This window comes from Paraburkholderia bengalensis (assembly GCF_037126505.1).
GTDB classification, from domain to species: Bacteria; Pseudomonadota; Gammaproteobacteria; order Burkholderiales; family Burkholderiaceae; genus Paraburkholderia; species Paraburkholderia bengalensis.
The window spans coordinates 1-57,671 of sequence record NZ_JACFYJ010000022.1 but is presented as its reverse complement, the minus strand read 5'-3'; the positions used below and the strand labels follow the sequence as shown (position 1 = coordinate 57,671).

Here is a 57,671-nt window from a genome sequence, read left to right as displayed (position 1 = left end):
CGCGGACGCGCGGGCGAAACTCGATGCGGGCGCGTCGCTGGTGCAGCTTTATACGGGCTTCATCTACCGCGGCCCAGCGCTCGTGGCCGAATGCGCCCAGGCGCTCGCCCAACACCGCTGAGACCCGCCGGCCGCGCGGCCGGCTTTCCTGTCCGCACGCGCGACGCGCGTCTCTACACGCGCCAGTGCAGCGTTTAGCGCGCCGCCAGCGCATCGAGCCGCGCGCCGAAGCGTTCGAAACGCGGCTCGTAGTAGTGATCCGGGTCGAGCGAAAACGCGATCCGGCGCGTGCGGCCCATCAGTTCGCTGCGCGGGAAGAAACCGAAATACCGTGAATCCGCGCTGTCGTCGCGATTGTCGCCGAGCATCAGATACTCGCCCGCAGGCACCCGCACGGGGGCGAACGAACTGCGCGGACTCGGCGCGAGCTCCGACAGGCGCACCGCATGGGGCAACGCCGGCGCCACGCCCGCGAAACGCTCGCTCAGGTAGTCGCCGGGCGAAGCGGCATCGCCCGGCAGCGGCGCCACCGCCAGCGGCTGATAGCTCGCGCGCACGCCGTTCACGTACAGACGTGTCGCGCATCGCGACGATATCGCCCGGCAGGCCGATCAGGCGCTTGACGATCAGTTCACCCGCCGCCGCCGAATCGATCGTCACGATGTCGCCGCGCTGCGGCTCGTGCAGATGCACGAGTGCGATATGCGTGAGCGGAATGCGCAGATCGTAGGCCATCTTGTTGACGAAGATGCGATCGCCCTCGCGTATCGTCGGCAGCATCGAGCCGCTCGGCACGACGTTCCAGTCGGCAATCGCACTGCGAAACAGCACCATCAGCACGATGAATGCGGCGAGACCCTTGTACTCGCGCCACAACCTGCCCAGCATGCGCATCGTTGCGCTCCTCGAAAACGGCGTGGATCAGGAAGGAAAACGAAAGCGGCCAGTTGCGTTTTCATCCACGCGTCGCACGCAGCCGGCGATGCCGATGCTACCACCGCGCGCGCCCGCCGCGCCGCGTCACTCGCAAGGAAAGCGCAGGCCGAGCGTCGCGCGCGCCGCATCGGCCATGGCGATCATCTGGCGCGACTTCGCGTGCGTCATGATCGGGCTTTCGATCTGCCCTGAGCGAATCAGTTCGCAGAAGTGCGCAGTCTCGTAATTCAGGCCGCCGCCTTCGAACGGCGCGTCGAGCTCGACCACGCGGCCGTCGACATAACGCACCGTCGCGCGCGCCGGGTTCCACCAGTTCTCGTGGATCGTCACGTGGCCTTGCGTGCCCGCGATGAACGCATCGCCCTTGCCGGCCAGGTCGAGCCCGCAGAACAGCTGCGAGATACCCTTTTCGTGCCGGCTATTGAGGCTAGCGAACGTATCGACACCCGTCGGGCCGAGCCGTCCGATGGTCTGCACGTCGAGGGGCGCGCCGAGCCAGTCGACGGCGAGAAACATCTCGTAGATGCCGATGTCGAGCAACGCGCCGCCCGCCATCGCGAACGACAGCGACGGGTGATCGTCAGGCACGCCCGGCACCGAGCAGCCCGCGCGCACGAGTCCGATCTCGCCGATGGGATCACGGGCAAAATGCGCGCGCAGCTTCTCGTAGAGCGGATAGAACGGCGGCTTCATCGCCTCCATGAACAGGCGCTGCGACGCGCGCGCCGTGCCGATCACGCGATCGAGCTGCGCGGCGTTGACCGTCGCGGGCTTTTCGCACAGCACGTGAACGCCCGCCTCGAGCGCTGCGCACGCGTAATGCGCGTGGCTGTCCTGCATCGTCGCGATATAGAGCGCGTCGATGCCGCTTCGAAGCAGTGCGTCGAAGCTGTCGAGGGCTTGTGTGAGGTGCTGCTGCGCAAACGTTTCAGCGCTTTCGAGGCGGCGCGACCAGACTGCCGTCAGCCGCGTGTGGGGAACATGAGCGAGGCTCTGCGCGAAACGGTGGGCGATGCGGCCAGTGCCGACGATGCCCCAGCGTAGTGTCGCGTGCTGCCCGGAATGGTCGTCGTGGGTTGCTGCGTGATTCATTGGTCGCCAGAACTCCGTCTATCCAGTGAGTGACAGCCGACATTGTCGCCGATGTCGCGTATCACCTTGCCGGACAGCCGTCCCGCGGCCCGTCGTGGTTCAGTTTGCAGACTCTGTTTGCAGACTGTTTCAAGCTGCTGCTGCAGCGCGCTAGCCTTCCGCCGGCGCGTCGGGCATATCGACGCTCAGCCGGCTCATGGAGAAATCGATCAGTGCGATGGCAGCCGCTTCCGCTTCTCTCGCGTCGTGCCGCTCGATCGCCTCGACGACGCGCGAATGCAGGCGCACGGTCTCGTCCCACGCTTCCTTCGGCAGATCGACGAGCGGCTTGAGCGCCGACAACGCGCCGCGAATGATGGCCGCCATCTGCTGGAAGAACTGGTTGCCGCTCGCAACCACGATGCGCGTATGCAGGACTTCATCCGCAGTCTGATGACCGGCCTCGCCGGGCGGACTATTGCGGAAAGCGTCGAACGCATCGCGGATCGCGGCGATGTCGGCAGCGTTGCCGCGCGTCGCGGCCTGCGCGGCGGCGCGCGGTTCGATCAGCACGCGAAATTCGATCACATCGCGCAGGAACGTCGGATCGGGCTTCGCGCGAAAGCGCCAGTTCACGACGTCCTCGTCGATCATGCGCCAGTCGTGCATCGGCCGGATGCGCGTGCCGATCTTCGGACGCACGTCGAGCATGTGCCGCGCGAGCAGCATCGACAGCGCCTCGCGCATCACTGTGCGGCTGACGTCGAACTCCTTCGACAATACGTCCTGCGGCGGCAGCACCGCGCCGTATTTCTCTTCGACGATCCCGGTCACGAGACCATCCATGACCTTGCTGACCAAGGATCGTTCTTTATTGGTTTGTTCCATCACACTTCTCCCCGATGCGGCGATTCCCGCCTGCGATGAATGTTGATCACGTGCCCTCAGTGTCAGGTTTTAATTGTGAACAGTACGTTGCGTCGCTTTACCAGGATGCGCCATGCGGGAAACCACTCGACAGGGTATTCCCTCCGATGAATTGTTTCTTTCATGTAACGCGACGTGAAGCGAAGTCGGAAAGACGACGCAACACGTCTGCACAATCGGGAAAAATTGCATCGAAAGTACTGCACGCATAGGCTCGTTCATCGCGGTGGTTACATTCGTTACGTTTGTTACCAATCGAATCAATTAGCAGTCCGCATGCTCGCCGCACAGCCAACCATTTGTTCGTTCGCTTTCACTCCCTCCTGCAGTTGCGCCCAACTGCCAGGACCAGCGCGCGCGTGCCGGCCGACACGACCGTTCGATAGCCCATTCAATCAGATCAGATACGCCCGCTCCGTACGCGTGCCCACACTGCGCGGCGTATGCGTACGCGCAAACGCTTCAAGTGCATTGCTGTTCCGCTCTTCGATAGCGTCTGGCGAACGTGGAAGCGTCGCCGCCCCACGTCGGTGACATGGCGGGCTTTCGGGACGCCTGAGGCCGACAGCGACTTCGGGCCTGCGCCTGGCCGTCGTTGATCGCGTCGACGCGAAGCGCTGAACGGCCTCGACGTGCATCTCATCAATGAGACACACCAGACGCTTGCCCTGCAGCTGGAGATCCGCCGCCCGCGCGGAGGCGCCGCCAATGTGACCCGGACGAGCTGCTCGCCGAGGATGTCCGCACGCAACGTGCAACGCCTCTTCGGCACCGATCCGCCCGGCCAGTTCTGAGACGTCACGGATCGCTTCCGCCCGCCGCGCACGACGTCACGATCTCGCCTTTAGGCAACGTAGCGCGCGGCGCCGTACGGTCCGATGCGTCCCCACCGCCCGCGCCCGCGCCCGCCGCCACGACGTCACGCTCTCGCCCCCTCATCGCGACGCCCCGAGCCACGTCCAACGGCTGGCAGCGGGCGCTCAAAGCGCTCTGCCTTGCGCGCTTGGTCCGTATCGCCGACGCGCATGCGCTCCCAGCGCGACGGGTTCCATCTCGCGTCCGCCAGCCCGCGATGATGCCGCTGATGCCATTGAGCGCCGTTGATACAAACCGGACACGCGACGGCGAAGTGCGCGCCATCAATACGACGCCGGCCGTCCACTTCCGCCAAACGTTTTCGTCCCGCGCCGCCCGCGCGACCGCCATTCGGCAGACCTGATGGATGCCGCGCGCCAACACTTGTGCTGCGGGGCGTCGGCATCTGTCCGACACAATCGCGCGCGCCGCGACGCGGCCGCAACAAAATCCCTTCTCCGTGCGACACCGCACAAAGGCGATGGAACACATATGAATCAAAACGCGTTCGCCCCGAAAACGGGCATTACGTGGGGTTTGACGCCTGAGCCGCATTTGGACGCAATCGGCTCGTTATAGACGATCATCTTCAAATCAACCACTTATCTCGTGGAACTTCATATCGTTTCTCGAATACGACGAAAAATTCCATTGTGCAGATTTGAAACAAAATCAGACGTTTTGCCGCATCCGGGCAACTCGGCTACGACGCTGCGCCGCACCAGTACTCGTTTTCCAGCCGATTGGCACAGTCCTCGCTAAATAGTCGGCGCAGTGATAGCCAGCGTGAGAGAACGTCGAGAAGCACGTTCACGACTGGTGTGACGGGGCCGGTCTGTACGCTATCCGCCGTGAGCCAGGCGGCAGGTATCGGGAAGCGCAGCGCCGGGTTAAAAAATAAGAGGCCGTGCAGTGCACAGCTTCATGCGAGGACCGATCATGCTTACGCTTCAATCCGATCTGCACGGCAACCATTTGCTCGGCGCATTGCCTTCTCATGAGTGGCAAGCCATTGCCCCCCATCTCGAACTCGTCCATCTGCGCACCGAACAGTTGCTGTGCGACTCGGGACAGCGCATCCACCACGTCTATTTCCCGACGACGGCCATCATTTCGATGCTGTCGACGATGGAAGACGGCGGCTCCGTCGAGATCGCCGCCGTGGGTCGCGAAGGCATGACGGGCGTACCGGTGCTGACGGGCGGCGAAACCATGCCGAACCGCGTGCAGGTGCAATGTTCGGGCTTCGCTTACCGGATGTCGGCGCAGGCGCTGCGCCAGCAATTCGCGCGCTCCGATTTCCTGCGCCGCCTGATGCTGCTCTACATGCACGCGCTGCTCACGCAGGTCGCACAAACGGCTGCCTGCAACCGGCATCATTCGTTGAACAAGCAACTATGCCGCTGGCTGCTGATCGAAGTCGACCGCGTCGCATCGGACGATCTCTCCGTCACGCAGCAGCTGATCGCCGACATGCTCGGCGTGCGCCGCGAAGGCATCACGGAAGCAGCGGGCAAGCTGCACAACGACGGCCTGATCCATCACAGCCGCGGCCACATCCGTGTACTCGATCGCAAGGGACTCGAAGCGCGCGCATGCGAATGCTACGGTCTCGTCAAACGCGAGTTCGACCGCCTGCTGCCGCGTCTGCGCGAGGCCGAGACGGCGAACTGAAGATGCAGCCAGGATCGCAGCGACCCGTGCGCGCGGTGCGGCCGTTCGTGCCCGCGCGCCCCGTCAGCGGCGACATTCACCCGCGCCTCATCTGAAGCGGTGCCAATGGGGATGCGATGCCCGGCGCACTGCCCCATCCCGGTCCAGTGACGAAGTTGCGAACACAACGAGCGCGCAGCGAAACTCGCCTCATGCAGCGGATTCACTGGACGGCAAACCGCGTTCGCAGCCCGTGGTTGCGAATCACGGCCGCGGCGTCTGAAGTGTCCGACTCACCTTCTTCATCAGATTGACGCCGCGCCTGCCTATCACCAGCCGCACAAACAGCAACATGCGCCCCTTGGTCGGAATGTCGATTTCCCTCAATATGATTCGTCCAACGATGTTCAATCTCACGTCGATATTCAATCGCTTGTAAAGCAGAACATTGAAGATGAAGGCGGATATATGCCCCTTCGACATGAGCTTGTTATATTTTTCGAGGAACACAAGGCTCGGCTCGGAATTCGGCGCATGCGACATTCTGCCGGCATTCCAGTTCGACGAATATTCCACCAGAGGGTCGTGTAAATAGATAAAGCTGCAGCCGGCCATTTGAGCTCTTACGGCGAAGTCCCAATCCTGATGCCGACGCAACGATCCATCAAAGCTGATCAATGGATAATGGTGACGCCACATCATGATCGACGAAGTCTGGATATAGCCATTCCTCAGCAGGATGAAATCGAGCATCGGTTGTCCCTCGTAGGGCGACCGGTTACCGGGAATGCGGTGCGCTCCATCCGTCAGCATCACGTTGCTGAACAGCACCTTGGCTTCATGCCCGGGCGGCTTCGGGCCGAGCGCCGCGAGGCAGCGTTCGAGCTTGTCGGGCAACCACCGGTCATCCGCATCCAGAAAAGCGATCACGTCGCCCGTGGCTGCCTCGATGCCCCGGTTTCGACACCACGCCGCGCCACGATTCACTGTTTCACGGATGAGACGCAATGCAATCTCGTTTCCGCAATGCGACGGCAGTTCGAACTGCAAACCCGATGCGTCATCGACGACAACGATTTCCCGCGGCGCCACCGTCTGGCAGGAGATCGAGTCAATCGCCTGCCAAAGCAGATCGAGGCTGTTGTAGTGTGGGATTATCACACTGACGTCATAGACACTGTCGCAACCAGGCTCCATCCCATACCTCAAATCCGAAAAGCTTCAGATAAAAGCAAGCAATTTTCTGTTTCTATCCAACTGGCCGCTTTAAGATCGGAATTACTTTTATTCGCATAACATAATAATCGTAAGCAAGATTACTATCGGCCACAGCACAGCAAGAACGGAGAGCGCAATACGCAGTGACGGATCGTAGTTCGCGCCATTCCCCGCTTCAGTGGGTTGCACAACAATTTGGTGTCAATTGCGGGCGGCGGCCGGTGATTACACCGACGCGCAGAACAGTGTTCGTTTCACCGCTGAGCGACCGCGCGACGTCGTGCACCATACGTCGTGGCGCAACCCGATACGGTTAGAATCAGGCAGCCCCGGCGCCTCTTGAACCTCATGTCCTCTTCTCTTCAAACTCGCCCCTCCGCGCACGAAGTGCACGTCTGGCAATGGAATCTCGACGCGCCAGGCGGCGATGCCGACCGGTACCGGGACATCCTGTCGACGCAAGAGCACGAGCGCGCCAGCAGATTCCGCTTCGAACGGCATCGCAATCGCTTCATGGCAGGACGCGGTGAACTGAGGCTGCTCCTCGGTCGCTATCTCGGCCTTTCACCACGTGATGTCGGCATCGGTTACGGTTCGGATGGCAAACCTTTTTGCACCACGCAACCGCAGGGATGGCAGCTCTGTTTCAATCTGAGCCATAGCGAGGCGGCAGCGGCGCTCGCCGTGTCGAACGGCTTCGACGTCGGTATCGATATCGAACTGGCGCGCCCAATCGGCGAAGGCGTGCCACTCGAAGTCTTCTCCAATCTGGAGCGCGCGCAATTCGCCGCATTGCCGGACGCCGAGCAACAACAGGTCTTTCTCGAAAGCTGGGCGCGCAAGGAAGCCTGTCTGAAAGCGCTCGGCACCGGCTTCATGCTTCCACCGACGCATTTCGAGTTCGATCTTTGCATTCGCGGCGATACGACACCGCGCTTCGTCGGCGGCGATGCGCAGGAAGCGGCGCGCTGGCAGGTCCGTGCGATCACTGCCAACGCGGCCTGTGCGTGCGTCGTGGCCGCCCGCCGCACGGGGTGGTCAATCGTCGTCATGAATTGACGACAGTGCCACATCTTTCTGCATAACTAACGAAATACACTGAAGCCGCCATCGACCCGGCCAGCGGCGCGCTGTCGCGACCGATTCCCGCTGCCAGTGCGTGATGGCCAAGCCCACGTGATCGCACGCGCTCTGCTGCGTCGCATGACGCGACCGGGCCTGCGCCCTTCCCGCCCATTCGGTTTTCGGCGCGTGCGCCCGACACGCCCGGCACTCGCGTGTTTCCGCGATGTGTTGTTGCAACGCACGTGTGTGCGTCGGCGTACGGATAGGGAACCCGCGGAAGATTAACTTTCCAATACCGCAAATTTAGCGTTTGAGACGCGGATCGGCGTGGACAGCCGCGTGCTGCTTGCCTTCCGTGACCGGCCGCCGTCACGCGCGCGCTGCGCGCCAATCACGATGCGTAGCCCCGCAAGCCTTCATTTACATTATTGGAGAGCGGCACATGTCACACAGAGATGGAATTGCTGGCAACTTGCCGAGCGGAACGGGTCACGCATCCGGCGTGGCTGCGCGCTTCGATGCCGTATCGGCGGAGTTTGGCCATCATCTTGCTGTGATCGATTCGACTGGCGAAGAAAGCTATGCCGCCCTCGCCGAACGTTCGGCGCGGGTCGCCACCGTTCTGCGCTCCATGGGACTGGAACCGGGCGAGCGCTGCGCCATCATGGTGCCGCGCAGCCGGGATACACTGGCCCTGATCCTCGCGATCCTGCGTGTGGGCGCTGTCTATGTGCCGCTGGACCCTGCCTACCCGCGCGCGCAACTCGATTTCATCGTTGCCGATTGCGCGCCGAAGCTGATCGTCGCGCAAAGCGCTGCACTCGGCAGCGTCGGCGCCCTGAACGGCACGCTGGTCGATCTGGCCGGGATCATGGCGTCGTCACAGCAAGCCGATCCCGCAACGCTGCAAAGCTGTGGCCGCGACGACCCGGCCTACATCATGTACACCTCGGGCTCGACGGGCAAACCGAAGGGCGTGATCGTGCCGCACCGCGCGATCCTGCGGCTCGTCCATGGCCAGACGTTCACGGAGCTCACGCCGCAGACGCGCTTTCTCAACCTCGCGCCGCTCGCCTTCGATGCGAGCACGCTCGAAATCTGGGGCCCGCTGCTCAACGGTGGCTGCGCCGCGATCATCAGCGAGGTGCAGCCTTCGCTCGACACCATTGCCGCCGAGATTGCGCGACTCGGTGTCACGAGCGCCTGGTTCACGGCCGGCCTCTTCAACGCGCTCGCCGACTATCGGCTGGAAGCGTTCGCGCCGCTCAAGGAAGTGCTGACGGGCGGGGATGTGCTGTCGCCCGTGCACGTGCGCAAGGTCATGGAGGCGCATGCCGCGCTGCAGGTCATCAATGGTTATGGTCCGACGGAGAACACGACCTTCAGCTGCTGCTACCGCATTCCGCGCGACGCCGCGGCGCTCGCCAACGGCGATGCAATTCCCATCGGCGACGCCATTGCGGGCACGCGCGTCCATATCGTCGATGACAAGCTGTCTCCCGTTGCCGAAGGCGAAGTCGGCGAGCTGGTGGTGGGCGGCGACGGCGTGGCGCTCGGCTATCTCAATCGTCCCGAACTGACGGCGGAGAAGTTCGTCGACGACGTCTTCTCGACGGGCGCGAAACTCTACCGCACAGGCGACCTGGTGCGCCGCCGTCCGGACGGCGCGATCGATTTCCTCGGCCGCAACGACCGGCAGATCAAGATCGCCGGCAAGCGCATCGAACTCGATGAAATCGAACACGCGCTGCGCGCGGCGCCCGGTGTCGCGGATGCCGCCGTTGCGGCCTTCGACGGCCGCACGGGCAAAGCGATTGCCGCCTTCGCGAAAGCCGATAGCGCGGCCGCCGGCGCCCTCGCGAACCAGATACGCACGTATCTCAAGTCCGCGCTGCCCGCCTACATGCTGCCGACGGAACTGCACATCCTGCCCACTTTCCCGCTGACGCCGAACGGCAAGACCGATCGCAAGGCCCTGCTTGCGGGACTCGACACGCCCGCTACGGCAACCGCGGCAGACCCAGCGGTCGAAGCGATGGACGACGATATCGCGGGCAAGCTGGCCGCCGTATTCGAAGGACTGCTCGGGCACGCCGCCGACCGGCGCGCGAACTTCTTCGACCTCGGACTGCGCTCGCTGGATCTGATGCGAGCGCACGCGATCATCATGCGCGAGGTGTCGGCCAAGGTCGCGCTGGTGGATCTGTTTCGCCATCCCAACGTCGAGGCGCTCGCCACGCATCTGCGGGAAAGCCTCGCGACGGCGCACACCGGTCTCGCCCGTCGCCGCCGCGACGCGGATAGCGGGGCCATCGCCGTCATCGGCATGTCCGGGCGCTTTCCGGGGGCGCGCAACGTCGCCGGACTGTGGGCCAACCTTGTCGCGGGCCGCGACTGCATCACGCATTTCGACGTTGAGGAACTCGAAGACAGTTTCGACGACAGCGCCCGGCGCGACGCGAACTATGTGAAAGCCCGGCCGATCCTCACCGACGTCGACCGCTTCGATGCCGGCTTCTTCGGCATGCTGGCGCGCGAAGCGGCGCTGACCGACCCGCAACAGCGCCTGTTCCTCGAGATCGCGTGGGAAGCATTCGAAGACGCGGGCTATGATCCCGCGACAATCACGGGTGCCGTCGGCGTGTTTGCGGGCACGTCGTTGAACACGTACTTCCTCAAGCACGTGCTGACCGATCGCGGTGTGATCGATGAATTCACGAGCCAGTTTCAGATCGGCGAGTATCAGAAGCTGGTTGGCGCGGGCGACTTCGTCTCCACGCGCACTGCGTACAAGCTCGGCCTCACGGGGCCCGCCATTTCGGTGCAGACGGCCTGCTCGACCTCGCTCACCGCCATCAGCCTCGCCGTGGAGAACCTCCGATCGGGCCGCTGCGACATGGCGCTCGCGGGCGGCGTATCGATCACCTTCCCGCAAAAGCGCGGCTATTTTTACGAGGAAGGCGGGATGGGCGCCGCCGACGGCGTGTGCCGTCCGTTCGATGCCGACGCCAAAGGCACCGTGTTCGGCAGCGGCGCGGGCGTGGTCCTGCTCAAGCGACTCGAAGACGCCATCGCGGACGGCGACCCCATCTACGCCGTGGTGCGCGGTGTCGGCATCAACAACGATGGCGCCGACAAAGTCGGCTTCACGGCGCCGAGCGTCGACCGGCAGGCAGGCGCCATCGCCATCGCGCACGCGGAAGCCGGTATCGATCCCGCGTCCATCGGCTACGTCGAAGCGCACGGCACGGCAACACCGCTTGGCGATCCGATCGAATTCGCCGGTCTCGTGCAGGCATTCCGCCTCGGCGGCGTCGAAGGCGGCCAGTTCTGCGCGCTCGGCTCGGCCAAGGCCAATGTCGGACACCTCGACGCCGCGGCGGGCGTGACGGGTTTCATCGCGGCGTCGCTCGCGCTGCGCAACCGCACCTTGCCGCCGCTCACGCATTTCCGCGCGCCGAACCCCGCTATCGACGTGACCAACAGCCCGTTCTACTTCAACGCGACGGCACGCCCGTGGGCGCAGGGCGCGACGCCGCGGCGCGCGGGCGTGAGCTCGTTCGGTGTCGGCGGGACCAACGTCCACGTGGTGCTGGAGGAAGCGCCCGCGCAATGCAGCGTAGGCGAGCCGGATGAAAAGCTGCAGATCCTGCCGCTCTCGGCGAGAAGCGCGGGTGCGCTCGAACGCGCGAAGGCCAACCTCGCGCAACATCTGGGCGCGAACCCGGGCGTATCGCTCGCCGATGTGGCCGCGACGCTGCAAACGGGACGCCGCGCCTTCGCTCATCGCGCCGTCGTGATCGCCGACAGTCTCGAACAGGCCCAGGCCAAACTGCAAAAAGGCGCGATCGAAGCACAGGCGCCACAAGCCGCGCCGCCCGTCGTCTTCATGTTCCCCGGCCAGGGTTCGCAGTATCCGGGTATGGCCGAAGCGCTCTATCGCACCGAGCCCGTCTATCGTCAGTGGATCGACAAGGGTGCTGAAGTGCTGGCGCCGCATGTCGGGCTGGACATCCGCACACTGATGTTCAGCGCCGCTGCGCAAGGCGACGACGCCCCGCATCCGATCCGTTCGACGCTCTACGCGCAGCCCGCGCTGTTCCTCGTCGAATACGCGCTCGCGCAACTGTGGATATCGCGCGGCATCAAGCCGGCGGCGATGATCGGCCACAGTGTGGGCGAGCTGGTCGCCGCCTGCGTGGCCGAGGCGATTTCGTTCGACGACGCGCTGTATCTGATCGCCCGGCGCGGCGCCTTGATGCAGTCGGCCGAACCGGGCGCGATGCTGGTCGTGCGCCTGTCCGAGACCGAGCTCAAGGCCACGCTGCCCGCCGACGTGGATCTCGCCGCCATCAACGCGCCGACGCTCAGCGTCGTGGCCGGCCCCTTCGCAGCCATCGAGGCGTTCGAGGCCACACTGAAGGCGCGCGACATCGAACACAGGCGTCTGCATACGTCGCATGCGTTCCACTCGCGCATGATGTCCGGCGTCGTCGAAGACCTTGCCGCGGTCGCGGACACGCTTTCGTTCGCGCCGCCGAAGATTCCGTATGTATCGTCGGTGACGGGGAAATGGGCGTCGATGGATCAAGCCGTATCGGGACGCTACTGGGCCGGACACTGCCGCGACGTCGTGCGTTTCAGCGACGCGCTGGCCACGGTGACGGAGCAGGACAAGCCGCTGCTGCTGGAAATCGGTCCCGGCCGCACGCTGACGACCTTCGCGATGCAGGGCTTGCCGAAGGAGCGTTATCTGGCCGCGCTTGCGTGCCTGCCCGATTTCGCCGTGCGCGAGCGCGAGCTTCAGGTATTGGCCGAAGCGACCAGCCGCCTGTGGCTGAACGGCGTCACGCCGGACTGGACAACTGTGCAGTCTGCCGGCGCCCGCCGCGTATCGCTGCCGACCTACCCGTTCGAACCGGAACGCCACTGGATCGAAGCACCCACACCCGCAACCGCTGCTACACGCACCCCGGCGACGGCCGCCCCCGTCATTGCCGCGCCCGCTACACCCGATGCCATAACCACGACTACTCAGACCACCATGGACCAAACCGTACTGATCGATCGCAAACCGCGTCTTGTCGCCGAACTGGCATCGCTTCTTGCCGAAATGTCGGGCGAAGCGCCCGACATCTCCGATCCGGACGTGACCTTCTGGGATCTCGGTTACGACTCGCTGTTCATGGGGCAGGTCTCCCGCCAGCTGCGCCGCCGCTATGACGTCACGATCAGCTTCCGGCAGATCATGAGCGACTATCCGACGCTGCCCGCGCTCGCGCAGTTCCTCGATAGCACGTTGCCGCCCGACCCGGCACAGCCCGCCGCGCCGGCAGCCGCCGAAGCCGCACCTGTCGCCGCACCCGTCGCCGTCGCGGCACCCACCGCGGCCGTTGCATCTGCACCCGCAGCCGTGGCCGCAGCGCCTGTGACGGCCGCGCCGTTCGTGCCGGGCGCAGCCACGGGCGACATCCAGTCGGTGATCCGCGATCAGATCGCGGCGATGCAGTCGCTGATGGCACGTCAGCTCGACGTGCTGCAAGGCGCGCCCGTGGCCGCTGCGCAGCCCGCAAGCGCCGTTCAGGCCGCCGCCGTGCCCGCGCAACTCGCTGCGCCAATCGCGGCGCAAACCGCCGCCCAAACCGGCGCAGGAGCGCCCGTCGCGATGGCCGCCGCCCAGACAGCTGCCGCAACCGCACCCGCACGCGCCGCCGGCCCTGAAATCAAGTTCGAGGAAAACCGTCCGACGCGCTTTACCGCGTACAAGCCCGGCGCGAGCAAATCGGCGGAGATGACGGATGCGCAAAAGGCATTCATCCACGATCTGACCACGCGCTATTCGGCCAAGACACCCAAGTCCAAGGCTCGTACGCAATCCTATCGATCCGTGCTCGCCGATCCGCGCACGGCAAGCGGCTTTCGCGAGGAATGGAAAGAGCTGGTCTATCCGATCGTCGCGCAGCGCTCGAAGGGCTCGAAGATCTGGGATGTCGACGGCAACGAATATATCGATATCGTCAACGGCTACGGCCAGACCGCGTTCGGCCACACGCCCGATTTCGTGGTCGATGCCGTCAACGCGCAGATGGCCGAGGGTTTCGCCATCGGACCGCAGTCGCCGCTCGCGGGTGAAGTCGCGCAGATGTTCGCCGACATGACGGGCCATCAGCGCGTGACGTTCTGCAACACCGGCTCGGAAGCCGTGATGGCCGCGATGCGACTCGCGCGTACGGTGACGGGCAAGGACAAGATCGTCTGCTTCGACGGCGACTATCACGGCCAGTTCGACGAAGTGCTCGTCAAGCCGGGCAGCGAAGCGGGCGTGCCGCGCGCGTTCCCGCTCGCCCCCGGCATCCCGCAGACGTCCGTGGGCAACATGGTCGTGCTGCCCTACGCGAGAACGGAAAGCCTCGAGTGGATCAAGGCTAACATCGACGATATCGCCGGGGTGCTGTTCGAGCCCGTGCAATCGCGTCACCCCAACCTGCGTCCGAAGGAATTCGTGCAGCAGCTGCGCGAAATCACGGCTGCCAATGAATCCGCGCTGATCTTCGACGAGGTCGTGACGGGCTTTCGCGTCAACCCCGCCGGCATGCAAGGCTACTGGGGCATCCAGGGCGACATGGCGACCTACGGCAAGGTGGTCGGCGGCGGCTTGCCCGTCGGCGTGCTGGCGGGCAGCGCGCAGTACATGGATGCGCTCGACGGCGGCCAATGGCAATTCGGCGACGCGTCGGTGCCCGAAGTCCCGCCCACCTTCTTCGCCGGCACGTTCGTCCGCCACCCCGTGGTGCTCGCCGCGATGAAAGCCGTGCTGCTGCATCTGAAGGCAGCGGGCCCGTCGCTGCAGGAAAACCTCGCGGCCCGGATGGACGGCCTCGTGCAGCGGATCAACGCACATCTGGAGAAAGTCGGCATCGCAACGCGGGCAGAATCGTTCTCGAGCTGGTTCTATGTCAGCTTCGCGGGCGAAGACCGGCTGGGCAGCCTGTTCTATCCCTACATGCGCTACCTCGGCGTGCACATCATGGAAGGCTTCCCGTGCTTCCTGACGACAAGCCATTCGGACGAAGACATCCGCAAGATCGGCGACGCCTTCATCGCAAGTATCGATGCGCTGCAACGCGTCGGCATTCTCGGTGACGCGCCGCAGGCCGCGCCCGCGCAACTCACGCAGGCTCCCCTGACCGAGCCGCAGAAAGAAATCTGGATGTCGGCGCAACTGGGCAACGAAGCCTCGCTGGCCTTTAACGAGTCGTTCACGCTGGAACTCAATGGCAACTTGAACGAAGCCGCTTTCGAGCGCGCCTTCGCGGCGACGATGGCCCGCCACGACGCGTTGCGCGCGCACTTCTCGCGCGTCGGCGACACGATGTTCGTGGACCCCGCGACGACCGTCCCGCTGGAGCACATCGACCTGTCGGGCCACGCCGATCCCGCTGCGGAACTCGCGACGATCGTCGACGCCGAAGCGCACGAGGTGTTCGATCTCACCCGCGCGCCGCTGGTGCGCGCCGCGCTCGTGCGGCTCGAAGCGCAGAAGTGGGCGTTCGTGTTCACGGCTCACCACATCATCTGCGACGGGTGGTCGATCAACATCGTGCTGCGCGATCTGGAAGCGCTCTACTCGGCCGAAGTCTCGGGCAAGGCAGCCGAACCCGACGACGTGCAGAGCTTCCTCGCCTTCGCCACGGCGCAGCATCAGGCGGGCGTCGATGCCGACACGCGCGAGTTCTGGATGAACCTTCATCGCAACCCGGCGCCGCAACTCGATCTGCCCGGCGATCGTCCGCGCCCGGAACTCAAGAGTTTCAACGGTGCGTCGACGACGCGTCATGTCGGGGCCGATCTGCTCAAGCAGGTGAAAACCGCTGCGTCGAAACAGGGCTGTTCGCTGTTCGCTGCGCTGTTCGGCGCCGCGCAAGTGCTGTTCGGCCGGCTGTCGGGCAATGACGATGTCGTGATCGCCGCGCCGATGGCAGGGCAAACGCAAGCAGGCGAAGCGCTGCTCGCCGGTCACTGCGTGAACTTCCTGCCGTTGCGCGTCAAATTCGATCGCAACCAGCCGTTCGCGGCGCACATGAAGGCCGTGCGCGACCATCTGTACGACGCGGGCGACCGGCAGAACTACACCTACGGCGCACTGGTGCGCGATCTCGGCATCAAGCGCGATTTCAACCGGCTGCCGCTGACCGACCTGCAGTTCAATCTGGAGAAGGTCGACGCGCAACTCGACATGGGCGGCGTGACCACGCGCTTCACGCCGAACGCGAAGGCATACAGCAACTTCGATCTGTTCCTGAACGTGATCGAATCCGCGCAAGGCCTGCGCATGGACTGCGACTTCAACACCGACGTCTATGACGAAGCGACCATCCAGCGCTGGCTCGGCCACTACGAAACCTTGCTGGCGGCGATCGCGCGCGATGCCGACACGACGATCGCGGCGCTGCCGTTGCTGAGCGACGCCGAGATTCATCATCTTCGCGATGAGCTGAACGATTCCCAGCGTCCCTACGACCTCACGCAGACGGCTTCGGCGATGATCGCCGCGCAGACGCGCCGCACGCCCGACGCGACGGCCGTGTCGGACGAATCGGTGAGCCTCACGTATGACGGACTCGATGCCCGCGCGAACAAGATCGCCCGCCGGCTGGTGGCGGCGGGCATCGCACCGAACGGACGCGTTGCCATCGCGATGGACCGCACGGCGATGACGGTGGCCGCGATGATCGCCGTGTGGCGCGCCGGTTGCGCCTACGTGCCGCTTGACATGACGATGCCGGCCGCGCGCCTGCGTCAGATTCTCGACGGCGCCGGCATCGCCGCGATCCTCACCGACAGCAAGAGCCGCAGCGTGCTCGATGCAGGCGCACATCGCGTCCTGGCACTGGAGGCGCTTCTCGCGCAAAGCGACGACGATGCCGTGACGCTGCCCGCCGTGTCCGCAGAAGATTCGGCCTACGTCATCTTCACGTCGGGCTCGACGGGCGAGCCCAAGGGCGTCGATATCCCGCATCGCGCGCTGAGCAACTTCCTGCTGTCGATGGCGCAAGCCCCGGGCTTCACGGCCCAGGACCGCATCGTCGCAGTGACGACCTTCTCGTTCGATATCTCCGGCCTCGAACTGTTCCTGCCGCTGATCGTCGGCGCACAGACGTTCATTGCGGGCCACGAAGAAGTGCGCACCGGCTTCGAGCTGGTGACGCGGCTCAAGGAGCAGGCAGCCACCGCCCTGCAGGCCACGCCGTCGCTCTGGCGCATGCTGCTCGAGGCAGGCTTCGAAGCGCCCGCGGGCTTCAAGATCCTGTGCGGCGGCGAAGGCTTGCCGCGTGATCTCGCCGACGATCTGCTGGCGACGGGTGCGCAGGTGTGGAACCTCTACGGTCCGACTGAAACGACCATCTGGTCGTCCGCCTCGCGCGTCGCGGCGAACGGGCCTGTCGTGATCGGCGCGCCGCTTGCGAACACGCAGCTTCATGTGCTGACAGAGGATCTGCAACTGGCGCCGCAAGGTGTCAGCGGCGAACTGTGGATTGGCGGCGATGGCCTCGCCAAGGGTTATTTCAACCGTGCCGATCTGACGGATGCCGCGTTCAAAATGGTTGCCATCGCAGGCGCCGCGCCGCGCCGTCTGTACCGCACGGGCGATCTCGCGAAGCGCCTTGCCGACGGCTCGCTCCAGCATCTTGGCCGTCGCGACCAGCAGATCAAGCTGCGGGGCTTCCGCATCGAGATCGAGGATATCGAGGCTGCGTTGCGCAAGGCGCCGGGCGTGGCCGCCGCCGCCGTCGCGTTGCACACCGTCAGCGGCAATGCGCGCCTCGTGGGCTACATCGTCGAGGCGGATGCGGGCAACGCCGATTTGGGCGCCGTCGCGGCGCACGTCGCGGCTCAATTGCCCACCTATATGGTGCCGACGCTGTGGATGACGCTCGACGCCCTGCCGCAGACCGCCAACGGCAAGCTCGACCGCAAGGCGCTGCCCGTGCCCACGGCCGACATGGTGGCCACGCCCGCGCGTCAGCCTGCGCTGAAGGTGGTGCCGCCCGCTCCGGCGCCCGTCGAACCGGCGGCAGCCGAAGCTGCACCGGCCGCACCGGCCGAACCAGCCGCCATGACGCCGACCCAGGCCACCATCGCGGCCGTCTGGGCAGACGTGCTCGGCCTCCCACAGGTGGACATCGACCAGAAGTTCTTCAGCCTCGGCGCAGACAGCCTGCAGCTGTTCCGCATCGTCGCGCGCATGAACGAGCGCGGGCTGGGCGTCGATGCGCGCCAGCTGATGAGAAACGTCACGATCGCCGAACTGGCCGCGAGCCTCGACGGCACGCCAGGAGAAGAACCGATGGCCGCCCCCGCTGTGGCCCGTCCGTCGATTCTCAATTTCAAACGCAGGGCTGCGCAGGGAGTCTGAGCGATGAACGGGTTAGCCTTTGCAATCGCGCCGGATCAGGACACCAAAGCGAGTTACGCGCTGTTCCCGGCAACCGCGTGTCAGGTCCGGTTCTGGCATGAGCAGAAGGCATCGCCGAAGGCCTCCGCGCTCAATATCGCGTTCCGGCTGCAACTGTCCGGGCCGCTCGATGCCGCGAGCATCGAGCAAGTGCTGCGCGAGCTGGTCGCGCGGCACGAGGTCTTGCGCACGGGCTTTCTGATGACGGGCGCGGGGCTGCGCCAGCAGGTCTGGAGCACGGCCCCGTTCCAGCTCGACGTGGTCGACCTGACGCGTCTGGACCCCGAGGCTGCGCTTGCGGAGGCCGGGCGCGTCGGCGGGCAGCAGGCTCGTACGCCGTTCGCATTGTCGTCGCCCTCTTTCTTCCGGGCCGTGTGGTTGCCCAGATCGGGCACGCAAGGCGAACTCCAACTGACCTTCCATTCGCTCATCATGGATGGCTGGTCGTTCGCGATCCTCGTGCGCGAACTCGTGGAGGGCTTGGCCGCGGTCCATGCCGGCCGTGATCCCGATTTCCCCGATGTCGACCTTCATCACGGCGACTATGCGATGTGGAAGGAAGAGTTCCTTGCCGGCGGCGCGCTGGATCGCGCGCGCGCCCATTGGCGCAAGGAACTCGAGGGCTTCAGCCGTTTCGACGTGCCTGGCGATCGTCCCCGGCCGCAAGCGCGACGCTTCCAGGGCGTCATCCGTTCGATTCTATTGCCCGCCGCGCTGAGCGATCGCCTGATCGCCGCGGCCAAAGCCCAGGGCGTCACGCTGTTCAGCGTGGCGGCGGCAGGCCTCGCGGTGGCATTGCAAACCGCGTCGGGCCAGACGAAGGTCGCGATGGGCACGCAGATGTCGGTGCGCGACCAGCAGGAGCTCGAAGGTGTGGTCGGCCCGCTCATCAACACGGTCATACTGCGCCTCGACGTGCCCAAGGGCAGCACCGTTGCTGACGTCACGGCGCAATGCGGCGCCAAGCTCAGCGATGCGATCGAACATCTGCACCTGCCGTTCGAAGCAATGATGGAGATGGCAGGCGAAGTGTCCGATGGCGATCGCCCGCCGCTGTGCTCGGTCAACTTCGCCCTGCAGCAGAGCTTTGTTGGCGGCGGCGACGAGGTTCGCCGCGGGGAATTCGCCGCGACGACCTCGCCTTCGTTCAACGCCGGTGCGCTGTACGACCTCAACTTCTTCATGGTGCGTCGGCCGGAAGGCTGGCGCATCTCGTGCGAAGGCGACACTGACCTCTACGACATCGGGACGATCGACGCGCATCTGGCGAAGTGGCGCGAGATGCTGGAAACCGTGGAGATCGTGGCGAAGCTGCCCGCGGCGCCGGCTGCCGCGAAAGCTACGGCGACTTTCGTGGCGGGCGTCGGCAACAGCGGTTTCATGAGTCAGACCGAACTGGAAGCGAAAGCGCGCAATATCGTGCGCTTCAACGAGAATGCGCCGGGCACCCCCATCATCGCCCTCAACAACACGGCCGTGTTCTATGAACTGGCCCGGCAGATCGGCGCCGAACGTCCCATCATCGATATCCCGATGGTGCCGGAAGGTGCCCCGCGCGAGTTCCCGCAGCGCGCATTCGAGGACGTCGCCGCGGACGCCGTGCGGCTGATCAGGCTGGCCCGGCCCCACGGCCCGTATATCCTGATGGGGCACTGCGTGCTCGGCGCACTGTCGCTGGAAGCGGCCCATCAGCTCAGGCGCGAAGGCGAAATGGTGGAACTCGTCATTCTCAACGATTCCTGGTGCCCGGGTTATCGCGAGTCGATGCCCTGGCACGACCGGCAACTGCGCAAGATGCAGGTGCGCGCCGACAACATTCCGCGTGACTTCCGCAAGGCGCTGCGGGGCGAGACCTCGATGGTCTCGTTCCTCAGCCAGTATCGGATCGTCCGCTGGCTCGGCGTTGCCAACCTTGCGCTCAAGCTCGGCCTCATTCAGGGTAGCGCTTCCGAGCATATGGTTTCGGAGAATCGCTGGTACATCGAATATCTGCTGGCGCAGCAGGCGCGGTATCGTCCTGCCCCCTATGACGGCAACGTGCAGATCTTCCGCAGTGGCCAGGTGCTCAATGGACGCCTGTTCGCGCACGACCTGGGATGGGAGGCAGTCGTCACGGGCAAACCGGACAACCTGGTCGTCACCGAGGTGCCGGGCATGCACGATCAGATCTTCCGCGCGGCGGGCGCGGCCGTCATCGGCAAGCAGTTGCGTGAGCGCCTCGCGGGCATCGAGGCCGACGCGCCGACAGGGTCCTGAGCCGTGCCGAAGCCTGGCTTCGGCGCGAGATAGATAGGAACGCCATACCTTGCTGACCGATCGGATGAGGTGGTTGGGCTATGTCTCGTTTGCGTAGAGTGTTGCTGGTCGTGTTTTGCGGTGCGCTGACAGGGGCCGGCCTGATTTACGTCAGGCTGGCGGGAGCCGAACTGTCCCGCAAGCCGGCTGCCGCCGTTGCCAACGGTCAGACGGTGCCGTCCAACCGGATACGGCTTGCCGTGCTCGGCGATTCCGACAGCCAGTCCTATCACGACACGCGGATGTCGAGAGATCCGAACGCGCGCGGCGGCCCCTGGCGCGCGACCACCTGGCAGTGGACCGAGGTCCTGGCCCGGCTACGCGGCGACCAGATCGATCAGGGCCGATGGGGCGCCTGGGGCACCAACAAGTATCGCGCGTACTTCGACGAAGCGTTCGGCTCGCTCGCTCGGGCGCCGGCCAAAGAAGACTACCGCTACAACTTTGCCATCAGCGGCGCCTGGTCCAACCAGTTGATGGGACACCCGATGCGTCAGGCAATCCGTCTTGTCGCGCTGATGGACACCGAGCCCCAAGCCTGGAAAGGCGGCGTCGTGCTGATCCGGATCGGTATCAACGACGTCGGTTCGCACGAGGTCCTCGACGCCATGGCGGTTGATCCGAATGGCCCGTTTCCCACGCAGAGGATCAACGCCGCGCTCGGGGAAATCGGCAAGGCCGTCGCCCTGATCCGCAAACACCACCCGGATACGTACGTGCTGCTCATCGGCATCCTCAGCAACGCAGACTGGTCGGGGGAGTTCGACAACTGGCAATCCGCCAGCGCGATCGCCAATATCGACGCCGGGCTGAACCGCTTCGACGACGGCTTGCGCAAGCTGGCCGCGGTGGATCACCATGTCGCCTTTCTGGGCGATCGCGCCTGGTTCGCGAGCCTGTGGGGCGCGCGGGACGAGCGCGGCCGTCCGCTCTATAAGACCGTGCATCTTTCGCCCGGCTGGGCCATTACGAATACGTCCGGCGACGATCCTCACAACGCGGCCACCTCCGACGGTCATGCAGGCGTTGTCTGGAACGCCCTCTGGGCGCAGCATCTCGTCGCATCGCTCAACACCGCGTTCGGCTTGCATCTCAAACCGATCACGGATGCCGAGGTGATCGACTTTCTGCAACCGAGCTTCGAGGCGAGCCAACGGTCCGCCTCGGAACGATCGACCTCAGCAGAGGAAAACTGAGCTGGCCCAAACCCCGACGCGGGGACACGAAAGCTGGCCGAAAGCGGTCCGGTCTCGCGTCGGTCCAGCCCGGCAAATACCCCGCCCTCCGTACGCCCACGCACAAACACGCCATCCTTCATTGTTCACAATGGGCCGCAGAGTCGTGCAGGCGCGTCCTCGCCGCGCATCGACTGGACCGACACACAGAGCTCCGCGCCGCGACACACAGGCCGCACATGGAGCCGGTGAATCAAACACAGCGTGACTGCTGAGAGGATGGCCCTTCGTGAAGTCTCTCCCACGTTTGCTGCAAGAAGCGCAGAGCACCCTGCTTTGCGTCGATGCCTTCGATACGCTGCTGCTTCGCAAACCCGTGTCGCTGGAGCAGCGCCTGTTGAAAGCGGCGAAGCTGTTCTGCGAACGTCTCGCGCTGCGGCCGGACGAACTCGCGCCTCATGCGCTCGCCCGGCGCCGGCGCCAGCTCGAGCAAATCGCTCACCGTGCGCGCAACGTCGCCGGACACGGTGAAGTCCGCCTCGAAAGCATCGCACTCAGCTTGCTGGAACTTGTCCATATCGACACCACCTACGTGCCGGAATGGATCGCCTGCGAACTCGCGGTGGAGCGCGAATGCCTCGTGCCGAACGTGCCGTTGATACGCGCGCTCGAACGGCTCCGCGCAAGCGGGATTTCGCTGCGCGTGGTGAGCGACACGAGCTTGTCCGGCGACGCGCTGCGGCAACTGATTACGGCGATCTGTCCGCCCGGACTTCAATGGGACGCCGTCCATACGAGCGCCGACCTGCAACTCACGAAACGCGATGGGACGATCTTCGCGGCAGTGTCGGACGCAGCCCGTGTTCCGCTGTCGAAGATGGCACACCTCGGCGACGACCCCGTCGCGGACTGGACCATGCCGCGCCGCTGCGGTATGACGGCAATCCTGCGCCCGCGTTCCCGCCTGCACGTAGCGATGCTGCGCGCCAACGCGGTGCTCGCGCGCGGCCAGTCGCAATGGCATCACGGGCGGCACCGCCAGGCTCAAACACGCGTGAAGGGTCGCGACTCACGCACGGCTGACGATACCCTCGTCCCCGACGTGCTAGGCCCTGTGTTCGCCGAATACTGCCGCAGACTGCATGTCTACCTCCAACAGACGGCGGCCATCGAAGGCCCCGTGGTCGCGCTCTTCTGCGCGCGCGGCGGACTGGGCCTTCAAAAGCTCTACGAGCTCTACGCCGCACAATGTCCCGCGCGCGGCGATATCCGCGTCCAGTCTCTGATGATTTCACGGCTCGTCGCGGCACGAGACGCTTTCGTGTATGGAGGAGACGGCGTAGTCGACGAACTGGACTATTCCTTCGAGGTGCGTAAGGTCTCGGCGCTTGCACGCGCGCTCACTGGCGCCGATATGGCGCCCAACGGCAGCTACGCAACCGTGCGCGAGTTTGTCGACGCGCTGCGCGACGGACGCGAGCCGCATCTGCATGAACAGATCGTCGAGCAAGCCGGGCGATTCCGCGAAGTGTGGCAAAGCATTACCGCGGGCCGGCAAGGCATCGTGTTGTGCGATACCGGGCTTTATGGATCCACCTTCAAGATGCTCATGCAGAGCAAACTCATCGACCGCGGCCATTGCGTCCAGCTTGCCCGCAGCGACTACAAGCATCTCGGGCGCGAGCACTTTCCGTTCGTGACCGGACTGTTGACGGAGCGCAACGGCTACAAGCCCGGCGACTCTATATCGTCAGTGCTCGCGTTCTGGCATCTGATCGAAAGCCTCGTCGAGCCCGATCTCGAAAGCGTGCGACGCTTCGACCGACGCGCCGACGGCAGTCTTGTCTCGAACCTGGAAACGCAAGCCTGGCAACAGAAACTCGTCAGCATGCCGGACCCGCAATTCGAGGAAATTGCCGACTATGTTGCCCGGAGCGCGAAGAGGCACACAGGGGACACGTCGCTTGCCGAATTCGAACTGGCAGCCAAGACCCTTGAGCGCGTGATCATGTTTCCGGACCCTGAACTGGTCAACCGGCTTGCCGAGCGGGATCGGTCGCTTGATTACGGACGCGACGACACGGTCAAGGTCACCGGTCCGAACCTCAGGCAAGCCAGCGCATGGACGCGGCTATTCGTCGCAAAACAGTCGCTTTGGCCGAGCGGAGCCGTGGTGCGCGCCTTTCCGCACTCGCACCGGCTCGTGCAGAAGACGATCAGACTCGGCTACACGGTACGTTCATGGATCAGGTGAAGCCATCCAAAACCCGCGCGGAGCTCGCCGCGACGTACATCGCGTACGTCGTCCGTTACGTCTACCCGCTGCTGATGCTGCCCTTCTACGGCAGAACGCTGGGCCCGGCGGGCTACGGCATCGTGCTGGCGGGCATGTCGCTGTCGAATACGCTCTGGCGATTCGTGAATTTCGGATTCCCTACCGTCGGCGGCCGCGATACAGTGTACGCCAAAGACCGCACCGAACGCGCGGCAATCCTGTCGAGCCACATGACAGGCCGGCTGCTTTTGTGCGTCCCGACCGCGATCTTCGGGCTCGGCGCCGTAGCGTTCTCCCCCGTGCTGTCCGCACACCCGATGCTGGGCTGCACGACGGTGCTGCTCGGCCTGCTCGCTGCGTTCAACCCGGGCTGGTATTACACAAGCACGGGACGCGCCCTGACAAGCATTCTGATCGAGGTCGTCGGCTTCATCACATCGCTCGCCCTCATTTTTCTGTTCGTCCATGAACCATCCGACCTCTCACGGGTTTTCTTTCTACTGCTGGCCTCGTGCATCCTGCAAACGGTGCTCGGCTTTGGCGCGATCCGACGGGAGTTTTCCGGCTGGTTTTCCTCGATCCGCGCCGGCATCGGCCTGATCCACCGCTCGAAGATCATTTTCATTTACACGGGTACGTCCGTACTGCTGGTCACCGCCTCGACCTACCTGCTGTCCGTGCTCGCGCCCGCTGCCGACGTCAGCGCGTTCGGCGTGGCGGAGCGCCTGATCGCCGTCGCGCTCAGCCTGACCGCCCCCGCGTCGCAGATTCTCATCCCTAAGGTCACGTATCTCGTCGGCGTAGACCCGGCGAAGGCCAACCGGCTCGCATGGCGCATTTTGGCCTTCTTCCTTGCGGGCTCACTCGTCGGCGTCGCCTGCACGATGGTCCTCGCCGACTGGCTGGTGCCGCTCGTGTTCGGCAAAGGCTTTCAGTCCTCCATCCCCGTGCTGAAATTTTTCGTGCTGGTCTTGCCGCTGAGTATCGTCAACCAGGTCATCGGCCTCTATTTCCTGATTCCCCGGCATCGCGATCGCCTGCTCGCACGCGCGGGCGTGGCGACTGCGATCGTCGGCATCATCGCTGCGATTCCGCTCGCCAGCCATTGGGGGGCGATGGGCATGGTGGCCTCGCGTCTGCTGGGAGAACTGACGCTGCTGACGACGCTGCTCGTCTCTCTGGTGCGCTCCCGTTTGATCAGCGAGATCTTTGCGGTCGGCAGCCCCGTTCTCGTGCTGCGTCCGGGGGAAAAAGGATGACGTGGGATCTTTGATGAGCGTACGGCCGCGAAGCCTGTAACGCTGCCAGCGCCTCAAACCACGGTCGCGGGATGAGTCGCTAAAGGTTGATCGAGCGGTTGCTCGAGCGCGACCCGGGCGTAGTGTAGTTGCCTTGAACAGCCGCAGGCGCAAGCTGCGAAACAGCCTGTCCGGCGGCGGCCGATTCCCGGCCGTCCATGGTTTCGCCCGCAACCCTCGTGCAGTCTCGCCCGACGGACCCCTGCAGTCAGACCACCACGCAACTCAAATTCCGTCCTGGTAGCTGGATCTGATCTTTACCAGACCTCTATTCCAGACACGCAGCGTTTGAAGGAAATCATATACGCCACGGAAAGGTACCTTTGCTCTTTGAACCCAGATCGATTTAGGTCTCCACTCAGATCTCTCCTCTCCTATCACGGATGCAATCCCCTTCTTTCCACTTTTTAGCCAAACATCCTGGATGCACGGCGCGGGGTGCAATTGATAGATGTGCGTCGCTTCGAGATCGCCACTAAACATGACAAGATCGACCGCGCGATCAGAGGATGCAAAACGCTCGATCATCTTGCGGCATCCATCTCTCGAGATCAAATAGGCGCCAGCACCCGTGTGATTGCTTCGTAAGCGGTGCAGTCCCGTGCGAGCCGACAGATTCAGGCCTTTTCGATCAATGATGATGCCAGCCAGGGAAGTTTCCATTTTGACAATGTCATAACGAAATCCCCGTGAGATCTTCTCGTTCAGGGAATCGATAAGGCTTCTCGCATCCCGGCAAAAATGAACGTCGTCTTCGAGCACTAGCGCGTCGTCAATGCCTTCCTCCACCACCTTTTTCCAGATCGAATAATGACTGAGCGCAGCGCCCTTTTCGCCCGCGCTACACGTGCCGCGAAACAGCGGCAAACCCAGCGTTCGACTCATTTCTTCTACCTGTACCGGCCCTAAGGCGGGGAATCTTTCCCAGGTGTATCCCAGCCTGTCGATCTGAGCAGTCATGTGGCTCAGTCGGTCTGTCGACTTGTCGAGATTGATGACGAAGATCTTCATTTTCTCTACGGTCCCAAGTTAGCAATGCTGCGTGGCGCGCACGGATGTCCGCGCCGGCGTGTCTCAGCACACGGTGGCGTACGCTATGAACCAGCGTAAGTTCTTTGCCGTAACCTTTCCGTGGGCTGCACAACAATTTCTGGGGAAAGGCCCCGCCGCGACGTTAGCTGGGCACGCCCTGCAACCCAGGCACTGCGTTGTCCAACGCACACAGTCGTCCCGGCCGGGCCGCTAGACTCACTGACAGCAATGGCCAAACTGCGGGGCGACGACCTCGCCGTTGCGGGACAGAAAATCTGGGGGTGCGATGGGGACGAAAAACAGCAGATACGATGCACTCGACGGGTTGAGAGGCGTCGCGGCCATCGCAGTGATGATGTCGCATTTCACTCAAGAGGCATTCAAGAATGCCTATGTGGCCGTCGATCTGTTTTTCATGCTGAGCGGCTTTGTCATTGCCCACTCTTATGGAACACGGCTCCTCGGTGGAATGACGGCAATCGAATATATAAAACGGCGCGTTATCCGGCTGTATCCGATGCTGCTTATTTCCCTGCTAATCGGACTGCCTGTGCTGATCGGGGCAAGAATGCTCAGCCTGTCGACCTATCCGATGCCCAGTGTCATTTCGGCAACCATCCACAATCTGTTCTTTACTCCGTATATCGGCCATCTCGGCAATGCGAACATGGCGATTCCTGGCGCCGTTGCTGCCGCCGATTTCACGATCGGCGAGATATTTCCGGTGAATCCCCCCGCGTGGTCGCTTTTCTTTGAAATGGTGGCGAGCATCGCCTTCGTGATCATCGTACGGCTGAGCCGTTCCATGATGTTCAAGATCATCGTCGTCAGCGGCCTCATGTTTCTGATCACGGGGGCGCTGACGAGTTTCGAGAGCCATGGGCACTCGATCGTCGATTTCTCGCAAGGCTGGGCGGGCAGCAGAATGGATGGCGGGTTCTACCGTGTTTCATTCGGTTTCGTGGTTGGCGTCCTGCTATACAACCTGAAAAGCACCGGCGTCGATCTCCGTATCATGGACGCCCTGAAACAGGCGCTTCGCAATTCATACGGCCTGTATATCGTCGCGCTCGCGATGTTTCTGTTCCCGATGTCGCTTCGCGGCGTGTACCCGGCGTTCATTATTTTCTGTGTTGCACCGTGCCTCGTGATGGTCGGTGCGAAGCTGTCGTGTGCTTCGACCTTCGAAGCGAAAACCGCGGAATTTCTCGGTTGGCTCTCGTATCCAGTTTATCTCCTGCATTTTCCGATAGGCCGGGCCGTTTTCATGCTGTTCGGCAAGCCGAACGAGCCGGCGACAGTCCCGATCGTCGTCGCATGCGCAGTGACGCTGGTGAGCGCGATCCTATTGACGAGATTCGTCGAGGAACCCTTCCGCGCCTTTCTGACGAAGAGACTTGTACCGCGGCCCGCAACGCCTTTGGTGACGCCCAGCGCAATGACGGCGGATCAGAAGGCCGGATGACCGTCTGATTGCGCGTGAGAGGGTAATCGCACGTCCCTTTGGCAAAAGGGGTATCAGTTCGCTTGAACTACCTGACGACTCGCCCGCCGTTCGCAGACCACGAAGATCACACTCGTATTGGCGAACTGCATCCGTAGAGCGTCATCGACGACGCGCGCGCCGAAGACACCCATGCCCGCCGCGAGCTGCTTACGAAGCACTTCGCCCGGACCCTGTCCTGCTCTTTGACCACCTTCACGACCGCAGCGAAATGCCGAATCTCGACGCAAGCAACAGTCGCGCAATGCGGCCTCATGTCAGTGCCGTTCGACGAATCCGCGATCTCTTGCTCTCTAGCCGGGCAAGCAACGGCTTTTCCAGGTACAGGTGAACACCGGCTGCAAATGCAACCGCGAGGCACGCCACGCAGAATGCCGCCAGATAGAGGCTGAACGCACTATGAAACGCCCCGGCTTTGACGGCCTTCGCGAATACATTCATCCAGTATCCATGCGTCAGATAAAGCACATAAGACGCGTTGCCGAGCACCGTCAAGGTACGGCCAATCCGACTGCCACTATCTTCCGTGTGCACGAATGCGGCCACGAGAAGTGTCGCGGGTAGCCCCCAGGCCCACCATCTGAACGGGGGCGACAGGCCCGATGTCGTTTCATCGGGCGAAGCCGCAGAAGCCCACCAGAAAAGGGCAACACACGTCAGCAACACCACGCACCTGATATGGGGGGGGGCTTAATTCAGGCAGCCGCGTACTGATGCCGCCAAGAAAGATGCCGCACATAAATTCGATGACGAGTGGGCTCCCGTAGTACTGGAACTGCGTGGTGGCGCCGACCATATTGAGCGCGACGGGCACACCCGCGAGCAGGGCGACAATCAACGCCGCACGATACCGTTGCCACGGCAGACACAGCGCCGCAGTACAGATGAGGTAAAAATAAAGTTCATAGACTAGCGTCCACGCAACGCCCATGACCTGACCAGACGATGTCGTGGGCGGAAGCAACAGCACCGACTCGACGAGGCCGATGGCGTCGATCTGCACGTGCCGGTATGCGATCGCGCTGCAAGACAGCGCAACCACAATGGCAAGGCATCCCCAATAGGGCGGCATGATTCGCGTGAGGCGACGGACGAAGAATCCCTTGGCCGACATTTGAGACGAGAAGCCGCCCGTCGTATGCCACATCACCAGTCCACTGATGACGAAAAAGATGTCGACTCCGCACGCTCCGACGCGCTGCGCGGAAGAAGAAACGAGCGCCAGCGGACTTCCCGAAGCCTCTTCGAGGATATGGTGTGCCAATACCGCAAAGGCGGCCAGAAAGCGCAGATGTTGCACCCCGTAGAGTCTGGTATGGCGTCCCATAGATATCGTCAAAGAATTCAGGCGATTGCGGAAAGGCCGCCCCGGAAGAAGCAGCCTTGGTGGCCCCGTTCGTAACTGGGCGATTCTCCAGCTTATTCAGGGACGCTCATTGATTCGGTTGGCGGGTCGGTGCGTCGGTCAACCGCGCGCATTCGAAGCGTTTAACACACCCGCCAAGATGGCGCCCTTCGTGCGCCAGGCTCTCTCAGGTACCCGCCTGCCGGGTTCCTGCCGAAACGCCCTCGGCGGCACTCCCTTTGCCTGGCCGCGCCCGCAGCAACCCACGGCCAAAACGCATGGTCGGTATTTCGAACTTGCGGTAAGACAGGATCGCAAAGCCCACCGCGCAGGGTACGAAGATGGCGAAAAACGACACGACGCGCAGCACGGGCCCCACGGGCAGATGGCTTACCAGCAGCGACGCGGCGCGCATGATGAAAAGGTGCGTCAGATACAGGCTATACGACGCATCGCCAATCAGCAGAAGCAGCTTCGGATACTGGATATCGCGGCTGCCCATGACGACACCCGCGAATATCGCCGCAGCGGGCGGGCCCCACATGAGGCCGCGCATGTCGAATGTGCCGTCTGCGGACGGCCCCGTGAGTAGCCAGCCGGTCACGCCCGCCACGATCAGCGCGATTTGCGCAAGGGCGCCAATCCGGAATCCCGACAGGCGCAACTGCGCGAACACCACGCCGAACACGAATTCGAGGATGATCGTATGAGTCCAGCCTCTCAGGATGAGGTACTCGGGCTTCATCAAGAGACCGAGCGCGACGAGCGTCACGAATATCGCCACCACGGCAAGATAAACGCGCCGGATACCGAGCAGCAGCACCAGCGAAATGACGGCATAGAAGAACATCTCGAAGTTCAGCGTCCAGCCAAGCCCCAACACCGGTTCCGGCGCACCCGTCAGCGGGTTCGTGGACGGCACGAAAAATAGCGAGCGCACGACGTACGCGACCTCGTAGCAGTTCTTGTTCTTGAGTGCGGGCAGCGCGAGACCGATGCCGACCGAGAGCAGCGTCGCCACCCAGTAGAGCGGCACCACGCGCACGATGCGATCGCCGAGAAACCATCTGGCCGTCGTGCTCCCGGAGCGTTGCCCCGAGATGATATACATCATCACGAAGCCGCTGACGACGAAGAAGATATCGACGCCGAACAGCCCCTTTACGTTGATGAGCGGCCACAATTGCGATGCGGGTGCGCCACGGTGGCCCACCTCGGCCGCCGCGTGGCAAAACACCACCAGCGAGGCCGCGACTGCGCGAAGCACCTGCACCGAGTCCAATCTCTTCATTGCACTGCCCTCCAAACCTGATTCGCGAGCCAGCGTGCCGGCGTCGGCATCTGACAAAGCTATTCTTTTATGCGTTTCGCCGTGCTTCGACCGTGCGGCTTCCGGTTCCTGTCACCATCGCGAAGTGCCCATAACGGCCGGATAGCGAAGCACGCACCACTGATGCACCTGTCGCAATCTACCGGGCGCGCCGTGCGGGAGACCGACCGAAAAGCCACACACCGCCAACGCGCGCGAAGCGAACCACCTTACACTCGTACTTCGGAACAGGCTCGTGACCAGTCAGGCGGGCACCACGGTTTTGACGGCCTCGAACAGATTCCGCGCCGCCTGTTTCCAGGTGAAGCTGTCAGCCCGCTGACGCCCAGCCGAGACCAGAGATTGACGCACCGCTTCATCGTCGAGCACGGTTCGAATCGTTTGGCTCCACGCTGAGGGATCTAAAGGGTCCGCATAAAGCGCGGCTTTGCCGCAGACTTCCGGAAGCGCGCCAGATGGCGCGACCACCACCGGACAGCCCAGCGCCATCGCCTCCAGCGGCGGCAAACCAAACCCTTCCGTCAAAGACGGGAACGCAAGCGCGCCGGCATTCAGCATCAACCCCACCAGTTCCGAGTCGGTGACCCGTCCGGCAAATCGCACATTGGGCGGCACGACATGCCCGAGGTTCTCGAACTCGGCTTTCGTCGCGCCGCCGAACAGCACGAGCGTGACGTCCTTCAGTTCAGGCTGCGCGAAAGCCTTGAGAAGGATGGCGATGTTTTTGTGCTTCTGCGTGTTGGCGAGCGCGAGGACAAAGCGCCCTGGTGTGAGTTTCAATGCCGCGAGTTGTCGCTCATCCGGCGGCACCTGCAGCACATGATCGCAGCCGTTGTGGACGACAACGATCTTGTCGGCACTGGCAACGCCATAGCGCACCAGCTCGCTCCGCGAGAACTCGGACACAGTGACGATGAGCTTGTGCCGTCTGCCGATAAAAAAGAACAGAAACTTGTACCACAGCCGAAAACCCAGCGAATACGACTCCGGCGTGGAATAGACCTGGGCGTCGTGTATCAGCGTCGCGCAATCGCGATGACACAGCGGCCCGAGATTGCACAGATTGAGAATGAAGTCCTTTCTGCGAGCCAGGGGGAAATAGCATTGCTCCCACGCTATCCGGTGTATCCGGCGAATCAGCGGATTGTCCTGAACGCACAAGATCTTCCGGTACGACGGGACCTTGACGCGATCCCTGACGACAAGCGCGTAGTCTGCGGCATAGCCGGACTGCTCTGCAATCAGGTCATCCGTTGCTGCAATGAGTTGCTCGGCTACCCTGTGCACGCCGCTAGGCGGTGCATCAAAGAACTTGCCGTTAAACGCCATTGTCCTGGACACACGGTTTCGCCCCATTGCGTTCATAGTTTTGCCGCCCGCTCAGGCGTGAGCCTGCCTCGCACAAAGTCCCACAAGCCGATCAGATTGCCGCCCAGCCGCCCCCGGCGATCGACCCAGGGTTCTGGTGCAAAGCTGCGCACGACATTGCTCGCGACATTGCGCAGCACATGAGCGAGCGCAGCGCGCAAGGGCATGGTCTTCTTTCTTGCCAGATAGAGCGGGTTGATAACCTGCGAATAGCCGAGCTTGCGGCCGGACACCCTGCCCCGCTTGACGCCAAGATGCACGCCGAGTGCCGTGTTGATGCGCACGACACGACCGCCCCGATTCCAGATCTGTCCACCGAAGTCGCGATCCTCCTGCCAGCCATAGAGAACCAGACGCTCATCGAATCGAAGTCCGGCAATGCTGCGGGCGCGAAACGCCATGTTGCATCCGTACGGGCCGCCCGTCGAAACGACGCTAAGGTCTTCCGGCACGTCTGTCGTCCTTGCCAGGATCGCCTGTCCTTCTTCAATGGAATAACCCGGGCCATGAATGCCATCGGCGAGTACTGTACCCGTGACGGCGGCAATGGCAGGATCGCTATCCAGGGTCTTGAGCACTTCCGCGATCCATCGGCTGTGCATCAGGAAATCATCGTCCAGCAGGACCACGACGTCAAAGTCGTCCGGCACGTGCTTTAACGCATGATTGCGTTGCGCGGTAAGGCCGGGCTGGCCCTTGATCACGAGCAATCCGGGCCGGCTGGCGAGCGCGCCGGCATCCTCGTCCGATACACAGGACACGATGATCAGATCAGGTTGCACGGTCTGCCAATCGACGAAGGCGACGACACGTTCAAGCACTTCGGCGCGCCCGCGTGTGGCGAAAATCAGGCAGACCTTCGCCTGCCCGGCGGACGATGGCGGACTCATTTCCCCGGACGGGGCTACTTGCGGACAGACAGTCGGATTCAACATTCACCTCGTCGGCCAATGCATGCTTTTCTGGCAGCCGGAAAACGGCAGTCCGTCTTGCGCGGGATTCGATCGCCCGACCGCGCCAACGGAGCAAGCCATGCGAGCCAGCACCTCGGGGTCCATGCTATCGATGCCGCAGATCCGGCACTGCTGCCTACCCCACGCAAATGCATCCATCCTGACGCCGAAGCGTGTGCTGCTGCGCGACGGCTCATGGCTACAGGAAACTACACCCGGCAATCACCCCTGAATGCGCCGCGTGGCCCATCCGTGACGCCTGTGCAGGCGCCTGGGCGCACGCTGCGAAAGCGCGCTCGCTGCGGCCGCAAACAGATAGAAGGTCGAGCCCAGTTCGAACACCCCGGCTGCAAGAGAAGCGACGATCAAGGTCGCGAGCATGCCGTGCCGTGCCGCGTGGCAGACGGCCCGTTCCGTCAATGGGTAATGCGACGACACGGGCGGCAGCAGCGTTTTGACAAGGAACATCCCGTAGCAGATCACACCCACGACCCCGAGGTTTGCCAGCACCACCACGAGGAAGCTCGATGCCCGAATGCTGCCCAGTCCCACCCCTATCCCGTATGTTTCGACGAAGTTGGTCACGCCTTGCGTGTTCCAGCTCATCCGCTCGATGCCGGACGAGCTATCCGCCTTGCTCATGACGGTGGTGTCGACGAAGTCGGCGAGCGCTTTGGCCACGCCTGGCATGAAGAGGATGACGTAGAGGGTGCCAAGCACGCCCGCGCAGGCGGCGATGATCCACATGCGCTGCTGGCGCGCGACGGCGCCGGGCGCGACGCGACCGGGCCGGCTGATGATCTGGATGCACATATACGCTGCCAGCCCGACATAGGCCGTGCTCGAAGTGGACATCAGCAACAGGGTTCCCGTCGCTATCGCGAGCGCCCCCGCCAGTTTCGGACGATAGTCGAGCAGCCAGAGATTGAGGCAAAACACGAAGAGCGGCAGCGTAAAGCTCGAGAACGCCGAAGTCTCGGCGAACGTGCCGGTGATACGCACCAGTCCGCCCAATTCCTGTCCGCTCAAATCGGCGTACTGTGCCGTCTTGATGACCGACATCACATCCAGACCGGCTGCATGGGTGACGAAATCGATCACGCCTGCGGACACATCGAGAATGGTGAGCAGGAAAATGCCGTTCGCGAGCGCCCGGTATGCGCCGCGATATTTGAGAAACGCATGCATACAGGCATACACGACGAGATCGCCAATCAGGTAGATCGCCTGCGACAGATTGCCGGAAACGGGGCCGAGCGGTTGCACGACTGCAGCACCCGTGAGACTGCGGTCGACCGGAAACACGGAGGTCGAGCCCTGCAGCAGACGAGGCAGCATGATCGCGCCCGCGACACCCCACACGCAGGTACAGAGTAGCCAGAAACCCGGCCTTTCCATCGAGAGCGCGTCGCCGACCCCCTTTCCACCAACAAGATTGAACGCCCTCAGCGCGAAGAAAATAAGAAAGAGTTGCGCCGGCATGATGCCGATGCCGCCCAGATTCAGCGCAAGCGTCATTGCGAACAGCGAAAACCCCGCCATCGCGTAAATGGCACCGCGAAACGACGTATAGAGCACCAGCAGCCCGATGACGATGACCAGGACTCCATATATTGACGGCACTGCTTCATCTCCCGTCCGCTCACTTCGCTCACCCGTGAACGGTTCTATAGTTGCACGGCTCAGGCAGAGCGCCAGCGGCGAATCTCCGGCAGGGGATCGGCGGGTACTCTGCTGGCTTCGACCGCGCGCTCCACCACGCCGAGGAACTCGCGCCTGAACCGTTCCTGGGTGAAGCGCAGCGCATTGCGGCGGCACACTTCCGCGCGGAACGGCGGGGACTGTTCGAAGCGCTCCACCGCGTCAACAATGGAAGCCACGCTCTGTTCATTGAAAAAGAGCCCCGTCGCCCGTTCGGGGTCCTGCGATTCGACGACGATTTCCCGCACGCCGCCACGGCCCAGCGCAATGACGGGCGTACCGCAGGCCTGCGCTTCGACGACCGAAATACCGAAGTCTTCCTCCGCCGCAAACACGAATGCGCGCGCGCGCTGCATGTAGTCCGCCAATGCCGCATCGGGCTGATAGCCGAGCAGCATCACATTGGGCGTCGCGCATGCCTTGGCGCGCGCGAAATCCGTCCCATCGCCGATCACCACGAGGCGCCGCGAAGGCATCGCCGCAAAGGCCGCGATGATCAGCGGAATGCGTTTGTACGGGACCATGCGCGAGGCAATCAGATAAAAGTCCTCGCGCTGCGTGCTGAGTTCGAAGCGCTCGACATCGACGGGCGGATAGACCACCGTGGCGTCGCTGCCGTAGGCCTTGCGAATGCGCCGGCCGACGAACGCCGAATTGGCGACGAAGGCATCCACGCCATGCGCGGTGCGATGATCCCAGATACGCATGTAATGAAGCAGCAGACGCACGATCCAGCTCTTCATGCCGCGCTGCATGCCCGCCTCGGCCAGATATTGATGCTGCAGATCCCACGCGTAGCGAATCGGTGAGTGCACATAGCTCACGTGGACCTGATGCGGGCCCGTCAGCACACCCTTGGCCACCGCATGATTCGACGAAATCACCAGATCGTAGCCAGACAGATCGAACTGCTCGATGGCGAGCGGCATCAGCGGAAGATAGTGGCGAAACGATTTGCGCGCGCGCGGCAGATGCTGGATGAACGAGGTATGCGCGCGTTTGCCGCCCAGCACGTCGCGCTGCGCCTCAGGAAAGAAATCGACGACGCTGTAAAGATCGGCGTGTGGAAACAGCTGAAGAATCTGCTCGACCACCTTCTCCGAGCCCGCATAGGCAGCGAGCCAGTCATGCACGAGCGCTACGCGGCCAAAGCGGCGTATGTCGTTAGCAGGGGTTGGGGCAAGCGTTACATTAGCCACGGCGAAATCTCCTCGATCAGCCTGGCAGCCGTCGCGCGCCAGGTCAGTTCTTGCGTCCGTGCGCGGCCACGCTCGCGCAGGGTTGCACGCAACGCGGCGTCGGCGGTGATCCGTTCGAGCAGGCGTGCCAGTTCTGCGGGATCGTCGGGCGACGTGTAGAGCACGGCATCGCCACACGCCTCCTGGACGGCGGGCAGTCTCGACGCGATGACGGGACAGCTCAGTGCCAGCGCTTCGACGGGCGGCAGCCCGAAGCCCTCGTAGCGCGACGGATAGACAAAGCACGCGGCACGCCGGTAAAGCGCCGCCAGTTCGCCATCGCTCACGTAGCCCAGGTGCTTTACGAAGGCGGGCAACGCGTCCTTGCCCGCGCCGTACACTCGCGCATCGCCACCGCCTACCACGACGATGTCGAACTGCGCATCGTCGATCAGCCGCGCGGCTTCGGCGACGAGCCGGAAGTTCTTGTGCCGGTTGAGGCTGCCGACGGCTAGCACGAACGGACGCCCGTTCAGCGTCGGCGCCACGGTCCCTTCATCCTCTTGCACGCGCAACATGTGCTCGCCGCTCTCCGACACGACGCCGATCTTGCCGGCTGGAATCCGGTACGCGTCACACAGCTCGCGCCGCGAGAATTCCGACACGGTAATGACACGCTGCGATACGCGGCCAAGACGCGGAGCCATCAGGCGATACCAGGCGACGAATGAGCGGCTATAGCTATCGGGCACGCGCGTGGGCGCGGCGTCGTGCAGGACGGTCACCTGACGGTGGTACATCATCGGTCCCGAGTTGCACAGGTTGAGCAGCAAGCGGCCGCGCGCAGCCTGCGGTAGCGCAAGTTGCTCCCAGCGCAGACCACCGCCTTTGCCGCTGGCTCTTAGCGCGACGTGCCGAAAGGGATTCGACATGGCAGCCAACGATTCCGGCACGATGATCTCGACCTGCAGTCCGGCGATGAGCGGATCGCGCAAATCGATCAGTTGATCGAGCGCGCGGATGGTCTCGAACGCAAAGCGGTCGACACCCGTCGCACGTCGGCCCAGAAAACGGCCATTGATCAACAGATTAGGGGTAGGCACGTGTGTCATCGACAGGGTCCGAGGTATCGCTCGTGACCGGGCGTCATCCGTGCGCGAAGTCATCGCGACACACGACCGGATTCGACAAGCCACGCCTCGTTAGTTATATGGCTTGAAGTGTGTCCGATGTCCCCTCCGGCGAATGTTCGCCGTCGCTCATGGCGCGGCAATTCGTCCGCGCAACGCTGGCGCCGCATTTCTCCACGGACGGCCCCGTCTGCATCGCAACTGAGATCCGATGTTCCGTGGAACAGGTATCCGTTCGCCGTCGCACACACCAGGGATGCCGCAACACATCAGAATGATCGCTACACGCGCCTCCCACCGAGGCCAACCCATCGACGATGCCTGTATGAGCAAAGCGCCCAGAGCCGGCAAGCGTCGCACGCGAGGAATACGTCGTGAACCATCCCGTAGCACGCATCCCTGCCCTCGCGGCCCCTCACGGTTCGCGCCGCGCAAGCCGGGCGAAACCGTACCGACGGTTCGGAGCGCGCGCCGTCAAAAACCTCGTCGCAAGCCTCTGCGTGCTTGCATGGGCATCGGCCGCGCATGCCGGCGATCCCGTGCGGGCTATGCCCGTCGACGCCTTCATCGACACGCTCGGTGTGGTGACCCACGTCAACTACACGGATGGCGCGTATGCGAATGTGCGCAACGTCGCCGACAACATCACGTGGCTCGGCATCCGTCACGTGCGCGACTATACGCCCGGCCCGAGCGCACCGTTCGGGGCCTATGCCTATCTCGCGCAACACGGCGTGAAGTTCAATTTCCTGGTGCGCTCGAACATCGCGGAGTCGATCGCGCTGGCCGCGAAGCTCAATACCGAAGTCCCCGGCAGCATCGCGGCCATCGAAGGCTTCAACGAGATCGACAATTTTCCCGTCCCCTACCGCGGCCTCACGGGCGCGGCGGCCGGACTCGCCGCGCAGCGCGAAACCTACGCGCGCGTACGCGGCACGAAGGAACTGGCGGGCGTCCCCGTCTACGATCTCACCGGCTTCGACGTCAGGACTGTCGACACGCGCGCCGGCTCCGCCGACTACGCGAATCAGCACGCGTATCCGCAAAACGGCAATCAGCCCACCTATAACTCGCCCGGCGGCAGCTGGATACCGGCGGCCATTTACAGCGTCAAGAGATTCAACCTGCCGATCGTCATCACCGAATTCGGCTACTTCTCGATGCCGCAATCTGGCTGGTACATGATCGGCGTCGACGAGGCGACCCAGGCCAAAGCTATTCTCAACGGTTATATGGACTCGGCAGCAGCGGGCGTGAAACGGATCTACGTGTACGAGCTCCTCGACGAAAAGTCCGATCCGCAGAACAAGAGCGGCGAAATGCACTTCGGGATGTTTCGCTTCGACAACAGCCCCAAGCCCGTGGCCCACGCGGTTCGCAACCTCACGACGATCCTGAACGCCAGCACGCCGACGCGTGCGAAGACCGCCGCACGCAACACGCTCGCGTACACGCTGTCGGACATGCCGCCATCGGCAAACAGTATGCTGCTGCAGAAAAAGGACGGACGCTTCGTACTCGTGCTATGGAACGAATCGCAGATCTGGGATCGCGCGAAGGGAACGCCCGTCACCATGCCGCCGGCGCGCGTCAACGTCGATTTCGGCGCGACTGCGCGCCGTGTCGACGTGTACGACCCGCTTCTTTCCGCGGTGCCGGTTGACAGTCATCGCGACGTGCGCCAGCTTCCCATGGACGTACCGGACCACGCCATTCTGCTCGAAGTCACGCTCGCGGATACGCCGGGAACCTGAGCATAGGCCGGCATCACGTCAACAAAGCGAAGTGGGCACGAGCAGCGCGCGCATCGGCTCGCCTGCCGTATCCACGATTGCAGCTCATGCGGGACCTGTGCGCCGGGTGCCCGCGGTCCTCGTGATTCGAAGCCTGCGAGCCGCTTCTTCAGCGCCTGACCAGCCGCCGCACCGCATTCAGCGGCGATTTCAACCGGTTCATCGGCTCGAAGACGACTTCCGAATAGGTCTTCGGATCGCGGTGCTCCAGCGTCGAGATGACCGTTCTCTTCAAACTGTCGCGCAAGGGTGAAAGCCCGGGCGGCAACGGCTTCAGCCCCATCTTGCGCAGAAGGTAGTTAGCCTGATAAACCCTGGCACGTTCTTCGAGCGACTTCATGCAGAAGCCGATGCTCACACTCACCGAGATGTTGTCGTCGTTCTTTACCCAGTGCGGCGCCAATGGCGGGTGATGCACCACATGTCCAGGCTCAAGCCTGTAGACCGTGCCGCGATTCTGCATTTCCTGACGATACAGCGCGGCTTCGGCATTGCCGTTGTAGAAGCGTTCAACCTCGTGATCCGGCACCAGTTCGCGATCGCTCGCAGGGAAGAGGCACACGTCCTTTGAACCCTGCACCTGGAAGAGGAAGTTGGTTTCGTGATCGATATGGAACGGTGTCGATATATTCGGCGAGGCGAGGAACAGCGTCATCGTGGCCCACGTGATGTCCTTGCGCAGCGGCAAGCCAGACAGGTCTTCAAGTTCGGACGTAATGCTGTCCAGCACGTCGGCATACGCGGGGTCGTAATCCTGCACGCGGCTCAGCTTGATCCAGGTGCCCGTTTCACCGAGACGGGAAACAGTCTCGGCCAGCCGCTCGCTCTGCGGCATGGCAGTGAACTTGGCATCGATAGAGGCACGCCTGAAATTAAGCGCGCTGAAATCGCGGTTCGAATCGCGGTCGATAACCCGCCTGGCGAGGTCAACAATTCTAGGAATGCTGAACATGCCGCTTTGATGCAAGGTGTGTTCGAACCTGAACGAATGCAGATTGAAATTGCTTTTGAATTCGCTCCCGGACACCTGAAGGATCTTGTCGCCGAAGGGCAACTGGTGTCCTGTTTCGGTCAAAACAGTGGCATCACTCGGCACAGACATGGAACACCTTCACAGGTTGGAGAAACTATGCGAATGCATTTCGATGAAACGACAAGAGGAATACCGGCTTTCCCGCCGCGCTTTTGCCGCTGCCTCTCGTCTATGCGGTTGCCGATACGGGATAACGCTCGAAGTGAACGCCTTCAAGAAACGGCACGGCGCGTTCCGGATGAAACGGGATGTCCACGCTCAGTTCCGGCACCATCCATCTGTCGCGCAGATGATATCCATGCGCTTCGAAATAGGCCATGAACTTGCGGCGGCTGAAGAGCCGATACGGCATCGCACTCGTCACGTGATTCTGTATCGTCCAGACTTCGCCGTCGTCCATCAGCGGCACCTTGTTGATGAGGATATGGGACGGCAGTGTCTTCACGTTCTCGAGAATGCCCGGCCCTTTCTCGCCAAGCGGATCGGGCAGGTATTGCATGACGCCCAGCATCAGCATGATGTTGGACGACGGCGCTTCGACGAGCTCCGTGCCGAAACTGATCATCGGAGATTTCAGCTGTTGATGGCGCGCGATGCCGCGCTTCACCATCGCCGGGACGTCGACGACGTGCCAGCGCATCGGCGAGGACAACAGGCCATAGCGCATACAGATTTCGTAGAAGACGCCACCGGCGCCACCGACGTCGAGAATCGCATTGCCTGACTTCAACAGCTTGGTCAACCAGAGCAGCACCGCAAACTGTGAGGTCTGAAAAACTTGCGGTGCGGCCTCTTCCGGCTTCTCGTTGACGAGAACTTTCGCGATGCCTTCGTCGTTCCATCCAACCTTGTTGAAACCCGTCGCAGCGCGCTCGGCATCCTCGAAGCTGCCGTAAAGGCCGAGGAAATTATTCATCTGCTGGCACCAGATGGTCCTCGCGTAGAGCCGGGGCAAACCCGGAATCTTTCCGAGCCAGGCGCCGATGAAGCTATGCATCAAAATGGCTTTCAGCACTTTCTTCATGAAATTTCCAGATGAGCGTGACGGTGATCTTCTCGATGCATGCGTGTGTCTCTCATTGCACGCAGCGACCACTCATTCAGGCTACTACCCCGTCTGCCGGCCAAACGTGCGTTGACTAACATCCCCGCCTATTGAGCCCGCATGGATGCGTTACCGAAAAGCGCTACACGAAGTCGAATGGCATTCTGGAAGAGAAGGCGAGCGCCAGCCAAAGAACGGGAGTTGGGACGCGCAACGATTCACACTGCGCAAGCAGGAATGTCGGGATGGGAGCGGGAGGCGTCAGAATGCGAATCCGCTGCGCGAATTGCTGGATTGCGTACGGTCACACACAAAACTGCGCACTCGCTTGCAGCTTTGCAATGTCAGAATCAATACGGCAATGCGGAGCATCCGCTCCCGCCGGCATTGGCGAACGCGCAGACCGCGACCCAGACATGAACAAGCTCCAGTCTCTTACCGTGCTGCGCGGCGTTGCGGCCATCACGGTCATCTTCTATCACATCATGGCGCCGACCGGGCACACGCTCGGGGAATTCGGCGTCGACATTTTCTTCGTGCTGAGCGGCTTTGTCATCGCGCTCGTGCTGGAGAGTCCTCACCTCACCGCGCAACGCTTCCTCGCGGATCGCATTGCGCGGATCGTGCCGCTCTACTGGGTGCTGACGTTCCTGGTACTTGCGGGCACGCTCATCGCGCCCTGGCTGTTCAACTCGACGACAGCCGACTTCGCCAACCTGCTGATGTCGCTGTTCTTCATCCCGTATCGCAAGGAAAGCGGCCTGATCTTTCCGATGTTGTTCGTCGGCTGGACGCTGAACTACGAAATGATGTTCTACGTGGTCGCGGCCATCTCGCTGATGCTGATGCGTCGCCACCGGCTGCTGTTCACGTCGGCCTTGATCTGCGTGATTTTTTGCGCGGCGACGGCGTCGGGTTCACGCGGTGCCTTTGCCGAGTTCTATTCCTACCAGCGCATCTTCGAGTTCCCACTCGGCTTCGTCGTCTACCGGATGTGGAAGCGCGGCGTGCGGATTCCGCCTGCGCTTGCCGGTGGCATCGCGATCGTCGCCTATGTATGGATGGCGTACGTGAACTGGAACGAACTGTCGCGTGCGCACCTGCTCTATTTCGGCATTCCCGCTTTCCTGCTGGTCGCCAGTAGCCTGAGTCTGGAATCGAAGATAGGTTCGGGCCGGCTGACGATAGGGGCACTATTCGTAGGCGATGCCAGCTATGCGATCTATCTAAGCCATCCCTACTGTGTCGAGGCCGTGCGCAAACTGCTGGCGATCGACGATCTTGACGCGACTTCCCCCGCCGGCGTGATCGTCATCATCGTCATGGCGACAGCCGTCGGCGCCGCGCTCTACTGGTTCGTCGACAGGCCGCTGCACAGGCACGCGCGCCGGCTGCTGCAATCCGTGCCGGCGGTACGGCTGCGCGACTCCAGACTGGCGCGCCTGAACCACGAACTCATCGCCACCGACGACGGCCCCATGCGTAACGTCCCCGTCAACCGCGACGCACGCTGAGGTGTGAAGCGTGCGCAAGCTTATTGTTGCGCGCAATCCAGCGCGGTGTTCGCGGCGACCGTCGAAGCGGAGCGGTTGAGAAAATCCCGCCGGCTGCAAGGTGTCGCAGCATGTCGCGCGGCATGTTCAGATAATCCATCGAACCGCGCCCGTAGCATGCAAAGCGATGTAGCGTGTTGCCGTTACCTCGACGAGCGTCGTCAACGCGAGGCGTGCGATATGCGACTCGCCAGGGTAATTCGATCGCGTTAGCGAGAACCGGAAGGCCGCCGTGCGCACGTCGGCACGTCGCGGGAATGTCGAAACAGCCGGTATGCTCTGTCGACAGCAGCACGTCAGGATGGGGTACAAACGGAAACGCTTCGAGATTTCTCTTTGATGCCCGCGCGATGTGCTCGCGCAAGCCCTTGATGATCTGCCGTCCGGGCTATATCGATCCGTCGTCGATCGTTATCGGATCGATGCCTTCACGAACGTAGCAGGCATCGCTCATCGTCGCAGTCGCGCATGACAGCCGTAATGGCCGTCATGCGTTCAGCTCGCGTTGCCCGCGTCGCCACCCGCATTGCTGTAGCTCGCGTAGCCATAGGCGGCATATTCGCTGCCGTACTTGCCGCGCCGCGAGGTCGTATCGTTGAAGACGACACCGCGCACGGGCACACCGATCTGTTCGAAGCGGCGCACCGATTCGCGCAACTCAGACACGCTCGTCACGCCCTGACGCGCGACGAGGAACACCATGCCCGCCAGATGGGCGACGATGCCCGAATCGGCCACGGGCAGGATGGGCGGCGCATCCATCAGGACGACGTCATATTCGCCGTCCGCCCATTCGACGAAGCGCCTGAAGCGACCATGCCGAAGCAGTTCGCTCGCATTGGCCACGTAACCCCCGTTTGCGACGAAATCGACGCCCGGCATGATCTGGCGATGCACCACGCTTTCATAGTGCGCGCCCTGCATGATGTCGGTGATGCCCGGACTCGGATGCACACCCACGTAGGCATTCAAGGTACCGCGCCGCAGATCGGTGTCGATCAGCAGTACGCGGTGGCCCGTCGCGCCCAGCAGCGCCGCGAGATTGACGGACACGAACGACTTGCCCACCGTCGGCGTTGGACCAGCGAGCAATACGACATGATTGGGCGCGTCGCGCAACGCGAACTCGAGCGCGCCGCGGAAGCTGCGCAGGCTTTCGACGGCGGCATCGAACGACGCCGTGCACGCCAGCACGCTGTTGGTGCCGGGCTCGCCCTCCGGCAGGCGCCGCGTGAGCATTTGCTGCATGCGGCTGCGCGGCACGGAAGCGTAGACATGCAGACCCGCGCCCGCTTCGATTTCGTCGACCAGCGCAATGCCCGCATTCATCCTTCGCCTGAACAGCACGATCCCGGCGCCGACGAAAAGTCCCGTCAGCGCGCCCGCCGCCACGATCAGCGTACGCTTGGGCCGGATCGGGCCTTCGGGCACGGCGGCACTGTCGATCAGACGCGCATTCGAGACCTTGCCCGCCTTGAGCAGGCGCATCTGCTCCTTCGTGTTCAACAGGTTCGTGTAGATGTTCGTGTCGACCTGGACCTCGCGTTGCAGCCGCAACACGCTCTGCTCGAGGGGCGGCAGCCGCTTGGTCTGCACGGCCAGCTCGGCCATCGCCTTCTCGGCCTCCGCCAGTTGCCCGTTCACGGCAATCAGCGCAGGGTTGTCGGGCATATAGCGCGCATCCAGCTGGGCGCGCTGCTGCCGCAAGTCCGCGATGCGGCTTTGCGCCAGCGCCGAGCTCTGCAGCAAGGCCGCGGCCTCCGCGCCGAGATCGACGGCGCCGTGCTCCGAGCGGAACTGGTTGTACTCCTCTTCGGCCCTTTCGAGCGTCGCCTTCAGCTCCGGCAATTGCTGGTTGAGAAACGCGATCGACTTCTCGGCTTCTTCCTGCGTGCGCTGCACCTTCTGGCGCATGTACTCATTGCCGATCGCATTGAGGATCACGCTCGTCTTCACCGGGTCGCCGCCTTCGAGTGCCGCGCCGATCACGGACGACTCCTTGCCTTTCTCGGAGATGATCAGCCTGCTTTGCAGATCGAGGGTCGCCGAGAGCTCGGACGAACGCGACAGCTCGAAGGTGGCGCCGGGGCGTCCGTCGATCGAACTCACCAGCAGGTCGATCGCGCCGCCCGGCACGTCGACATGCAGCGTTTCGCCGATCCGCCCATGCAGGTCCATGCCGTTGTGCACGAGCGTGTACTGGCCGTTGCCGAGCAGCTCGAGGATGAACTTCCCTCCGTACAGCCGCGTGGGCACGTCGAAACGCGTCACCGTGATGGCCTCCTGGCCCCACGCGTAGCCGCCGCGGCCGGACCAGTCCGAGACGTTCAGGTGGGTCGCGATCCACCGGCCCACCACCGGGAAATAGCGTGGCTTGGCGCTGATATAAAGCTGCGTGGCTTCGACTGCACGCGACACGACCATCCGCGAGCGCAGCACTTCGATTTCCGCCGACGCCGCCGTCTTCACCGCGAACATCGCGGACAGATCGGCAAGTGCGTTTTTCGTGGCGCCATCGCTATCTTCCACGTGGATGAGCATGTCCGCCTGATAAACGGGCGTAGCCAGCATCGCGTAGATGAGGCCCACGAGCGTAAAGGCGGTGCCAATGACGAGAATGGTCTTGCGACCTTCGTACAGGGTGTCGAGAAGCTTGCCGACATGGCCGCCCTCCGGCGGCGGCAGCACGCCGTCGTCCAATCCCTCTAGCAGATATTCGCGCTGGTTCAATCTCTCTCTCCGTCGGTACCCGCAATCGCGCCGGGCACGTGCATCGATATACGTCTGTCAGTAGCCGATTGCCCGGGTCGTCGCAGCCGCCTGCGTGGCGGGCAGGATCAGACCGATGACGCGGCTCCACTTCACGAGCGCGGACGCGTCGACGAACACGACATCGTTCGGTTTCAGTTCGAACGAATCGGCCGTCGCCATCGCCGAGGCCGACGTCGCGTCGAGGTGGTAAATCACGCGCTTGCCCACATCGCGGCCGCGCACGACATACACCTGCGACGCATCGCCCGATACCTGGCTGATGCCGCCCGCGTCGCCCAGCGCCTCGTTGAGCGTCATGCGCCCGTTGTTGAACGGCAGCCCGCCGGGACGCTGGACTTCGCCAATCACGAAGACCTTGCTGTCGTTCTGTGCGTAGACGCGGATGAGGTCACCGTCGCGCAGCACGATCCGGTCCGGGTTCACGTTGTTGCGGATCATGTCGGGCATGTCGACGAGCACCGTCTCGTCCCCGCGCGTCACGGACACCTTCGACCGGTCTGATTTTTCGGTGAAGCCGCCTGCGCGGTTGATCGCCTCGGGCAGGGTCATCGGCACGTCGTTGAGCACCTGCACCCCGGGTGTTCTCACTTCGCCGTCGAGATAGATGCGCTTGCTCCGATACGTTTCCACGCGCACGGTCATCTGCGGCTGCCGCACGTAGCGGCTCAGCCTGGGCGTGAGCAGATCGCGCACGCCCATCTCCGTGAGCCCTTCGACCTTGATCGGCCCGATGTAGGCGTACTGGATATATCCGTTCGTATCGACCGTATAGCCCGGCGCGACGGGCGAGGCACCCGACGTGTTCGAGCCGCCGGCTGCGCCCGGCATGCTGAGTTCCGGGTGATCCCACACGACGATGCTGAGGACGTCGCCCGGTCCGACCTCATAGGGCGTCGCCTTCGCAAACAGACTGCGCACATCGCTCGAAACACCGGTCGGCCGTTCCTGCTGCTGCTTCTCGACGAGATCATCCGTGATTTCGACGAGCGAACCGGCCGGCGCACGATCGCCGCCCGACGCCTCCGACCCTGAACCGCGAGACGCCGCAGCCTGCGCGGCAGTTGCCGCACCGGCGCTGCCGCCCGACGACATGCCCCGGAAGGTCATGCCGGGCGACAGTGCGCACCCCGTCAGCAGCGCCGCCGCAACGGCGGGTGCCACGAATGCGGGCAAGGTGAAGCGGAACGCGCGCGCGCAATCGGGTTGCACACCCGAGCGCGTCGGCCGCCACCACGAAAGCAGGCGCGCCCCGCGCGCTTGCATCATCCACTGCTTGCAAACTCTGTCGAGTCGCATGGTCAACCCCCATATTGCGTGTGGTCGTCCCATTGCGTACGGTGCGCAACGAATCCGGACCGGTGCTACACACTCCATCGTGCGTGGTCATGCCCTCTCGTACTGCCCGCGCCCGGATCGCCTGGCTCGCGCGCGACGTCGTCGCCGACTGCACTGTCAGTAGGCGCCATCTCCCCTTATCACGACCACGATCGTCTTGAACAGAATGCCGATGTCGCTGTGCAGCGACCAGTTCTTCACGTAGCTGACGTCGAGCGACACGCGCGTCGCATAGTCGGTGTCGCAGCGTCCGCTCACTTGCCATAGGCCGGTGATGCCGGGCGTCGCCATCAGGTAGTACTTGCTATAGGCGCCGTATCGCTCGAGCTCCTGGTCGACGATCGGGCGCGGGCCGACCAGGCTCATCTCGCCGCGCACGACATTCCACAGCTGCGGCAATTCGTCGAGGCTCGTGCGCCGCAGAAACTGGCCGATGCGCGTGATGCGCACATCATTCTTCAGCTTGAATTCGCGTTCCCATTCGGCACGCGCGACCGGGTCGCTCGCGAGCAGCTCCTCGAGTACCTGCTGCGAATTGACCACCATCGAGCGAAACTTGAGGCAGCGAAACTTCTCGCCATTGCGGCCTACGCGGGTGTGGCCATAGAGCGCCGGGCCGCCGTCCCGTTTCACGATCAGCGCAATCAGTATGAGCAAAGGCAGCAGTGCCACGATGGCAGTCAGCGCGAGCACGATATCGATCGTCCGCTTGATGGCATGCCGCAGCGCACGCGAACTCGCTTCGATCTCGACCAGTTCGTGGTCCGCTTCCTCGCCCCTCAGCCACGCCGACGCCTGGTTGGCGACGCTGAATTTCGCAAAGAAAAGCGTGTGCGACGCAAGCAGCGAGATGCCCGTGGTCAGCGTCCAGTAGATGAACCACGGCATCGAAATCACGTTGTCGCGATGGATCGCGTAGAGCAAGGCCAGACCGCAGAGCTGCACGGCGAGCCATGCAAACGTCGTGCGTCCGGCGACGCTCGCGACGGGTTGCCGCCCTCTCGGCGGATAGGTTCCGCACGCGGGAAACACCGATAGCGCCAGTGCCGCGACGAAGGCGACAAGCGTTGGATCGAGCTGGTGAGCAGGACCCACTCCAGGCATGTTCGGGCTTACATTAAGATGCAGAGCACCAAATGCGCCCAGCACGATTAGCGCGATATCGATCGCACGATGCACCAGCTCGGACATATCCCTACCCCACTGCGTCGCCTGTTCAATACCGATGTTGAGCTGCCGCTGATCGCCTAGTCGTCGCTCGCATCGCGAATGCCGTCGTGTCCGACAGCAGGCATGCCGTGCCTGCATACGGTTGCACGCGCTCGCTTTCGCTATGACGGGTCGCCTACTGTGCGCAGTCCCCTGTGTGTGATGTCGCGTCGGTCTTCCAGTCAATGCAGGCCGATCGTCTTCGAATCCACGTCGCTAAGTTACGGGGATGGCAATGGCGATTCCGTGCGCAATCCCACCAACGATTCGCGATCGTCAGTTGCCGCCGCGTTGTGCATACGATTAGGTGTGTTTGCAACTTCTGGCGTTGCGTGCGGTTGCGCACGCAACGCATCTCAACGGAGTTGAGATCATTGCTCGGTGACTGCGATGATCGACGAGCGTTTCGCGATCACGCGGTGGCAGTGCTTGCGTCGTGTGCGGGGCTTAGTGTGCGCGGGCGTACAGATGCGCGCGTCCGGGCCCGCTATAGCCAGGTAGCGGCATACCCGCACGCGCAGTAGTTTTAACACTCGAAGCTGATCTCGATACCGCGGCTAAAACCGGTACCGCGATGGCCACGTGTGAATTCCGTCGCTTGGGATATTTCGCTTGGAGTCCGTAATATCTCGCGGCTCGAGATCCGCGCCGCGTTATTGGAAACGTCGCGCGAGCCTTGTCATTCTGTTCGATCGGCTCGTATCAGACACGCGCGAGCGTGGCGCCCGGTCGGCACGCCGGAAGAAAGGTTGCCGGCGCGGTCGCGCTCTGCGCGCGCCAGCGAGGCAAGTGTCAGGTGGTTGGATACTCGATCGTCTCGACGCCCGTCTCCGTGCCGAGCAGGCAAAGATCCGCGCCGCGCGCGGCGAACAGCCCCACCGTCACGACGCCCGGCCACGCGTTGATATGCGCCTCGACCGTGCGCGGATCGCTGATGCGCAGGCCTTTGACGTCGATGATCTCGTTGCCGTTGTCAGTGATGAACGGGGAGCCGTCCTTCGTCACGCGCAGGACGGGCACGCCGCCCAGCGCCGTCACGCGGCGACCGACGGCCGTGCGCGCCATCGGCACGACTTCGATGGGTAGCGGAAACTGTCCGAGCACGTCGACGACCTTGCTTGCGTCCGCGATGCAGACGAACTTCTCCGACACCGACGCGACGATTTTCTCGCGCGTGAGCGCGCCGCCGCCGCCCTTGATCATTGCGCCGCCGTGATCGATTTCATCGGCGCCGTCGACGTAGACGGGCAGCGATTCGATGTCGTTGGGGTCGAACACCTGAATGCCGTGCGACTGCAGCCGCGCCGTCGTCGCGACGGAGCTGGACACGGCGCCGCGAAAACGCGACTTGTGCGCGGCGAGTGCGTCGATGAAGCAGTTCGCCGTCGAGCCGGTGCCGACGCCGATGATCATCCCTTCGGGCACGTTGGCGATGACGTAGTCGGCGGCAGCTTGGCCGACCAGTTGCTTGAGTTCGTCTTGAGTCATGATGGGAAATGCCAGAGCAAGCGGAAAAACTGCAAGTTTACCGGAGTCGAGGCATCGGGCCGGATTTATTGCGCATGCGGCCGGCGTATTGCGCGCGGCGCCGTGGCCGCGTCAGGGCGCGGGCCGAGCCGGTTCCGGTGTGGCGTTGGGCATGTACTTGTCGAGCAGCGCCTGGGCGATGGCATCCGTCTGCGCATCCGGGTTGCCCGAGTAATCGGCGGGACGGAAATGCATCTGGAACGCGGCGAACACGCGGCGCGACTTGTCGTCGAACACGCCGTCCGTGGCCGTTTCGTAGCCGTAGCGCGCGAGCTTTTGCTGAAGCGCGCGGACGTCGGTGGGCGCGTTGGGATCGCGGCCTGCCAGTTCTTTCGTGACGGTGGCCTCGTCGGGCCATGCGCCGACGCCTGCATCGTAGAGCTGTTTCCACGGGAAGAGCGGCCCGGGGTCGATCTTGCGTTGCGGCGCGATATCGCTGTGGCCGACGACGCGGGTCGGCGGAATGTTGTAGCGCGTGACGATGTCTTTGGCGAGGCGGATCATCGCGTCGACCTGTTCCGGCGGATAGGGTTGCCAGGTGCGGCCTTGCGGGGTATCGACGGGGCCGAGGTTCACGTTCTCGATGCCGATCGAGGCGGCGTTCAGTTCAGTCGTGCCTTGCCAGGAACTGATGCCTGCGTGCCAGGCGCGCTGGGACTCCGGCACGAGTTGCCAGATGATGGGCTCGCCATGCTTTTCTTTTGGATGGTCAGGGACGACGTAGTGGGCGCTGACCTGTTCTTTTGTCAGCACATCGAGCGATTCTTTTTCGTCGATTTCCGTGTAGTGCATCACCAGGAAGCGGATGCGGGTGTCCTGGTATTGCGCTACGCGGGATGTGTCGGTGTAGTAGGTGGTGTGGTCCTTTAAGGTCGAGGTCGTGCAGGCTGTGGTTGTGAGTGCTGCTAGCGCTAGCAGTGCCAGGGTTTTGGGTTTTTGTCGCTTTTGGATTTGCATTTTGCGGTGGTCCACTTCTGGTGCGTTGCGCCTGCGCGGCGCGGGCGTTGGTTTGCTCGGGTATTCACCGGCATCCGCGTCATGACTTACCCATTCATGCGTCGCCCCTGTGCGGGGCGGCACCTACTTTTCTTTGCAGCGGCAAAGAAAAGTAGGCAAAAGAAAGCCGCTAACACCGCCAGTTCTTGACGTTCGCCCACGGGCCCCCTACGGCCCCGCCCTGTTTGCGGCAACCTGTCCTTCATTACCCGTTGCCAACGCTTTCAATGAGCGCCATAACCACTTCACACGCCCGCGTCACACATACGCAATCGAATTCCACGCGTTGCATCGCGGCAAACTGTGTGTAGGCTTTCGCGGCGTATGAGCCTCACTCCGGACTGAAAAGCACGTTGTGTAGTAGGCGTGCCGATGTGTGAAGCGCTACGACCTACACACAGTTTGCCACCTGGGCGGCGCGAACCATTCGCTGCCGCTGGCTGCACTGCGGGTGATTGAAGCGGGTGAGGCGCTCATTGAAAGCATTGGCAACGGATAGTGACCGAGAAGTTGCCGTGTGAAGCATAAGAACCGTTGGGGGTCCGCAGGCAGCAACTAGCATTGGCGGTGTTAGCCCGCTTTCTTTTGCCTACTTTTCTTTGCGGCGGCAAAGAAAAGTAGGTGCCGCCCCGCACAGGCGCAACGCCTGCACCGCGCAGGCGCCATCGCGGATGCCGGCAAAAACGTCAAGCGCACAACAAAAACGCCCGCGCCGCAAGGCACCATCGCAGATGCCAGCGAAAACCAAAGCCGACCACCCCAGCGTCGCAGACAAAAAACCTACTTCTTGACACCCCTCTGCCGCACAGCCTCAAACAAACAAACGCCGGAGGCGACAGAAACATTAAGACTCTCAACCGACCCCGCCATCGGAATCTGCATCACCTCATCGCAGGTATCGCGAGTCAGGCGCCTCATGCCCTCGCCTTCGGCGCCCATCACCAGCGCAACGGGCCCATCCAGCTTCGTCTCATACAACGAAGCGGTCGCTTCACCCGCCGTGCCGACAACCCAAACGCCTGCCTCCTTCAACTCCCGCAACGCGCGAGCGAGATTGGTCACAGTGATATACGGCACTGTATCGGCCGCCCCGCTCGCCACCTTCGCGGCGGTAGCGTTCAACCCAACGGCACGGTCCCGCGGCGCAATCACGGCATGCGCGCCCGCCGCATCAGCGACGCGCAAACAGGCGCCCAGATTGTGCGGATCGGTAATGCCATCAAGCACCAGCAACAACGCCGGCCCCTCGATCCCATCCAGCAGTTCGGCGAGATTTTGCGCCAGCGGCAGATCGCCCGCGCGCGCCACGACACCCTGGTGCCGCTCGGTATGCGCCAAACCCCACAGCCGCGTCTCGTCGGCGGCAATCAGGCGCACGCCCGCCTCTTTCGCCACGGCCAGGAATTCATTCATCCGGCGATCGCGGCGCGCCTGATCGTAATAGATTTCTTCGACCGTCGATGAATCGTGACGCAGGCGTGCCGTCACCGCGTGAAAACCGTAGAGAACCTTGAGACGTGACATGACTGAAACAACCTTTGAATGAGCACGCCCGGCTCAACCAGCCCAAGCACACCCGATGAGAACGAGCGCCGCGCGCGTTGCAACGCGCGGCGTTACTGCAGATTCAACGCTTCTTGCGAGCCGGTTTCGCCGATGACTTCGACGCCGGACGCTTCTTCGACGCCCCCGCCTTGCGGGCCGCGCGCGCTTCCTTCACCGCGGCCGTCTGCGCGGGCGCCGCCTTCTTGTGACGCGCGCCGTCGGGTTGCGGCGCACGCTCGACGGAACGCACGCGCGGACCGCCCAGCTCGCTCGCCTTCTCCATCGCACTCGCGCGATGCGACTTCACCGGCGTGTCGCGCACCAGGCGGAAATCGATCTTGCGCGCATCGAGGTCGACGCGGCTCACCTGCACGCGCACGCGATCCGACAGCCGGTAACGGATGCCCGTGCGCTCGCCGCGCAGTTCGTTCTTGATCTCGTCGTACTGGAAGTAGTCCGAGCCGAGCTCCGTCACATGCACGAGGCCTTCGATAAAGAGCGCATCGAGCTGCACGAAGATGCCGAACGACGTCACGCCGCTCACCATGCCGCCGTACTCTTCGCCGAGCTTGTCGCGCATGAAGTAGCACTTGAGCCACGCTTCGACATCGCGCGAAGCTTCGTCCGCGCGCCGCTCGTTCGCCGAGCAGTGCAGGCCAAGCTCTTCCCAGATGGCCGTGTTCGGACGGCCGCGATTGCCGCGCTTTTCGTCTTCGGCCTGCAATGCGCGCGCACGCGGCGACAGCGCCGTGTTCAACTCGACGCCGTGCGGCGTCTTCGGCTCGTACTTGCGGCCTTGCAGGATCGCGTAGATCGCGCGGTGCGTCAGCAGATCGGGATAGCGGCGGATTGGGCTCGTGAAGTGCGCATACGCTTCATACGCGAGGCCGAAGTGGCCGATGTTATCGGGGCTGTAGACGGCCTGCTGCATCGAGCGCAGCAACATGGTTTGCAGCATCTGCGCGTCGGGACGGTCGCGGATGTGCGCCATCAGCGCGGCGTAATCGCTCGCATGCGGCGTGTCGCCGCCGCCGAGCGTCAGCCCCATGCCGCGCAGGAACGTGCGCAGATTTTCGAGGCGCTCCGCCGTCGGTCCCGCGTGTACACGGTACAGACCCGGATGCTTGTTGCGCTTCATGAAGTCGGCCGCGCAGACGTTCGCGGCCAGCATGCATTCTTCGATCAGCTTGTGCGCGTCGTTGCGATGGCGCGGCACGATCTGTTCGATCTTGCCCTGCGCATTGCAGACGATGTAGGTTTCCGTCGTGTCGAAGTCGATCGCGCCGCGCTTCTGGCGCGCCGCGAACAGCGCCTTGTAGACGCCGTACAGGTTCTGCAGCTGCGGCAGCAGCGCCGCGCGGCGCGTCGCTTCCGGGCCCTTGGTGTTGGTCAGCACGGCCGCGACTTCCGTGTACGTGAGACGCGCGGCCGAATGCATCACGCCTGGATAGAACTGATACGCCTTGATCTCGCCGCGCGCGGTGATGACCATGTCGCACACCAGCACGCAACGGTCCACTTGCGGATTGAGCGAACAGAGCCCGTTCGACAGCTTTTCCGGCAGCATCGGAATCACGCGGCGCGGGAAATACACCGACGTGCTGCGCTCGATCGCATCGACGTCGAGGCCGCCGTCGGGCAGCACGTAATGCGATACGTCGGCGATCGCGACGATCAGACGGAAGCCGTCGCCGCGACCGACCGTGATCGGCTCGCAGTAAACGGCGTCGTCGAAGTCGCGTGCGTCTTCGCCGTCGATCGTAACGAGCGGCACGTCGCGCAAGTCCACGCGATGCTTGATGTCCACAGGCCGCACTTCGTCGGGCAGCTTCGCGGCGTCGTCGAGCGCGGCCTGGCTGAACTCGTGCGGCACGCCGTACTTGCGCACGGCGATTTCGATTTCCATGCCCGGGTCGTCGATATCGCCGAGCACTTCGACCACGCGTCCGAGCGGCTGCGAATGACGGCTCGGAAAGTCCGTCAGCTCGACCACGACCACCTGCCCGACCTTGGCCTTCTTCGTGTTCTGCGTGATCAGGATGTCGTGGCCGATGCGTTTTTCTTCGGGCGCGACGATCAGCGCGCCGTTCTCGTTGAGAAGGCGTCCGATCACACGCTTGTTCGCGCGGTCCGTGACCTCGACGATGTGGCCCTCGGGCCGTCCGCGCCGGTCATAGCCGACGATGCGGGCCAGCACGCGGTCGTTGTGCATGACCTTCTGCATCTCGCCCGTCGGCAGGAACAGGTCGTCCTGGCCGTCGTCGCGGATCAGGAAGCCGTAGCCGTCGCGATGGCCCTGCACGCGGCCTGCGACAAAGTTCGACGGATGAGTGAGCTGATAATGCCCGCGCTGATCGAGTCTGATCTGGCCATCGCGCTCCATCGCGGCGAGGCGCTTGAAAAACCCTTCGCGCTCCTGGCGCTTGATCGACAGTGCTTCGGCGATGTCGTTCGCTGCAAGCGGCGTTTCACTCGTGCGCAGCACGCCGAGGATTTCTTCGCGGCTTGGAATCGGATACGGATATTTGCTCAAGGGCTTGTCGATGATTGTTCTCGTTGCGTGGACGTCGGCGGATGGATGACGTTGCTCTATCTGACTTGAACTGCAACTGCGCGTGTGACTTTGACGGCCTTGCTACTGCGGGGATTCTAACACCCGTCTCGCCCGCCACGCGCCGCCTGGCGGGCGCTTGCGCGATGCGCGCGGTGCACGTGAGCGGGCATCGCGGCCGTCGATTGAATGTTTTCAGGAAACGCTTGACACGCCTCTTCGGCACGCTATAATTTCGGTCTCTGCTTCAACGCACCTTGCCCAGGTGGCGAAATTGGTAGACGCACTAGGTTCAGGTCCTAGCGGTGGCAACACCGTGGAGGTTCGAGTCCTCTCTTGGGCACCAGATTCAAATGAAAAGCCGCCTTCGGGCGGTTTTTCATTGTAGTGAGAGCACTGCTCTTCGCGCCGGGTCTTCGGTTTGCGCAAGAGTGATGCAGGAAGTTGCAGTATCGGTTGATCGCTTAGTTTTTTGATGCGCGAACAACCAGACGAAAAGATGAAGCGTTTTTCGAGTTACCGATTGACACGCAGATTCTTCTCGTTAAAATAGCGGTCTAGCTTGAGACGTGCCCAGGTGGCGGAATTGGTAGACGCACTAGGTTCAGGTCCTAGCGGTGGCAACACCGTGGAGGTTCGAGTCCTCTCCTGGGCACCACTCTCTCAAAGCAAAACAGATCACCCCGTAATGCGAAAGCGTGCGGGGTTTTTGTTTTTTACGCCCTTCACGCGTCCCGCCTAACCTCACGTGTCCGACCATCGTCCCTTCTGCTTCGGCGCACACTTCTGCGCCTTGCGATGTCAATCGATATTGCCAATCGCGAGGCAGTCATCCGACAGGCAAGTGCCGCGGCCCGTCAATTAGCGCCCGCCAAGCCAAAGCCGCAAGCGACGCAATCTTTATTCCCCAAAATTACGAATAACAAACTTATTCCAATCAGAATAACTACGTTAATTACATTTACCAGACATTATCCTTTCCTGATTGACCGATTACCCAGGGATTAGCACTGACAAAGCGCAGTCGTTTCATGCAGACGCTTAATCCTCGGCGTACACTCAGCGGGGCCTTAAGCTACGGGGCGCGGCGTTTGCTCGTTAGCCGCGCAAAAGCTTTAAAGGCACAATTAATCGGAGAGCGCAACGCCGGTTGCCTGAGATCAGAGGAGAACAATTGAAATGAGCTGGACCCGGGAACAGAGAAACGTCACGATTGCAGCCTATTTAGGCTGGACACTCGACGCATTCGATTTCTTTCTGATGGTTTTTGTTCTGAAAGATATCGCGAATGAATTCGGCACCGATATCAAAGCGGTTTCGTTTGCCATCATGCTGACGCTGATGATGCGGCCCGTCGGCGCCCTCATCTTCGGCTTCCTCGCCGACAGGTTCGGCCGACGCCCCACGCTGATGATCAACATCGCGTGCTTCTCGCTGCTCGAACTGCTGTCGGGCCTCTCCCCTAACCTCACCACGCTGCTGGTGCTGCGCGCGCTGTTCGGCATCGCGATGGGCGGCGAATGGGGCGTCGGCGGCGCGCTGACGATGGAAACCGTGCCGCCCAAGGCGCGCGGCTTCGTGTCGGGGCTGCTGCAGGCGGGCTATCCGAGCGGCTATCTGCTCGCCGGGCTCGTGTTCGGCCAGCTCTACGAGTACATCGGCTGGCGCGGCATGTTCTTCGTCGGCGTGCTGCCCGCGCTGCTGGTGCTCTACATCCGCGCGCACGTGCCCGAATCGCCGGCGTTCAAGACGCTCGAAAAGAAGGCGCGCCCCGGCCTCGTCGCCACGCTCAAGCTGAACTGGAAACTCTCCGTCTACGCCATCGTGCTGATGACGGCGTTCAACTTCTTCTCGCACGGCTCGCAGGACCTGTATCCGACCTTCCTGCGCGTGCAGCACCACTACGACGCCCATACCGTGCAATGGATCACGATTGTGCTGAACGTCGGCGCGATCTGCGGTGGGCTGTTCTTCGGCGCGCTGTCGGAGAAGATCGGCCGCAAGCGCGCGATCTGTATTGCCGCCCTAATCGCGCTGCCCGTCGTGCCGCTGTGGGCGTTTTCGTCGACGCCCGCGATGCTCGCCGTGGGCGCGTTCCTGATGCAGATTTCGGTGCAAGGCGCGTGGGGCGTGATTCCCGTGCATCTGAACGAAATCTCGCCGGATGAAATCCGCGCGACGTTCCCGGGCCTCGTGTACCAGTTGGGTAACCTGATCGCGGCCGTCAACGGGCCGCTGCAGGCGGGTATCGCCGAGGCGCACGGTAACGACTACGCGACCGTGATGGCCGTCGTGATCGGCATCGTGGCCGTCGTGATTGCAGTCTTCATTTTGTTTAGCCGCGAACGGCGCGGCATCGACATGACGCAATCTGCCGAAGAGGTCACGGCGACCGTGCACTGAGCGCACGCCACGCAGCGCAGAAGGCATTCCGTCCGGACGGGCACGCGCCCCGTCAATGCAGCAGACACGAGGCCGCTCCCATTCGTTTCGGAGCGGCCTTTTCTCTTTTCTCGTCCGCATGGTCGGCAAAGTGCGCGCGTGGTCGGGCACTTTTAGAGGAGTCCATCGACACTCGCCCCTTGCCCGATCGTCCGCCCCGTTCTTATCCTGAAAAAGAACACGCGTTTCAAATTCGAACTTGAATCGATTGTTTGAGTGGGCCGAATGCGGCGCCCAACGCGCCCGTTCGGCCCGACATGGGAGACGCAACGTGACACTTCGCACGCCGGGCCGCCATACCGGGGACACGAAAGCGCGCATCCTCAATGCCGCCGAGACGCTTTTCATCGAATACGGATATGAAGCGATGTCGCTGCGGCAGATCACCTCGATGGCCGAGGTCAATCTGGCTGCCGTCAACTACCACTTCGGCAGTAAGGAATCGCTGATGCACGCAATGTTGTCGCGCCACCTCGACCTGCTGAACCACGAGCGCCTGAAGCTGCTCGATCGCTTCGACGCGCTGCTCGGACCGCGCGTGACCTGCGAGCACGTGCTCGGCGCGATGTTCATTCCGGCGCTGCGCATGTCGCACGATACGCACGATACGCGCATCGCCGGCAAGGCATTCCTGCGGCTGCTCGGCCGCGCGTACAGCGATCCGTCGCCGTTCACCCGCGCCTTTCTGAAGACGCATTACGCGTCCGTGTCCGCGCGCTTCTTCGACTCGTTCCAGCGCGCGCTGCCGCATCTGCCGCGCGAGGAGCTCCGCTGGCGGCTTCACTTCGCGATCGGCGCGCTGTCCGGCGTGCTCGCGGGCGCCGACACTGACAACCTGATCAGCGAGTTCGCGCAGGATAAGTCGATGAACGGCCTACAGCTGATCGCGCGACTCGCGTCGCCGATCGTGTCCGCGCTGAAGGCGCCGTTGCCGGACGCGAGCCAGTTCGCGATGTTCGCGTCGGTGCTCGGCGACGCAGGCAGCGTGGACATCGGCTGCGATGCCGTCAACGAGGCGCAGGCGCAAGCCGCCGCTCGCGGCGAGGCGGTGCCGACGGCCGACGCAGCGGCGCCGCAGTCTTCGCCGCTGGAGTCGCCGCAGCAG

At 63.0% G+C, this 57,671-nt stretch carries 35 protein-coding genes, 2 tRNA genes and 1 pseudogene (1 of these 38 running past the window's edge); 16 read left to right on the top strand and 22 right to left on the bottom strand.

Going from position 1 to position 57,671, the window contains the following annotated elements; all coding sequences use genetic code 11:
• Positions 1-121: the 3' end of a quinone-dependent dihydroorotate dehydrogenase gene (locus H3V53_RS15655; RefSeq protein ID WP_336598712.1), read on the top strand. 911 nt of this gene lie to the left of the window's left edge; the window shows 121 of its 1,032 coding nt (coding positions 912-1,032); its start codon lies off the left edge, out of view; it ends in the stop codon at positions 119-121.
• 73 nt (positions 122-194) lie between these two features.
• On the opposite strand, the pseudogene lepB reads toward H3V53_RS15655, so the two are convergent.
• The 3 genes and pseudogenes from lepB to H3V53_RS15640 all read right to left on the bottom strand — a co-directional run bounded on the left by lepB (position 195) and on the right by H3V53_RS15640 (position 2,895).
• Positions 195-894: pseudogene (gene lepB / locus H3V53_RS15650) on the bottom strand (signal peptidase I).
• 126 nt (positions 895-1,020) lie between these two features.
• On the bottom strand, positions 1,021-2,028 hold the full coding sequence (locus H3V53_RS15645; RefSeq protein ID WP_336598711.1) for a Gfo/Idh/MocA family protein: 1,008 nt from the start codon (positions 2,026-2,028) through the stop codon (positions 1,021-1,023).
• A gap of 150 nt (positions 2,029-2,178) precedes the next feature.
• Positions 2,179-2,895, bottom strand: a complete 717-nt coding sequence (locus tag H3V53_RS15640; protein WP_054926808.1) for an FCD domain-containing protein — start codon at positions 2,893-2,895, stop codon at positions 2,179-2,181.
• 1,833 nt (positions 2,896-4,728) lie between these two features.
• Here H3V53_RS15640 and H3V53_RS15635 point away from each other — a divergent pair.
• Positions 4,729-5,463: a Crp/Fnr family transcriptional regulator gene (locus H3V53_RS15635; RefSeq protein WP_336598710.1), complete on the top strand. Its 735-nt coding sequence runs from the start codon at positions 4,729-4,731 to the stop codon at positions 5,461-5,463.
• 243 nt (positions 5,464-5,706) lie between these two features.
• Here H3V53_RS15635 and H3V53_RS15630 read toward each other — a convergent pair whose 3' ends face one another.
• Complete coding sequence (locus H3V53_RS15630) at positions 5,707-6,639, bottom strand: glycosyltransferase family 2 protein (RefSeq protein ID WP_336598709.1); 933 nt, start codon at positions 6,637-6,639, stop codon at positions 5,707-5,709.
• 369 nt (positions 6,640-7,008) lie between these two features.
• On the opposite strand from H3V53_RS15630, the gene H3V53_RS15625 reads away from it, so the two are divergent.
• The 6 genes from H3V53_RS15625 to H3V53_RS15600 all read left to right on the top strand — a co-directional run bounded on the left by H3V53_RS15625 (position 7,009) and on the right by H3V53_RS15600 (position 25,185).
• Entirely contained in the window at positions 7,009-7,719 is a 711-nt protein-coding gene (locus H3V53_RS15625) for a 4'-phosphopantetheinyl transferase family protein (RefSeq protein WP_336598708.1), read from the top strand.
• A gap of 448 nt (positions 7,720-8,167) precedes the next feature.
• Entirely contained in the window at positions 8,168-18,142 is a 9,975-nt protein-coding gene (locus H3V53_RS15620) for a non-ribosomal peptide synthetase/type I polyketide synthase (protein ID WP_336598707.1), read from the top strand.
• A 3-nt stretch (positions 18,143-18,145) separates the two neighbouring features.
• Positions 18,146-20,437 carry a condensation domain-containing protein gene (locus H3V53_RS15615; protein ID WP_336598706.1) on the top strand — a complete coding sequence of 764 codons (2,292 nt, stop codon included), beginning with the start codon at positions 18,146-18,148 and terminating at the stop codon, positions 20,435-20,437.
• Positions 20,438-20,517: 80 nt separating this feature from the next.
• Positions 20,518-21,672 carry an SGNH/GDSL hydrolase family protein gene (locus H3V53_RS15610; RefSeq protein WP_336598705.1) on the top strand — a complete coding sequence of 385 codons (1,155 nt, stop codon included), beginning with the start codon at positions 20,518-20,520 and terminating at the stop codon, positions 21,670-21,672.
• Positions 21,673-21,940: 268 nt separating this feature from the next.
• Positions 21,941-23,905: an HAD family hydrolase gene (locus tag H3V53_RS15605; protein WP_336598704.1), complete on the top strand. Its 1,965-nt coding sequence runs from the start codon at positions 21,941-21,943 to the stop codon at positions 23,903-23,905.
• A complete protein-coding gene (locus H3V53_RS15600; protein WP_336598745.1) occupies positions 23,893-25,185 on the top strand; it encodes an oligosaccharide flippase family protein in 1,293 nt (430 codons plus the stop codon). Before H3V53_RS15605 ends, H3V53_RS15600 begins: the two co-directional genes overlap by 13 nt.
• A gap of 264 nt (positions 25,186-25,449) precedes the next feature.
• Here H3V53_RS15600 and H3V53_RS15595 read toward each other — a convergent pair whose 3' ends face one another.
• Positions 25,450-26,235, bottom strand: a complete 786-nt coding sequence (locus H3V53_RS15595) for a glycosyltransferase family 25 protein (protein WP_336598703.1) — start codon at positions 26,233-26,235, stop codon at positions 25,450-25,452.
• Between the two features lie 307 nt (positions 26,236-26,542).
• On the opposite strand from H3V53_RS15595, the gene H3V53_RS15590 reads away from it, so the two are divergent.
• A complete protein-coding gene (locus H3V53_RS15590) occupies positions 26,543-27,721 on the top strand; it encodes an acyltransferase family protein (RefSeq protein ID WP_336598702.1) in 1,179 nt (392 codons plus the stop codon).
• Positions 27,722-28,012: 291 nt separating this feature from the next.
• Here the strand turns inward: H3V53_RS15590 and H3V53_RS15585 are convergent, their stop codons facing one another.
• From H3V53_RS15585 to H3V53_RS15550, 8 genes are all read right to left on the bottom strand, one after another.
• Positions 28,013-28,426, bottom strand: a complete 414-nt coding sequence (locus H3V53_RS15585; protein WP_336598744.1) for an acyltransferase family protein — start codon at positions 28,424-28,426, stop codon at positions 28,013-28,015.
• The gene (locus tag H3V53_RS15580) at positions 28,371-29,087 is read right to left on the bottom strand and encodes an acyltransferase family protein (RefSeq protein WP_336598701.1); all 717 of its coding nucleotides are present in this window, start codon (positions 29,085-29,087) and stop codon (positions 28,371-28,373) included. Before H3V53_RS15580 ends, H3V53_RS15585 begins: the two co-directional genes overlap by 56 nt.
• 205 nt (positions 29,088-29,292) lie before the next feature.
• Complete coding sequence (locus tag H3V53_RS15575) at positions 29,293-30,396, bottom strand: acyltransferase family protein (protein WP_336598700.1); 1,104 nt, start codon at positions 30,394-30,396, stop codon at positions 29,293-29,295.
• A gap of 282 nt (positions 30,397-30,678) precedes the next feature.
• Entirely contained in the window at positions 30,679-31,764 is a 1,086-nt protein-coding gene (locus H3V53_RS15570; protein WP_336598699.1) for a glycosyltransferase family 4 protein, read from the bottom strand.
• A 32-nt stretch (positions 31,765-31,796) separates the two neighbouring features.
• Positions 31,797-32,738: a glycosyltransferase family 2 protein gene (locus H3V53_RS15565; RefSeq protein ID WP_336598698.1), complete on the bottom strand. Its 942-nt coding sequence runs from the start codon at positions 32,736-32,738 to the stop codon at positions 31,797-31,799.
• A 240-nt stretch (positions 32,739-32,978) separates the two neighbouring features.
• Entirely contained in the window at positions 32,979-34,379 is a 1,401-nt protein-coding gene (locus H3V53_RS15560; RefSeq protein WP_336598697.1) for a hypothetical protein, read from the bottom strand.
• Between the two features lie 59 nt (positions 34,380-34,438).
• Entirely contained in the window at positions 34,439-35,656 is a 1,218-nt protein-coding gene (locus tag H3V53_RS15555) for a glycosyltransferase family 4 protein (RefSeq protein WP_336598696.1), read from the bottom strand.
• Positions 35,644-36,747 (bottom strand): glycosyltransferase family 4 protein, encoded by a 1,104-nt coding sequence (locus H3V53_RS15550; protein ID WP_336598695.1) that lies wholly within the window; start codon positions 36,745-36,747, stop codon positions 35,644-35,646. Before H3V53_RS15550 ends, H3V53_RS15555 begins: the two co-directional genes overlap by 13 nt.
• Positions 36,748-37,139: 392 nt before the next feature.
• On the opposite strand from H3V53_RS15550, the gene H3V53_RS15545 reads away from it, so the two are divergent.
• A complete protein-coding gene (locus H3V53_RS15545) occupies positions 37,140-38,519 on the top strand; it encodes a glycoside hydrolase 5 family protein (protein WP_336598694.1) in 1,380 nt (459 codons plus the stop codon).
• Positions 38,520-38,667: 148 nt separating this feature from the next.
• Here the strand turns inward: H3V53_RS15545 and H3V53_RS15540 are convergent, their stop codons facing one another.
• Together H3V53_RS15540 and H3V53_RS15535 are read right to left on the bottom strand one after the other, a co-directional pair.
• Positions 38,668-39,660: a cupin-like domain-containing protein gene (locus H3V53_RS15540; RefSeq protein ID WP_336598693.1), complete on the bottom strand. Its 993-nt coding sequence runs from the start codon at positions 39,658-39,660 to the stop codon at positions 38,668-38,670.
• Positions 39,661-39,760: 100 nt separating this feature from the next.
• Positions 39,761-40,615 (bottom strand): methyltransferase, TIGR04325 family, encoded by an 855-nt coding sequence (locus tag H3V53_RS15535; RefSeq protein ID WP_336598692.1) that lies wholly within the window; start codon positions 40,613-40,615, stop codon positions 39,761-39,763.
• A 437-nt stretch (positions 40,616-41,052) separates the two neighbouring features.
• Here H3V53_RS15535 and H3V53_RS15530 point away from each other — a divergent pair, with 437 nt between their 5' ends.
• Positions 41,053-42,150 (top strand): acyltransferase family protein, encoded by a 1,098-nt coding sequence (locus tag H3V53_RS15530; RefSeq protein ID WP_336598691.1) that lies wholly within the window; start codon positions 41,053-41,055, stop codon positions 42,148-42,150.
• Positions 42,151-42,684: 534 nt separating this feature from the next.
• On the opposite strand, the gene H3V53_RS15525 is transcribed toward H3V53_RS15530, so the two are convergent.
• The 5 genes from H3V53_RS15525 to H3V53_RS15505 all read right to left on the bottom strand — a co-directional run bounded on the left by H3V53_RS15525 (position 42,685) and on the right by H3V53_RS15505 (position 49,989).
• The gene (locus tag H3V53_RS15525; RefSeq protein ID WP_336598690.1) at positions 42,685-44,919 is read right to left on the bottom strand and encodes a GNVR domain-containing protein; all 2,235 of its coding nucleotides are present in this window, start codon (positions 44,917-44,919) and stop codon (positions 42,685-42,687) included.
• Between the two features lie 57 nt (positions 44,920-44,976).
• The gene (locus H3V53_RS15520) at positions 44,977-46,257 is read right to left on the bottom strand and encodes a polysaccharide biosynthesis/export family protein (protein WP_336598689.1); all 1,281 of its coding nucleotides are present in this window, start codon (positions 46,255-46,257) and stop codon (positions 44,977-44,979) included.
• 156 nt (positions 46,258-46,413) lie between these two features.
• Positions 46,414-47,487, bottom strand: a complete 1,074-nt coding sequence (locus H3V53_RS15515) for a sugar transferase (protein WP_336598688.1) — start codon at positions 47,485-47,487, stop codon at positions 46,414-46,416.
• A gap of 810 nt (positions 47,488-48,297) precedes the next feature.
• Entirely contained in the window at positions 48,298-48,993 is a 696-nt protein-coding gene (gene rpiA, locus H3V53_RS15510) for a ribose-5-phosphate isomerase RpiA (protein ID WP_336598687.1), read from the bottom strand.
• A 111-nt stretch (positions 48,994-49,104) separates the two neighbouring features.
• On the bottom strand, positions 49,105-49,989 hold the full coding sequence (locus tag H3V53_RS15505; RefSeq protein ID WP_336598743.1) for an N-acetylmuramoyl-L-alanine amidase: 885 nt from the start codon (positions 49,987-49,989) through the stop codon (positions 49,105-49,107).
• A 415-nt stretch (positions 49,990-50,404) separates the two neighbouring features.
• Between H3V53_RS15505 and H3V53_RS15500 the strand changes: the two genes are divergently transcribed.
• Positions 50,405-50,527, top strand: coding sequence for a hypothetical protein (locus H3V53_RS15500; protein WP_336598686.1), 123 nt, complete (start codon positions 50,405-50,407; stop codon positions 50,525-50,527).
• A gap of 281 nt (positions 50,528-50,808) precedes the next feature.
• Here H3V53_RS15500 and rlmB read toward each other — a convergent pair whose 3' ends face one another.
• Complete coding sequence (rlmB, locus tag H3V53_RS15495; RefSeq protein ID WP_336598685.1) at positions 50,809-51,552, bottom strand: 23S rRNA (guanosine(2251)-2'-O)-methyltransferase RlmB; 744 nt, start codon at positions 51,550-51,552, stop codon at positions 50,809-50,811.
• Between the two features lie 103 nt (positions 51,553-51,655).
• Positions 51,656-54,106 (bottom strand): ribonuclease R, encoded by a 2,451-nt coding sequence (gene rnr, locus H3V53_RS15490; protein ID WP_336598684.1) that lies wholly within the window; start codon positions 54,104-54,106, stop codon positions 51,656-51,658.
• Between the two features lie 277 nt (positions 54,107-54,383).
• Here rnr and H3V53_RS15485 point away from each other — a divergent pair.
• The 4 genes from H3V53_RS15485 to H3V53_RS15470 all read left to right on the top strand — a co-directional run.
• A tRNA-Leu gene (locus H3V53_RS15485) sits at positions 54,384-54,470 on the top strand.
• A 225-nt stretch (positions 54,471-54,695) separates the two neighbouring features.
• Positions 54,696-54,782, top strand: a tRNA-Leu gene (locus tag H3V53_RS15480).
• A 521-nt stretch (positions 54,783-55,303) separates the two neighbouring features.
• The gene (locus tag H3V53_RS15475) at positions 55,304-56,527 is read left to right on the top strand and encodes an MFS transporter (RefSeq protein WP_336598683.1); all 1,224 of its coding nucleotides are present in this window, start codon (positions 55,304-55,306) and stop codon (positions 56,525-56,527) included.
• Positions 56,528-56,837: 310 nt separating this feature from the next.
• Positions 56,838-57,671 (top strand): TetR/AcrR family transcriptional regulator (locus tag H3V53_RS15470; protein ID WP_336598682.1); only part of this gene is annotated, 834 nt, incomplete at its 3' end.

What these genes read in the sequence shown, in the direction of transcription:
- H3V53_RS15505 (WP_336598743.1), bottom strand. Translation starts at nt 49,989, where the DNA reads ATGCAAATCCAAAAGCGACAAAAACCCAAAACCCTGGCACTGCTAGCG.
- H3V53_RS15530 (WP_336598691.1), top strand. Translation starts at nt 41,053, where the DNA reads ATGAACAAGCTCCAGTCTCTTACCGTGCTGCGCGGCGTTGCGGCCATC.
- H3V53_RS15540 (WP_336598693.1), bottom strand. Translation starts at nt 39,660, where the DNA reads ATGTCTGTGCCGAGTGATGCCACTGTTTTGACCGAAACAGGACACCAG.
- rlmB (WP_336598685.1), bottom strand. Translation starts at nt 51,552, where the DNA reads ATGTCACGTCTCAAGGTTCTCTACGGTTTTCACGCGGTGACGGCACGC.
- H3V53_RS15600 (WP_336598745.1), top strand. Translation starts at nt 23,893, where the DNA reads ATGGATCAGGTGAAGCCATCCAAAACCCGCGCGGAGCTCGCCGCGACG.
- H3V53_RS15635 (WP_336598710.1), top strand. Translation starts at nt 4,729, where the DNA reads ATGCTTACGCTTCAATCCGATCTGCACGGCAACCATTTGCTCGGCGCA.
- H3V53_RS15645 (WP_336598711.1), bottom strand. Translation starts at nt 2,028, where the DNA reads ATGAATCACGCAGCAACCCACGACGACCATTCCGGGCAGCACGCGACA.
- H3V53_RS15615 (WP_336598706.1), top strand. Translation starts at nt 18,146, where the DNA reads ATGAACGGGTTAGCCTTTGCAATCGCGCCGGATCAGGACACCAAAGCG.
- H3V53_RS15610 (WP_336598705.1), top strand. Translation starts at nt 20,518, where the DNA reads ATGTCTCGTTTGCGTAGAGTGTTGCTGGTCGTGTTTTGCGGTGCGCTG.
- rpiA (WP_336598687.1), bottom strand. Translation starts at nt 48,993, where the DNA reads ATGACTCAAGACGAACTCAAGCAACTGGTCGGCCAAGCTGCCGCCGAC.
- H3V53_RS15640 (WP_054926808.1), bottom strand. Translation starts at nt 2,895, where the DNA reads ATGGAACAAACCAATAAAGAACGATCCTTGGTCAGCAAGGTCATGGAT.
- H3V53_RS15630 (WP_336598709.1), bottom strand. Translation starts at nt 6,639, where the DNA reads ATGGAGCCTGGTTGCGACAGTGTCTATGACGTCAGTGTGATAATCCCA.
- H3V53_RS15580 (WP_336598701.1), bottom strand. Translation starts at nt 29,087, where the DNA reads ATGGGACGCCATACCAGACTCTACGGGGTGCAACATCTGCGCTTTCTG.
- H3V53_RS15550 (WP_336598695.1), bottom strand. Translation starts at nt 36,747, where the DNA reads ATGACACACGTGCCTACCCCTAATCTGTTGATCAATGGCCGTTTTCTG.
- H3V53_RS15520 (WP_336598689.1), bottom strand. Translation starts at nt 46,257, where the DNA reads ATGCGACTCGACAGAGTTTGCAAGCAGTGGATGATGCAAGCGCGCGGG.
- H3V53_RS15515 (WP_336598688.1), bottom strand. Translation starts at nt 47,487, where the DNA reads ATGTCCGAGCTGGTGCATCGTGCGATCGATATCGCGCTAATCGTGCTG.
- H3V53_RS15475 (WP_336598683.1), top strand. Translation starts at nt 55,304, where the DNA reads ATGAGCTGGACCCGGGAACAGAGAAACGTCACGATTGCAGCCTATTTA.
- H3V53_RS15535 (WP_336598692.1), bottom strand. Translation starts at nt 40,615, where the DNA reads ATGAAGAAAGTGCTGAAAGCCATTTTGATGCATAGCTTCATCGGCGCC.
- H3V53_RS15565 (WP_336598698.1), bottom strand. Translation starts at nt 32,738, where the DNA reads ATGTTGAATCCGACTGTCTGTCCGCAAGTAGCCCCGTCCGGGGAAATG.
- H3V53_RS15620 (WP_336598707.1), top strand. Translation starts at nt 8,168, where the DNA reads ATGTCACACAGAGATGGAATTGCTGGCAACTTGCCGAGCGGAACGGGT.
- H3V53_RS15595 (WP_336598703.1), bottom strand. Translation starts at nt 26,235, where the DNA reads ATGAAGATCTTCGTCATCAATCTCGACAAGTCGACAGACCGACTGAGC.
- H3V53_RS15575 (WP_336598700.1), bottom strand. Translation starts at nt 30,396, where the DNA reads ATGAAGAGATTGGACTCGGTGCAGGTGCTTCGCGCAGTCGCGGCCTCG.
- H3V53_RS15625 (WP_336598708.1), top strand. Translation starts at nt 7,009, where the DNA reads ATGTCCTCTTCTCTTCAAACTCGCCCCTCCGCGCACGAAGTGCACGTC.
- H3V53_RS15570 (WP_336598699.1), bottom strand. Translation starts at nt 31,764, where the DNA reads ATGGCGTTTAACGGCAAGTTCTTTGATGCACCGCCTAGCGGCGTGCAC.
- H3V53_RS15590 (WP_336598702.1), top strand. Translation starts at nt 26,543, where the DNA reads ATGGGGACGAAAAACAGCAGATACGATGCACTCGACGGGTTGAGAGGC.